Genomic DNA, 55,866 nt, shown 5'->3' on the forward strand with positions numbered 1-55,866 from the left:
CCCGCTCGACCGCACACGAAAGCGGTCCCGGCAACCGCCGTTACCGGGACCGCTTTCACCTGCCACTTGACAGAACCCGCCTACATATCAGCTGTACTGCGACAGCCGGTCCGCGGCGCGCCCCGCCGCCGCCCGCAGCCACACGGCCAGCCAGATCATGCCGGCGCCCACGAACACATGGCCCACCCGCACGATCGGCGCGGGCAGCAGGAACGTCAGCGACAGCGCCGTGAGTCCGGCGGCGTAGCACCCGACGGCGAAGGGCGGGACCACGCGCGCATGCCACAGTGCCGCCGAGAACAGCCACGTCCCGAGCAGGGTGAGCGCCGCTGTGGCGAGAAACGCCCAGCGCGCGGGCCCGTCGAGCAAGTGGCCGACCACCGCCGGATCCAGGTGCACCAGGACGAAGTTCATGGTGAACGCGATGCCCGCGAAGTATCCGAAGCTCAGGAAGTGCACCGCGAACGCCCACCCGCCGAACCGCCCCATCCGCTCGTACTGCGCCAGGTAGAGCCCCGCCGCGAACGCGATCCCGAACGGCACCGCCCCGCCATTGAGCACCTCGGTGACCGGAAACTTCTGCCCGGCAATGGTTTCCAGGACACCAGCGAGTGCGGTGGCCGCACCGCACACCACACCGGCGACGGCGGCGAGCCGGAACAACGATCGACCGTTCATTGTACAATTCCCTTCCGGGGCAGACGAAGTCGTACCTCCCGAACGCTACGAACCGGCACCCCCGGCCGATAAGTGCCGCGCGACCGATGGCCCGCGGCACGGTGACCGGTGACGGAACCATGACCTTCGACCTATTTCCGCGCCGGTCCCTCGCCTCGCCCGCACCGCGTCCCTACGCTCGATCCCATGTCCCGGCCCCGCGCACTCACCTGGGTAACGTGCTTCACCTACGCCTCGGTCCTGTGCGCCGCCTGGTTCGCGGCCCTCTCCGCCACCACCCCTGTCACTCCCCTCCGCCTCACCACCCTCACCCTCGCCCTGCTCGCACTCACCGCGCTGGACCTCCGCTCCGGCCGGTCCACCGAGGTCACCAGCCGGATCGCGGCCACCTCCCGGCACCCGGCGGACAACTCGGAGTCGCCCGCCCCACGCCGCCGCCGACGAATTCCAGGTTTGATCCCGGGCATCACGCCGCGCCCGCCTGACGAACGGCACCGACGCGAAGCCAGACGCGCGGCCGAATCAGCCTGCGCGGCGGTTGCTTCCGGAGCGCCGGGTGTGGCCGCCGCGCCGGAGACCTGGCGGGCCGGGTGGATCATGGCTGTGGGGTCGGTCGGCGGGCATGCCGTGATGTTCGCGGTGGCGGCGGCGGCCGACGTTTCGGGCAATGCCAAGGTCTTGTTCGTGCTGTTGCCGTTCGAAGCCTTTGTGACGCTGGGCCGCCGGGCCGCGATCGGGGTGGCGGCGACGATCCTCGGCGTGGTGGCCACCGCCGTCGCGCTGCAAGCACACGACCGCACCGGCACCGCGCGGCCGGCCGAGCTCGTGATGTTCTCGATCGGGGTGGTGTTCGCCGTGGCTCTCGGCGCGCTGACGGCGCGGGCCGAGAACGGCCAGCGGCGGGCCGAACGGTTGCTGGCGGAGTTGTCGGAATCGCATGCGCGCCTGCGGGAGTACGCCGATCAGGCGGCGTCGCTGGCGGCGGCCGCCGAGCGCGCGCGGGTGGCGCGCGATATCCACGACACCGCAGGACACCATTTGGCGGTGGTCGCGATCCAGCTGGAAAAAGCGGCCGCGTACCGGAGCCGGGATGCCGCCGCCGCGGATCAGGCCCTCGCCGACGCGCGCGATTCCGCACATGCCGCACTGGATCAGGTACGCACCGCGGTGGGAACCCTGCGCGCCGACACCGGCGGCTTCACGCTCGCCGCCGCACTGACGACGCTGGCGAACCGCTTGGACGGCAGCGGATTTCCGGTGCGGGTCGACATCGACGGCGCCGACGAGCCCGGCGAATCTGCGGCGTTCGCCCTGTATCTGGCCGCGCAGGAGGGTCTCACCAACGCGTTCCGCCATTCCGGGGCGCCGACCGCCACGGTTCGCGTGGAGCATCGGACCGCGCACAGCCTCCTCGAAATCTCCGACGGCGGAAGGGGTTTCGACCCCGGCACGATGGAGGGCCACGGCCTGACCGGTATGCGCGAACGGCTCGCACTCCTGGGCGGCGAACTCCGGGTGGACACCGGGCCGGACGGTACCCGGCTGCGGGCGCGACTCCCCCGGGGTTCGCGATGACCACCGCGACCACCGTCCTCATCGCCGACGATCAACCACTGGTTCGCGAGGGCATCGCCTCCCTGCTCGCGCTCCAGGCCGGGGTGCGGGTGGTCGGCACCGCCGAGAATGGTTCGGCCGCAGTCGATCTCGCCCTCGAACGGAAACCCGACGTGGTGCTGATGGACGTCCGGATGCCGGTCCTGGACGGCCTGGCCGCAGCGGCGGCACTGCGCGACCGCACGAAGGTCCTCATGCTCACCACGTTCGACGACGACGAGTACGTCATCCTGGCCCTGCGGGCGGGCGCGCGCGGATATCTGCTCAAGGATCTCCCGGCGGCCGATCTCGCCGCGGCGGTCCGGCTGGTGCACGCCGGTGTCGATCAGTACTCGGCGACCGTGTCCGCCCGCGTGCTCGGCATGCTGCGCGACCCGGGCCGCGGCACCGGCCCGCAACCCGCCGCCGACCTGACCAAACGGGAATCGGAGATCCTGCGCCTGCTGGCGACCGGCGCGTCCAACCGGGAGATCGCTCGCGCCCTGTATGTCAGCGAGGGCACGGTGAAGAACCACGTCTCGAACATCCTGACGCGGCTGGGTGTCCGGGATCGGACCCAGGCCGCGATCTACGCGCTCGACCACGACCTGGCATAGCGGCGGTCAGCGCACCCGGCTGTACTTGATGAAGGCCACGCCGTCCTCGAAGACGCGGCTGGTGAGCACCCGGAACCGGGCAGGTTCGGGCAGGTGACCGGCCGTGCCGAACAACGGGCGGCCGTGGCCGAGCACCATCGGGTAGAGCTTGAGGAACACCTGGTCGATCTCGGGCAGCAGGGTCTGGGCGAGCTCACCGCCGCCGCACAGCCAGATGCCGAGCCCCTTCTCGCGCTTGAGCTCGCGCACCCGCTCGATCGGGTTCCCGGCGATCAACTCCACATCGGGGGCGGGGTTCTCCGGCAGCGTGGTGGACACCACGAACTGCCGCAGATGGGCGTACGGGCTGGAAGTGCCGGTCCGGACGCCGAAATCGTGCGTCTTGCGGCCCATGATCACGGTGTCGAAGTTCTGGCAGGTTTTGTCGACGCCCATCACCTGACGAACCTTGGTTGGGAGGGTCTCGGGATACTGCGCGATGATCGCGGGCCCGTGGTCGCCCCCGACCGGGAAGAAGTCGACCGAGCCCGCATCGGTGGCGATGAATCCGTCGATGGTGGCCGCGACGTAGTAGGTCAGCTTGCGCATTTGTTTCCTCCAGCCGGCACGACACATGCCGCTAGTGAAAAAGGTAGCGCCTCGACAGACGGGATAGGGAGGCTCGGCCACACTGGAATGACCTTGAAGCGAAGAATACCCGCTGGTCTCAGCCGCGCGGGCGGGGTTGGCAACGAGGGCAGGAGAAAGACGAACGGTTCATGAACTTCTCCCGGCGCATGATCGCACCACAGCGCCGGCACGGTTCATCCTCGCGCCCATAGGCATTGAGCGACCGCTCGAAGTACCCGGACTGGCCGTTGACGTTCACGTAGAGGGCGTCGAAGGAGGTGCCCCCGGCCCGCAGCGCCTCGTCCATGACGTTCCGCGTCTCGCCGAGCAGCGTGTGCAGCGCGGGCCCGGTCAGCTTGGCCGCCGAGCGCTCACCGTGGATCTTGGCCCGCCACAGCGCTTCGTCGGCATAGATATTGCCGACACCGGAGACCACGGTCTGATCCAGCAGCAGCCGCTTGATCTCGGACTGCTTGCCACGCAGGGACTTCACCACGGCATCGGCGTCGAAGAGCGGATCCAGCGGGTCGCGCGCGATGTGCGCGGCGGACTCGGGCACCCAGGTCCCGTCCACCTCGACCAGATCCGAGAGCATCCAGCCGCCGAAGGTGCGCTGGTCCACGAACCGCAGTTCGTTCCCGTCGTCGAGGGCGGCGATGATGTGCGCGTGCTTCTCCAGCGGCGCGGTCGCGGGCTGCACCAGCATCTGCCCGGACATGCCGAGATGCACGACCAGAGACGTGTCGGGCTCATCGAAGGTGAGCCACAGGAATTTGCCCCGCCGCTGCGCGTTCTCGACGCGCAGACCGGTCAGTCGGGCGGCGAGATCGTCCCCGCCCAGCTCGTGCCGGCGCACCGAACGCGGATGCTTGACCGTCACCCGGTCCAGGACGCGGCCCACCACATGCTCGGTGAGCCCGCGCCGGACGACTTCGACCTCGGGAAGTTCGGGCATCTAGCTCTTCGAGCCGCCGGCCGAACCTTCGGGCGCGTTCTCGGCGTTCAACGCCTTGTAGGCCGCGCCCGCGGCCTTCTGTTCCGCTTCCTTCTTGGAGCGGCCCACCCCCTGGCCGTAACCCTGACCACCGATCACCGCCGTGGCGGTGAACTCCTTGTCGTGATCGGGCCCGGTGGAGGTGATCTCGTAACTGGGCACGCCGATGCCGCGCTCGGCGGTCAGCTCCTGCAGGCTGGTCTTCCAGTCGAGCCCGGCCCCCATGCGGGGACCGCGCTCGAGCAGTTCGGCGAACAGCCGCAGTACGACGGTGCGTGCCACATCGATGCCGTGCTGCAGGTGCACCGCACCCAGCAGCGACTCCATGCCGTCGGCCAGGATGCTCGGCTTGTCGCGGCCACCGGTGAGCTCCTCGCCCTTACCGAGCAGGAGATGGCGGCCGAGACCGCCCTCACCGAGACAGCGGGCCACCTCGGCCAGCGCGTGCATGTTCACCACGCTCGCGCGCAGCTTCGCCAGCTCGCCCTCGGACTTGTCCGGGTGCTCCAGATAGAGGCGCTCGGTAATGCTCAGGCCGAGCACCGAATCGCCCAGAAATTCCAGGCGCTCGTTGGTCGGCAAGCCACCGTTCTCGTAGGCGTACGACCGGTGCGTCAGCGCTAGGCGCAAAAGCTCCGGTTGTACGTCCACGCCGAGTGCCTCGAGCAGACTGGCATGGTCGGCTGCATCACCTACGGCGGGAATATCCGCCGCATCCTTGCTGGCGGTCACGGTCGCTGAACGCGAATCAGATCGCGGAGGTGACCTGACGGCCCTTGTAGGTGCCGCAGCTCGGGCACGCGATGTGCGGCAGGGTCTTCTGGCCGCAGGCGCGGTTCGGGCAGGTGATCAGGGTCGGCGCGGCGGCCTTCCACTGGCTGCGACGCGCGTGGGTGTTGGCACGGGACATCCGGCGCTTCGGAACGGCCACGACTAGCTCTCCTCTGTCTTCTTACTTGCGGCACGGTTGTGTCCCGCAAGGGTGGAATCGGTTGATGGGTCCGACACAGACTCTGCGTCGGGGGACTCAGCACTGAAATTCGCGAGCCCGGCCCAGCGAGGGTCAAGTATCTCATGACCGTGGCCGGAACCCGCAATCGCCATCTTGACGCCGCATTCCGGGCACAATCCGGCGCAGTCCGGCTCACACAGCGGCTGCAACGGCAGCTCCAGCCCGACGGCGTCGACGACGACCGGCTCGAGGTCGATCATGTCGTCGACGAGACGGTGGATCTCGTCTTCCTCGGTGGTCTGCTCGGTGGCGCTGTCCGGGTAGGCGAACAGCTCGGTGAGCTGCAACTCGATCTCGTCGGTGAAGGATTCGAGGCAGCGCGAGCACTCACCCTCGATGGGAGCGGTCACCGTGCCCATGACGAGCACGCCCTCGGAGACCGACTGCAGCGTCAGATCCATCTCGATCTGCGCACCGGCGGGGATGGCGACCAGGTCGAGCCCGATCCGCGCGTCGGTGGTGAAACTCCGATGCCGTTCCTTCATCGACCCCGGCGCGCGTCCGAGACTGCGTACGTCCAGCGCGAAGCCCGCGTCGGTCATCTGATGACGATGACGCGAAGCTTTACCGGAATCGGCAGGCATCTACGAACTCACTCACCTTAGGTGTGGAATGGGCAACCACCCAACAATACCGAAAGCCCCGCTTGCAGCCCAAATGAGGCAAGCGGGGCGAAACGATCGGCGATCAGCGGCGGAATTCCGAGGCGTAGTCCGGGACGCTGGAGCCGGGGCGGACCTGGTGGCGGCCGCGGCCGAGGATGCGCAGCGTGTTGTGCAGGGTTTCCTCGAAGTCGGCGAGCTTGCCGTCGACGTAGTCGTCGCATTCCTGGCGGAGGCGGTCGGAGTCGGCCTGGGCGCCGTCGATGAGCCGGGCGGATTCGGCATGGGCGGCGCGGACCACCTCGGTCTGCGAGACCAGGCGGTCCTGCTCGGCCTTGCCCTCGGCGACCGAGCGGTCGTAGGAGGCCTGTCCGGCGACGGCCAGGCGGTCGGCCTCGGCGCGGGCCCGGCCGGTGAGGGTGTCGTATTCCTTCTGGCCGTCGGCGACGGTGCGCTCGGCCTCCTCCTCCGCCGAGCCGACCAGGTGCTCGGCGTGGGCGCGGGCCTCGGCGACCATGCGATCGGCGTGCGCCTTGGCGTCGGCGAGGATGCGGTCGGCCTCGTCACGCGCGGAGGTAACCGTGTGGTGCGCTTGCTCATTGGCGGTCTTGACCGTGGTCTCGGCGCCGGTGCGGGCGTCGGTGACGATCTTGTCGCGGTGATCGAGCACGTCCTGGGCGTCGTCGAGTTCGCCGGGCAGCGCCTCGCGGACATCATCCAGAAGTTCCAGCACCTCACCGCGCGGCACGATGCAATTACGGGTCGGCGGGATGCCACGGGCCTCTTCGATGATGGCCACCAGTTCGTCGAGCGCTTCGAATACCCGGTACATGTGCTACCCCACTCTCCTGCCAGGACTCACGGCGAGACTCTCCGCTTCCGCCAGTCTGCCAATCTCAGCGCTGTCAACAAGGTCCGACGCGGCGTGTCGCCGGTTTTCCGGAACATGGTCTGTTTCACAGACCACAAAAACAAGTGGAGGAATCCACTCCACTTGGTGTTACCGTGGAAGGGCGAGAACGTGTCGGCCAATGGCAGTGGCCCGGAAGAACTCCGGACCGCCCGGCCGACACCCATGTGTTCGGATGGGGAAGACGATGGCTGTCCACGAGATTCCGGAACGGGCGACGATGCCCGTGACCGGGCTGGTGAACACCTATACCTACGGCACCGAGGCCCTGGCCTACGGCACCGAGGCCCTCGCACACGGCACCGAGGCCCTGCACGCGACGGGCTCGCGCTGGCTGGGCCGGCTCGGGGTATGGCTCCGCGGCGACGCGGTCTTCGCGCAGTTGATTCGCTTCGCCCTGGTGGGCGGCCTCAGCAATGTCGGCTACATCCTGCTGTTCCTCGCGCTCTACGGCGGCGGCCCGCAGCTGGCCAATCTGGCCGGCTCCATCGTGAGCACCGCGCTGGCCAACGAGATGCACCGGCGGCTCACCTTCCAGGCGGCCGACCGCGTGCGCTGGTACACAGCGCAATTGGAGGGCGGCGCGCTCGCGCTGGCCGGACTGGCCATCACCTCGGGTGGGCTGGCCATTCTCGAGGTCACCGAGCCGGGCATCGGCGGCCTCGCCGAAGCCATTGCGGTGCTGGGTATCACCGCCGCGGTCGGCACCATGCGCTTCCTCACCCTGCGGCTCTGGGTGTTCTGAGCCCCACCCACTCCGTGTTCTCCGCGTGTGCGGGAACCCTTTTCGGCCTGTCCGCGTCCAAGACAGCATCGACGACGAAAGGGGTTCCGACATGGACCGTTGGCGCGGATGCCTTGGGGGACGGCGGGATACGGCCGGGCCGCGACCACAGCGGCCGACGGGGCGGGTCTGCGGGTCGTGCGTGCGGCACCGGCGCCCGCGGCCGCCCCGCCGGGAGGGCGAGTGACAACCCGGACCCCGGCTGCCGCCGCGGCGATGGGCGCTACGGCCGAGACGATCGCCACCAGCGCCGAGGGGACGGCCGGGAGTGGCGGACGGCGGTGCGGGACAGGCGGATCCCGGCAGGCGCTGCTCGAGGGGTGCGGCGCACAGCGGAGCCTCGGGCAGCAGCGGGGGCACAGGCAGCGGCGGAGCCTCGGGCAACAGCGCAGACCTGGGGATCACGGGCTCGCGCCGGCCCTGGGCCGGCGGGAACAGCATCGGCAATTGATCCGGGCTGTGCTGCCGGACATGGCGGCGGGCACCGTGGTGAGTCACCAGTCGGCGGCCGTGCTCTACGGCACCACGCTCTGGCGCACTCCCCTGGACCGCGTGTGCGTCACCCGCAACCGCCGCGGCGGCGGCCGGACCAGGCCCTGCACGAAAGTCCATGGTTCGCCGGTGGATTCGGCGGCGCAGCTCGACGGGCTGCTGGTCACCACCCCGGCGCGGACGGTGGTGGATCTGGCCCTGACCCTGCCGTTCGACGCGGCCGTCGTGGCGGGCGACGCGCTGGCGGGCATGTTCGGGCTGGGAGCGGCCGAACTGGGCGACGAGCTCGCCCGGGCCAAGGGCCGCTACGGGATCGGGCAGGCGAAGCAGGTGATAGCGATGCTCGACGGCCGCAGTCAGAGCATCGGCGAGTCCCTCAGCCGCACCATGATCCAGCAGCACGCGCTGCCGCTGCCCCGATCGCAGGGCAATGTGCTGACTCCGGACGGCCGGTTCGTCGGCCGGGTCGACTTCTATTACGAATCCGCCGGTGTCCTTTGCGAATTCGACGGCCCCACCGAATACGGCCGGCTGTTGCGGCCGGGTCAGGACCTCGCGGCCGCCGTGCAGCGCGAGCGGACCCGCGAAACCTATCTGCGCGCCCTCGGTTTCGACGTGGTCCGCTGGACCTGGGACGACCTGGTCAGGGGGCGGCCGGCCCAGCACCTGCGGTCCGCCCTGGCCACCCGCCGACGCCGCCCGGAGGGCCGGATCGAGCCGGCTCCGGCGCCCGAACCGCGCAGCCTGACGGTCCGCGCACTGTGATACCGCGATCCGCGCACTCTGAACCGGGCCGGATTCCGCAGGGGCGGAAGGGGTTGCGCCCCTGCGGTGGCGATCAGGCCCGGCGTTCGGCGATGCGGGCGAGCAGGCGCTTGTGGACGATCGGCGGGAGCAGGTCGGCGACGTCACCGCCGTAGGCGGCGACCTCCTTGACCAGGGAGCTGGAGACGAAGCCGTAGGCCGGGTTGGTGGCGATGAAGTAGGTGTCGACACCGGTGAGCTTGCGGTTCATCTGGGCCATCTGGAGCTCGTAGCCGAAGTCGGTGGCATCGCGCAGGCCCTTGACGATGGCGGTGATGCCCTGCTGTTTGGCGAAGTCGACCAGCAGGCCGCGCCAGGATTCCACCCGCACATTGGGCAGGTGGGCGGTAACCTCGCGGATCAGGTCCATCCGCTCCTCGACGGTGAACATGCCCTGTTTGTTGGGGTTCACCACGACGGTCACGACGACCTCGTCGAATTGCCCGGCGGCGCGGGCGATCACGTCGAGATGTCCATTGGTCACGGGGTCGAACGACCCGGGGCACAGTGCTCCAGCCATGGTCGAACGCTACCGCATGTCGGCGAGGCTGCCGCGGCCCGGTCCGGCCGGTGCTGCGTAGTTATGCCTGGTCAGCTATGGTTCCACAACCTAGCAACTGCTTGCTCCCCGTTTGCGTACTGTTCGGTTTTCTCGCGTTGATCGTTTCCTGACCCAATTGCGAAGCTGCATCGGCAATCTCGCTCGATGAAGGAAGTACACACATATGGCAAGGGCATCGTTGGGTCGGAAGATCGCAGTCACCGTGGCTGCGACGGTGAGCGCGTTCAGCGGCCTGGTGGGCGCGTCCGCGTCGGCCGATCCGGGGAACGGCCAAGGGGCGGCGCCGGAACACATCTTCTACATCATGATGGAGAACCAGGGGGACGATGACATCCTCGGCAACACCGCCGACGCGCCCTTCATCAACCAGCTGGCCAACGACAACGGCGTGTCCACCGGTTTCCACGGTGTGACCCACCCGAGTCTGCCGAACTACCTCTCCATGTTCTCGGGCGACTTCCAGGGTATCTGGGACGACTGCAAGGCCGGCGCCGACTCCACCTGCGCCCCCGAGGAATTCGTCCCGAACTCCGGTGACGGCACCTCCGGCGCCGCGCTGACCCCGGCTCAGATCGCCAGCGCGACCGCCAAGCCGCACATGTTCGCCGGCAAGAACCTGGTCGACGAGCTCGAGGGCAAGGGCAAGTCCTGGAAGGCCTACATGGGCGGTATGCCGCAGGCCGGCTTCCAGGGCGAGTTCGCGCCGGGCGACGTCAACGGCACCGCGGTCAAGCTGTACGCCCAGAAGCACAACCCGTTCATGTACTTCTCGGACGTCAACTCCCCCGGCAACGCCCGCATGCAGAAGGTCGTGCCGTTCGAGAACAACTTCGACGCCGACTTGAAGAGCGGCAACGTGCCGGCCTTCACCTGGATCAGCCCCGACCAGTGCTCGGACATGCACGGCCTCTCCCACGCGGCCGCGACGCTGATCAACAAGCCGACCTGTGAGGAGCCGGCTTCCGGTGTGGCGCACGGCCCGATCCACCTGGGTGACGACTATCTGAAGGACACCGTCACCAAGATCACGAACTCGGACGTCTGGAAGAAGACCCGCTCCAGCATCGTGATCGCCTGGGACGAGAACGACTACTCCGGCTTCTCCGGCGGCCCGGGCAGCCCGGTCGGCGCCAATGGCACCGTACTCGGTGGCGGCGACGCCCCGCTGCTGGTGATCAACTCCGACAAGGTGCACAAGGAGCAGGGCGAGAAGGGCAAGCCCCAGCCCCACCACAAGACGTCCACCGACCTCGCCGACCACTACTCGGTGCTGTCGGCCATCGAGCAGATGTGGGACCTGGGCTGCCTGGCCAACACCTGCCAGTACAAGGCTCCCGAATCGCTGCGGGACCTGTTCCAGAACTGACGTTCTCGGACATTCCTGACGATGCCCGCCGTGTCGCACACGGCGGGCATCGCCGTATCCGCCGCTCCCGCTTCCGATCTCGCGACGGGCCGGGCCTCAGAGTTCGAGCGCGGCCTCCGCGCCGAAGGTGCTGACCAGGGCCGGGTCGTTGAACGCGGTGATGCGCCCGATCCTGGCCCCGATCAGCGTCAGGACGTGAATCCCGTAGGCCGCGTAGTGGTGGTCGTCGACGCGTTTGTGAACGATGAAGGCGGGCTGGCCATTCGCGCGGGTCGGCGTGAAACGCCACAGGCCCGGCCGCAGGATACGGCTGCGCAGGAATCCGAGGACCGCCTCGCGTCCGGTGAACCACGTTGGCGTGGGCGGCATTTCCATCTCCACGTCGGCACGCAGGAGTTGGAGCAGCGCGGCATGGTCGGCGCGGGTGAACGCGTCGACATAGCCGTCGAGCAGCCGCCGCTGCGCGAGTTCGTCCGGCTCGGCCAGGTCCGCCTCCACCGGCCCGGCCTGCGCCAATCGGCTCCGCGCCCGCCGCAGCGCACTGTCCACGGCGGTCGGCGTGGTGTCCAGCATGGCGGCGACCTCCGCGGTCCGGAAGGCCAGCACGTCGCGCAGCGTCAGCACCGCGCGCTGCCGGGCGGGCAGCAGTTGCAGTGCCGCAATGAAGGCCAGCCGCACCCCGGTCCGCCCGGCCACGATGGCGGCCGGATCGTCGAACCCGAACAACGAGTCCGGCGCGGGCTGCAACCACGCCACCTCGGGCTCCCGGGCCGCCATCGCCACCCGGTGATCGTCCTCCGGCGCACCCAGCCCCGACGGCAGTGGCCGGCGCGAGCGCCCCTCCAGCGCGGTCAGGCAGGCCATGGTGGCGATCTTGTACAGCCAGTGCCGCAGCGACGACCGGCCTTCGAACCCGCCGAACCCCCGCCAGGCCCGCAGGTAGGTCTCCTGCACCAGGTCCTCGGCATCGTGCACCGACCCCAGCATGCGATAGCAGTGCGCGAGCAGCTCCGGCCGGAATCGCTGTGTGAGAGCGGTGAATTCGCGCTCGGTGGGCGGTGCGGTGACCGCGGGCCGTTCGGTGTCGGAGGGCATGGCCGCTACTCCCGGAGGTGCGCTGGTCGTCATGGTCGCGACCCCTCAGCCGATCTGCTTCAGCCCGGCGCCGCTCACCAAGTATTCCGCCGCGCTGCCGGGATCACCGGCGAGTTCGACCACCGCCTTGCCGACCTGTTCGGGTGTGAGCACCGGCGCCATCCCGGCGAGATAGGTTTCCACGTCGATGCCCTGCCGGGCGGCATACCCCGCGACCCCTTTCCGGCCGAGCTCGGTGGCCGGTGTCAGCCGGGGCAGCAGCGCCACGAACCGGATACCGAGCCCCGCGCGGTCCGATTCCTCGGCGGCATACGTCCGGATGAATCGGATGGCGGACTTGGCTCCCGCGTATCCGCCGCTGAGCGGCGACCCGGCCAGCGCGGCCCCGCTCGACATGGCGATCACCGCACTCCCCGGGGGCAGCGGCTCCCGCAGGGCGGCCCCGATCCAGACGAACGCCTGCTTGGTATCGGTCTCCCAGTTGCGGCTGAAGGTCTCCCAGGTCTGCTCGTGCACGGGGGCCAGGGGCGGAGTGGCCCCGGCATTGAGCACCAGCAAATCCGGCCGGTACCCGCGAATCACCTTCTGCGCCACGGCTTCCTCGGTCGCGTCGGCCGCCACCGGCACGAATCGGTCCCCGAGCTCCGCACGGACGTCCTGTAGTGCCTGCTCGTCCCGCGCCACGCCGATCACCCGCGCGCCCGACGCGACGAGCGAGGCGGCGATCGCCCGCCCGAATCCCCGGCTCGCACCGGTGACCACGGCGGTCCGTATCGAATCCGACATCACGTACTCCCTACTCCGGTCTGTTCCTGTCGGTATTCAGACCGGCGGGAGCCGGGAAATCCGTCGGGTGTCAGCCCTCGAATTCGGCCAGATCGATGCGGGTTTCGCCGTAGGTGCGGGACTTCAGCGGTGCGTAGCCGTCGGGCCAGGACACCTCGGGCGAGCGGGTGGAGCGTTCGACGACGATGAGGGCGTCGTCGTGGAGCCAGCCGTTGGCGGCGAGGGCGCGCAGGTCGGCCTGCACGTCGGCGACGTCGAGGTCGTAGGGCGGGTCGGAGAAGACCAGGTCGTAGCGTTCCGGCGGCGCGCCCGACAGAACGCTGATGACCGAGTTCTGGCGCAGCTCCGCGCCCGGTAGCCCGAGGTCGCCGATATTGCCGCGAATGATGGCGGCGGCCTTGCGGTCCGCTTCGATGAGCAGCGCGTGCGAGGCGCCGCGGGACAGCGCCTCCAGGGCCAGCGCCCCCGAGCCCGCGTAGAGGTCGAGGACATGTAGGCCGTCGAAATCCATGCGGGCGTGCAGGAGGCTGAACAGCGCCTCGCGCACCCGGTCGGAGGTGGGGCGGGTGCCCGCCGGGGGGACGCGCAGGCGTCGGCCCCCGGCGGTACCCGCCACGATGCGGGTCATTCGGCGGCGGCCTCGGTGAGGCTCACGTCGACGAGCAGGTCGCCGCCCTCCACCTGCTGCACCTTGGCGATGGCCACACGGCGGACCACGCCGGCGCGCGGGGCGGTGATGGCGGCCTCCATCTTCATTGCCTCGATGGTGCCGATGGTGTCGCCCGCCGCGACCGAATCGCCTTCGGAGACGGCCAGGGTCACCACGCCGGCGAAGGGTGCCGCGATGTGGCCGGCATTGGTCTTGTCGGCCTTCTCGGCGGCGGGGATCTCGCTGGCGATGGAGCGGTCGCGCACCGTGATGGGGCGCAGCTGCCCGTTGAGGATGCACATGACCGTGCGCATGCCGCGCTCGTCGGGTTCGGAGATGGCCTCCAGGCCGATGAGCAGGGTGACGCCCTTGTCGAGCTGGACGTGGTGTTCTTCGTCGTGGCGCAGGCCGTAGAAGAACTGGTTGGCCGACAGCCCGGTGGTGTCGCCGAACTTCTCGCGGTGGGCGACGAATTCGGCGGTGGGGCCGGGGAACAGCAGGCGGTTGAGGGTGGCCCGGCGCTCGGCCGAGGTCCCGTTCAGCCCGGCCTCGTCGGCCGCGGTCAGCTGGGTTTCCGGCTTGGCGGGGCCGCGGCCGGCGAGGGCGCGGCTGCGGAAGGGCTCGGGCCAGCCGCCGGCCGGGGTGCCGAGTTCGCCGCGCAGGAAGCCGATGACCGAGTCCGGGATGTCGTAGCGGCCCGGGTCGGCGGCGAAGTCCTCGACGTCGACGCCGGTGCCGACCAGTGCCAGCGCCAGATCGCCGACCACCTTGGAGGACGGGGTGACCTTGACCAGCCGGCCCAGCATCCGGTCGGCCGCGGCGTATTTGGCCTCGACCTGCTCGAACTGGTCGCCCAGGCCGAGCGCGATGGCCTGCTGGCGCAGGTTCGACAGCTGGCCGCCGGGAATCTCGTGGTGGTAGACGCGGCCGGTCGGCCCCGGCAGCCCGGATTCGAAGGGCGCGTACACCTTTCGCAGCGCCTCCCAGTACGGCTCCAGGTCGCACACGTTCTGCAGGTTCAGCCCGGTGTCGTGGGGCGAATTCGCCGCTGCCGCAACGATGGCCGAGAGCGCGGGCTGAGACGTGGTGCCCGCCATGGGCGCCGACGCGCCGTCGACGGCGTCCGCACCGGCCTGCCAGGCCGCCAGGTAGGTGGCCAGCTGGCCGCCCGGGGTGTCGTGGGTGTGCACGTGCACGGGCAGGTCGAACTCCCGGCGCAGCGCGGTGACCAGGGTGTGCGCGGCGGGCGCGCGCAGCAGTCCGGCCATGTCCTTGATGCCGATGACGTGCGCCCCGGCCTCGACGATCTGCTCGGCGAGCTTGAGGTAGTAGTCGAGGGTGTAGAGGTCCTCGCTCGGGTTCGACAGGTCACCGGTGTAGCTGAGCGCGACTTCGGCCAGGGCCGTGCCGGTTTCGCGGACGGCGTCGATGGCCGGGCGCATCTGGTCGACATTGTTGAGCGCGTCGAAGATGCGGAAGATGTCGATGCCGGTGGCGGTGGCCTCGGAAACGAAAGCGCGCGTGACCTTTTCGGGGTACGGCGTGTAGCCGACGGTGTTGCGGCCGCGCAGCAGCATCTGCAGGTTGATGTTCGGCACCGCCTCGCGCAACGCCGCGAGCCGCTCCCACGGGTCCTCGTAGAGGAAGCGCAGCGCCACGTCGTAGGTTGCGCCGCCCCAGCATTCGATGGACAGCAGCTCGGGCGTCATGCGCGCCACGTGCCCGGCCACATCGAGCAGGCCGTTGGTGCGGACCCGGGTCGCCAGCAGCGACTGGTGCGCGTCGCGGAAGGTGGTGTCGGTGACGGCCACCCCCTCGCGGTTGCGCAGCCACTGTGCGAAGCCCTCCGGCCCCAGCTCGAGCAGCCGCTGCCGGGTGCCGGGCGGGGGCGGCACGGTCATGTCGAGGGCGGGCAGCTTGTCGTGCGGGTACACCTTGGTCGGCCGCGAGCCGTGCGGCTTGTTCACGGTGACGTCGGCCAGGTACTGCAGGATCTTGGTGCCGCGGTCGGCCGAGCTCTTGAGGGTGAGCAGCTGCGGCCGCTCGTCGATGAACGAGGTGGTCACCCGGCCCGCGCGGAAGTCCGGATCGTCCAGCACCGCGAGCAGGAACGGGATGTTGGTCGTCACGCCGCGGATGCGGAATTCGGCGACCGCGCGCCGGGCCCGCGCCACCGCGGTGGCGAAATCGCGTCCGCGGCAGGTGAGCTTGACCAGCATGGAGTCGAAGTAGGCCCCGACCTCCGCGCCGACATTCGCGCCGCCGTCCAGGCGGACGCCCGCGCCGCCGGGCGAGCGGTAGCCGGTGATGCGGCCGGTGTCGGGCCGGAAGCCGTTGGCCGGGTCCTCGGTGGTGATGCGGCACTGCAGCGCCGCGCCCCGGATCTGGATGCCGTCCTGGCTCAGGCCCAGATCCGCCAGGGTCTCCCCGGCGGCGATACGCAGCTGCGACTGCACCAGGTCGACATCGGTGATCTCCTCGGTCACCGTGTGCTCCACCTGGATTCGCGGGTTCATCTCGATGAACACGTGATTCCCGCGCTCGTCGAGCAGGAATTCCACGGTGCCCGCGCAGGAGTAACCGATCTGGCGGGCGAAGGCCACCGCGTCGGCGCAAATGCGGTCGCGGAGTTCGGGATCCAGATTCGGGGCCGGGGCGAGCTCGATCACCTTCTGGTGGCGGCGCTGCAGCGAGCAGTCGCGCTCGAAGAGGTGGATGACATTGCCCTGCTGGTCGGCCAGGATCTGCACCTCGATGTGGCGGGGGTTGACCACCGCCTGCTCGAGGAACACGGTCGCGTCGCCGAAGGCGGATTCGGCCTCGCGCGCGGCGGCCTCGATGGATTCGCGCAGCTGGGCCGGATCGGTGACCCGCCGCATGCCGCGCCCGCCACCGCCGGCCACGGCCTTGACGAACAGCGGGAACTCCATGGACTCCGCGGCGGTCATGAGCACATCCACATCGGCTGACGGTTCGCTCGAGCGCAGCACCGGCAGTCCGGCGGCCTTGGCGGCGGCGATGGCGCGCGCCTTGTTACCGGTCAGTTCGAGGACCTGCGCGGACGGGCCGATGAAGGTGATGCCCTCGCGGGCGCAGGCGGCGGCCAGGTCCGGGTTCTCCGACAGGAAGCCGTAGCCCGGGTAGATGGCGTCGGCACCGGCGCTCTTGGCGGCCTTGATGATCTCCTCGATCGACAAGTACGCCCGCACGGGGTGGCCCGGCTCACCGATCTGGTAGGCCTCGTCGGCCTTGAGCCGGTGCACGGAGTTGCGGTCCTCGTACGGAAAAACCGCGACGGTACCGATGCCGAGTTCGTAGGCCGCGCGGAAGGCGCGAATGGCGATCTCGCCGCGGTTGGCGACCAGGACTTTGGAGAACATGGGTAGAAGGTACCTGCCCGGGGATACGGATCGGGCATCGAAGTCCCGTTCGGTGCAATCTTCACAGGACCGACCTTCCGGTTGCGAATTTGTGTTAATCACCGCGATACATCCCTGTCGGTGAGGGTTGCGACGCTCCGACCACGGAATTCGCCGTCATGCTAAGGATTGCGCCCCCGCGGCCCGCCGAGGCGCGGGCGCGCGCCGAGACATCCCGGTGCCCGGATTGCGGCGCGATCGTGTCCGAGACCACACCGCCGGCCGCCAAAGCCGCGCGAGAAGGCTTGCGCGCCGGTAACATCCGGCGCGAGGAGGGGACGGTGAGATCGTTCGCGTCGCGCGCGCCGCTGCTGTGCGGTGTCGCGGTCGTGCTCGCCGCGGCGACCGGCTGTGCCACCAGCGTTTCCGGGCAACCGGTGCGGCAGCAGACCGATCCGGCCAGCCTCGAGGTCGGCAACTATCAGGTCACGCCGCGCGTGGTGGGAAATGCCAAGACCGACAAGCAATCCCGCGTCCGCGAATCACAGCGGCTGTCGGACTACGTGGCGCTGCCGTTCGAGGCCGACCGGGACTACGCCTACGAGTGCTCCAACGACGTCCGCCCGCACATCGTCACCAATCACAAGGGCCTGGGCGACATCCTCATCAACGACACCTTCGACGAGGTCGCCCACGATCTGCGCGGCGGCTGGGTCGATACCTGGTGCACCGGATCCGATTCCGACGACAAGCACCGCAGGCTGAGCATCGCGGTGCTGGAGCTGCCGGACGCCGGGCGCGCCGCGGCCGTCGGCCCCGCGCTCGAGCACGACGATTTCACCTACAACGTCGACAACCAGGCCGTCACCCTGCCGAAATACCCTGACAGCAAGGCGCATTGGCGGCCGAACGTGGCCTCGATCGGCTCCTGGACCGTGCACGACCGCTACGTGGTGTTCATCAAGGTGGTCGACGAGCTGGCCGCCGCACCGGATCTGTCCGACCTGACCGCCCGCACCGAACGGATGCTGGATGTGGAACTGCCGCTGCTGGACCGGTTCCAGCCCACACCCACTGACCGGTTCGAGCACCTGCCGCTCGATCCCGACGGCGTTCTCGGCCGCACCCTGCCGACGAATCCCGAAGAGCCCATGCGGCCGGATCCGGACGGGGTGTACACGGGCCGCGGCGCGCTGCAGAGCCTGACCGACAACGACCTCGATTTCCTGACGGTCGGCGACATCGACCTGGTCGGCTACGGCGACGCGCTGGTGTTCCACAGCCGGACCGGGACGGCGGCCCGCGCGCTGTGGGACCGGTGGAATCCGTCCACGGACACCTCCGGCGATCGCCGGAGCATCGCCCCGCCGCCGAGTTTCCCCGGCGACATCGGCTGTTTCGCGGTGCTGGACCACGGAAATGTGGTCGCCAACCAGTGCAACTTCCACGTGGACCGGTACACCGTGCAGGTCGGCGCCATGAACGTGCCGGAGCTGTATCAGAAGACCTCGGCCGAGTACGTGCTGGTGACGAGCAGGTGACGGCGTGAGGCGAATCCGCGAATTCCGCAGGCCGCGAATGGTTCTGGCGATCGTGACGGTGGTGACCGCCGTCCTGGCGTTCGGCGTCGCGGTGGCGTCGTCGACGGTTCCGGGTCGCCCGATCCCCGGCATGACACCGGCCGACCTCTCGAAACTCGTTGTCGGACCGTATCCTTCGGCCCCGATCGAGTACGCCCCGACGTACTCGGTCGCCACCGACGCGTACCAGATCGAGTCGCGCCGCATGATGACCTATCTGGTCGGTCCGGACGAAATCGATCCCGACGTCACGTATCTGGGCGGGGCCCGGGTGCTGGACACCTCCGACGCGAACTTCGACGACACCGCAGGGCCCTTCCCCAAGGCCTGGCAGGTGGTCGCCCAGAACAATCGCATGATCGCGGGCGCGTACATCTGGCGAAACAACAACAGTGTCCGGGCGCGCAAGCACATCACGCTGGCGGTCATGCGGTTTCCGACCGAGCCGGCCGCCCGGGCCGCGATCGACGGGTTCGCCGATGCGCTGGCCGCCCCTGGGCTGCACCCGATTCCGATCGACGGCGTGGACGCGCGGGCGTCGTCGATCACCGATGCCAAGGGCCAGGTCTTCGCGGTGCACGGCGTGTACGCGATCGTTGGCCACGCCGTGATCCCGCAGGCCGATCCGGCCGCGCTGGGGGTGCGATTGCGGGCCATGGTGCAGGCCCAGCTCGCCCGGATGGCCGATCTGACGCCGACGCCGCTGGAGGACCTCCCCGATCTGCCGATCAACCCCGACAACATCCTGGGATCGACGCTGCCGAACAAGTACGACACCTCCGACGCCGACCAGTTCGGGTGGAATTACGGCGGTGTCTACACCCCGGCGGGCGCCCTGCACTACGAACGCGACGGCGCCGCCGCCCGCAAGGCATTCGCTGCGGCCGGGGTGGATCTGGTCGCCCGCAATGCCGCGACCGTCTACCGCACCCGGGACCTGGCGGCCGCCTTCGGTTTACAGGCCGCGCTGACCACCCTGGGCCGCGACGACGACGAATTCCCCAATCCACCCGGCATCACCGACGCGCACTGCATCCAGCTCGATGAACCCGAGCCGATTCGCCAGTACACCTACATCTGCGCGGTCGTGTACGGCCGGTATGTCGCGGTGATCGGGGCGGAGGCGCGGTTCAGCGGCGGTGCACCGGCCTCGTTCCCGCAACGGGTGGCGGCGCAGTATTCGATGCTGGCCAAGAGCGGACAGTCATGACCACCGCGCGCACCAGTACCCTGCCCGGCCGCCTGGTCCTGCTGGCATTGGTGGCCGTCCTCGCGGCCTCGTGCGGCTCGGACCATCGCGATCCCGCGACACCCGCTTCGAGGGCCGCGATCGTCGATACCTCCCAACTGGATCCGGGCAACTACCCGGTCGTACCGCGCGCGATCACCAGCCAGGAGCCCGACATCACGGTGGGCGATCTGCTGCAGGAGTCGATCCGGATGGCCGAGCACGTGCCGCTGGCCCTGGATATCGACAACCGCCTGGTGTTCAACAATTCCGCGCACGCGATCACGGCGGACTACCCGCCGATCAGCATCGACAACTTCAATGACGAAGCGCCGGGCCTGATCTCGGGCTGGGAGTCGGGCGGGCGGCATCGGTCCGACACCACGCTCGGGCTGAACGTGGACATCACGGTGCTGCGGTTCGCGAAGTCCGAGCAGGCCGCGGCGGCCGGGAATTTCCTTGTCGGACTGGCCAGTCCGGATAATCCGGACAAGGGGCCGCTGCAGATTCCCGGGTACCCCACCGCCAAGGCGGCGCTGACCTCGCTCGAATGGGTGAAGGCCACCTACGCGCGGGACGACTACCTCTACTGGCTCTACATCGAGGACGACCTCACGGTGCCCGACGGTCCGGGGGCTCTGCTGGACACGGCGAAACTCGTGCTGGACAAGACGATCGAGGCCATGCGGGACTACCGGCCCACCCCGCTGGATCAGCTCGCCGGGCTGGCCGCCGATCCCGAGGATCTGCTCGGCCGCACCCTGCCGCCGGGCAAGGGCCAGATCTGGGCGACCGAGGGACTGTACGGTCCCCATGCCGCCCTGACCCTCGACGACCGGCCGGTGGCCACCCGGCGCGCCTTCGACGAGGCCGGGGTGGACCTGGTGGCGCACGCGCTCTCCGGCGTCTACCGGGCCCGGGACGCGGCGGGCGCACAACGGCTCACCGGCGCCTTCGTGGACGAGCTGAGCGACCGGTACAAACCCATCGACCCACCGCCCGGCCTGGCGACCGCCCGGTGCCTGCAGCTGAAGGACGAGAAGGACACCGCCGGAGCGAAATTCATGTGCTATCTGCCCTACGACCACTTTGTCGCCGAGGTGTTCGCCGACCAGTCCCAGGATCTGCGCCAACGACTTTCGGCACAGTACGAGCTACTGGCCTACGGGCACATCTGATGCCGGGCCGGGTGTGACGATCGTTGCTACATTCGTAAGGTCGGGATCCCGGCAGTGCTGAGGAGGATGTCCATGCCGTTGCGGCCCGGCACGATCGTGGGCGGCCACCGGGTGATCCGAGTGCTCGGCAGTGGCGGCATGGGCACCGTGTATCTGGTGCAGGATCCGATGTTCCCGCGGCGGCTCGACGCGCTGAAGGTGCTCAGCGCCGATCTGTCCCACGACGAGCACTACCGGGCGCGGTTCGAGCGCGAGGCGAATCTCGCGGCGGAACTGGATCATCCGAACATCGTCACGGTCTACGCGCGCGGCGAGGAGGACGGCCGGCTGTGGATCGCCATGCAGTACGTGCCCGGCACCGACGCCGCCGTGGAATTGAAGAAGAACCCCGCCGGCATGACGCCGCAGCGGGCGCTGCGCATCATCACCGAGGTCGGCAAGGCCCTCGACCACGCGCACCGGCGCGGGCTGCTGCACCGGGATGTGAAACCCGCGAACTTCCTGCTCTCGCCGGGTGAGCCGGACGACGAGCCCGGCGGCGAGGAGCGGGTGCTGCTCACCGATTTCGGTGTGGCCAAATCGATTACCGACGGCCGCGAGCTCACCGCCACCGACAGCCTGATGGCGACGCTGGCCTACGCGCCGCCCGAACGCCTGGTCGCCGGGCCGCTCGACCATCGCGGCGACATCTACAGCCTGGGCTGCGCGTTCGTGAAGCTGCTCACCGGCCGCACCCCGTTCCCGGTGACCTCCCTGGCCCAGGCCACCCTGGGTCACCTCCAGGAGCCGCCGCCCGCGCTGAGCCCGCTGCGCCCGGACCTGCCGCCGGCGCTGGACGCGGTCATCGCCAAGGTGCTGGCCAAGGATCCGGACCACCGCTACGCCACCTGCCACGACTTCACCCATGACGCGGCGCTGGCACTGCAGGGCCGGATGCCGTCCGCCGCACCGGTCGTCCCCGAGCCGCGCCGACGGCGCCGGCTCGCTCCGGCCATCGCGGCAATCGTTGTGCTGCTCGGTATTTCGGGCGTCACCGCCTTCCTGGCCACCAACCACGAGTCCGGCGGCTCGACCGGCGCGACCACCACCGTGCACACCGATGCGCTGGATCAGGTTCGCTCCGCCCACCCCACCTTCCAGAACAAGACCGTCGCCGCGTTCAACTTCGGCGACGGCAGCCTCTCCGCCGACCTGGACACCAGCGATCAGGCGAAGTTCCTGGTGGACATCGGCTTTCGCTACAGCACCGACTACCGCGCCCAGCCCGGCGAGGCGTCGCCACGTCCACTGTCCCCCTCCGACGTCTCGGTCCCCGACGTCGACATCGTGATCGTCGTGCGCACCGACCGGCAGGCGGGCAACGGCGGCCTGCGCGGCCTGCCCAGCGGCTTCCTCTCCTCCAGCCTCTCCCACGCCAGGCTGGTGATCGTCGACGATCCCGCCACCGTCCAGTCCTTCCAGACCTGGACCGACCGCTCCCCCGACGTCCTGGTCCAGAAGGTCGTGCCCGCGATCGTGAAGGTGCTCTGACCGAGCCCGGTCGACGTCCTCCGCATCGAGAGTTGTTGTGGCGCTTGATGGGCGGCCCGGCGCACTTGCGCCACCGCGGTTGGCCGGACCCCCCGGTCCTGTTACGCTGCGGCCCGGACAGGAGGTCGAGGTGATCGGAAAGCGGTGGGGGGTCCGGTGCCTGCCGGTCGTGGCCGTGCTGGCGCTGGCGGGATGCGGATCGTCCCCGGCAACCCAAATCAGTCCCGGTGCAACGACTTCCGCGCATTCGAACCGGGATCTGTGCACGCGGATGATCGACTTCTTCCACAACACGCTCGGCGTTCCCGAGGTGCAGGTGGCCGAACTCAGCCAGGGCACGATCGACGCTTCGATCGACACCACCGGATCCTGCTACCTGAACCTGCAGCGCCGCGCCCCCTACGTGGCGTGGCTGACGGTCCGCAATATGCACAAGCCGGACCACACCGACCCGATCGGCGCCCGTTACCAGCGCCTGGACGGTTTCGGTGAGGACGTCTGGCGCACCCCGGACGACAGCTACCTCACCCGGGTCGGCACCTGGGAAGGGATGCTGGCGATCGATGACAAGATCGCCACGACGAGCTCGGTCCCGTTGCGGATGACGGACCAGAAGGTCCAGGACACCATCCAATTCCTCATCGCGACCACCCGCGACATGCAATAGCGCCCGCCCCTCCGGAATCCGCCGTCCCTAGGCTGGCGTCATGACCGAGCAACCGCGACTGCGCTATCGACTGATCACCGGGCCCGACGACGCGACCTTCTGCGAGCGGATCAGCGCACTGCTGGACGAGGGGTATCGATTGCACGGATCACCGGCGGTGACATTCGACGGCACCGCGGTCATCGCCGCGCAGGCGGTGGTGTGGGGCGATGACTGACGGGCTCGAGCCCGTCGCCGATGCGGCGGGCGGCCGCGGACAATTCCGTGAGGTAGTGGCGGCGTTCGGTGCGGGTGACGTCCTCGCGCAGGGGGCCGATCTGTAATTCCATGGCCGCGTGGCCGCCGCCGTCGAAAACCGGGGCACTCATATAACTGAGCGGCAGTGTCGCGTCGCTGTCGAAGGTCTGCTGGTCGTAGGCGCTGCCGCCGAAGGTCGCCAGCTGCGCCAGCACCTTGCCCTGCAGGTCCGTGTTTCCCGGATGTTCGGCGAGGTGGTCGGCGACCTCGGAGAGCACCCGGACTCCGGGGAGGCTGTCGCGTTCCAGCCGCCAGGCACAGTAGCCTGCGGTACGGAGGGTATCGAGGACGGCGCGATATTCGTCACGTCGCTCGGCCCCGCGGGTGTCGATCCAATCCCGTTGGCGGGCCGCGCCGGTGTGGGCGATGATCGCGGCCCCGGCCGGCGCGAGCAGCGGAATCCGTACGCCGGACTCCATTCCCACGGTGAGGCGGTCGCGGGTGACGGCGACGAACTTCAGATGGCCGCCGCTGAGCGCGGTCAGCGCCGCACCACAGTCGACGCGATCGGCCAGCCGCGCCAATTCCCGGTCCAGCCAGGCGCGATCGCGCTGCCCCAGCGCGGCGCGCGCCCCGACCGCGGCGAGCCGCTCGCCGAGTTCATAGCGCAGATCGGGCCGCCGGCGCACCCAGCCACCTGCGGCGAGCGCGGCCAGGATCGCTCCGGTGGTGGAGCGGTTCAGGTCCAGGCTGTCGGCGATCTCGGCGGAGGTGAGCGAGTCGTCCTGGGCGGCCAGCAGTTCCACGATGGCGATGACGCGCTGGGTGGGCGGTGAGCTCTCGGTCTTGCCAGTGGGCACGCGGGTCTCCTAGCCTGAGCCGCAGCACAAATAGCCGTACGGCTGAATACGAATAATTGCACCGAGGAGCAGGGCATGGCAACCACCGGGGTGAAGGGTTGATCGCGGATTTCGCCGACCACTGGCTGCTGTACTGCTCCATCCCGCTCGTCGCCGCCCTCATCGGCTGGGTGACCAAGATCGTCGCCGTGCAGATGCTGATGTACCCGCTCGAATTCAAGGGCATCCCACCGTGGCTGGGCTGGCAGGGCGTCATTCCACGCTCCGCGCCGCGCATGGCGACCATCGCGGTGGATCTCATGTTCGGCAAGCTCATCGATCCGCAGGACATCATCGCCCGCATCGATGTCGCCGAGCTGACCACGCGGCTGCGCGAACCTCTCGACGCCGGTGTCGATTACATGGTCCGCGCCATGATGATGAAGCATCAGCCCCGGCTCTGGGTGAACATGCCCGACGCCGCCCAGCGCGCCATCATCGAACGCGCGCAACGGGATCTGCCGCAGCTGATCGAGGACATCGTCTACGACCTGCGCACCAATATCGACCAGGTGATGGATCTGCGCGGCATGGCCATCAGCGCGCTGGTGGACGACAAGTCGCTGCTGGTGGAGATGGTGCGCCGGGTGGGCCGCAACGAGCTGCGCTTCATCGTGCGCTCGGGCCTGATCTTCGGCACGGTGCTGGGCTTCGTGCAGATGATCACCTGGGCGCTCACCCACTCCCCGCTGCTCATGCCTGCTTTCGGCGGTTTCACCGGATTGATCACCGACTGGCTGGCGTTGCAGATGATCTTCCGTCCGATCCGTCCGGTCGGTATTGGACCGGTCAAGTGGCAGGGCCTGTTCCACAAGCGCCGAGAGCAGGTCTGCACCGACTACGGCGATCTCATCGCCACCGAGATCCTCACTCCCGCACGCATTCTCGAGGCCGTCCTCAATGGCGAGCGTGCCGACCGATTGGCATCTCTCCTGAGCCGGCACGTCAGCGAGTTCCTCGAACTGCAGACCGGCCCGGCCCGCCCGCTCATGATGATGCTCGCGCGCGACAGCTACACCGCCCTGGAACGCGATGCGGTCACCTTCGTGCTCGATCACGTCAAGGCCGCGGCGCACTCCGGTTTCGATCAGCACGCCATCGAGGCGCTGGATGTGCGCAACCTCGTCATCGAGAAGACGAAGCAACTCACCGACGACGAGTACGAGGGCCTGCTGCGCCCGGCCTTCAAACAGGACGAATGGAAGCTGGTGGCCATCGGCGCGGTGCTCGGGTTCCTGGTCGGCGAACTCCAGGTTCACCTGATTCTGGGGTGAGCCCGCTGATTTCGGCGTGCATTCCGGACCTCGTTCCCCCTCGGCGGCGTCGGGTTGGTCGTACGATGGGGACTCGCGCACAAAACCGCTCGTAGCACCGAATTCGCATGCTACGCAGGCCGTCCGCCATGGCGAAGTGCCACGCAGGGTCGGCGAAGTTGCGGCGAGTCTCCTCAAATTGCGATGTTTGCGAAGCCGAATCGGTACCATCCTGCACGTGCGCAAGATGTATGCGGGCGCCCGACTACGGCGGTTGCGCGAGGAACGGCGGATGACCCAGGCGGCCTTGGCCAAATCCCTGGACCTGTCGCCCAGCTACCTCAACCAGCTCGAGCGTGATCAGCGGCCGCTCACCATTCCGGTGCTGCTGAAACTGAATTCCACCTTCGACCTCGATGTGCAGTTCTTCGCCGCGGACTCCGACGCGCGGCTGGTCTCGGACCTGCACGAGATCCTGGTGGAGGCCGCGGGCGGCAATGCCGCGCCGGTGGCCGAGGTCGAGGACCTGGCCACCCGCATGCCCGAGGTCGCGAAAATCGTTGTGGCCATGCACCGCCGACTACGTGCCGCGACCGACCAGTTGGATCTCTTGTCCTCCAAGGTCGCCACCCCCACCGGCGCACCCGGCGTCCCCATGCCCTACGAGGACGTGCGCGACTTCTTCTACGATCACCACAATCACATCGCCCAGCTGGATCTCGCGGCCGAGCGGCTGTTCGAGGAGAGCGGGCTCACCATCGGCTCCCTCGACCGGCAGCTGGCCCGGGTCGCGGAGGAACGCGCCGGGGTCACCGTGCTGGTCCGCGGCGACGGCGCCGATCCGAACATCCCCAAGCGCCACTACGAACCCGAGACCCGCACCCTCACCCTGGCCCGGCGGCTGCGGCCCGGGCAGCGGGCCTTCCAGATCGCCACCACCCTGGCCTTCCTGCTGCACGGCGGCCTGCTCGACGAGGTTCTCGACGAAAGTCCCGCGCTCACCGGCGAATCCCGCACCCTGGCCCGGATCGGGCTGGCCAACTACTTCGCCGGCGCGCTCATCCTGCCGTACAGCAAGTTCCTGCGCTCGGCCGAGGAGCTGCACTACGACATCGACCTGCTGAGCCTGCGTTTCGAGGTCGGCTTCGAGACCATCTGCCATCGGCTCAGCACCCTGCAGCGGCAGGGCCAGCGCGGGGTGCCGTTCTTCCTGATCCGCACCGACCGCGCGGGCAATATCTCGAAACGCCAGTCCGCCACCGCCTTCCACTTCTCCCGGGTGGGTGGCAGCTGCCCGCTGTGGGTGGTGCACGAGGCGTTCAACCATCCCGGCCGCATGCTGTCCCAGATCGCCGCCATGCCCGACGGGCGGCGCTACCTGTGGGTGGCCCGCACCACCGCGCCCACCCCGACCGGATTCGGCACGGCCGGAAAGGAATTCGCCATCGGGCTGGGCTGCGACATCGAATACGCCGACCGGCTGGTGTATTCGCGCAGCCTGGAGCTGGACGATCCGGCCGCCGCCGCGCCCATCGGCGCGGGCTGCAAGGTGTGCGAGCGCCCCGGCTGCGCCCAGCGCGCCTTCCCGCAGATCGGGCGGCCGCTGGCGATCAGCGAGCACACCAGTTCGGATCTGCCGTATCCCCGTATCCCCCGCTGAGATTCCCGCATACCTCGCCGAGCGCCCGCCCGGCTACCGCCGAGTTCCCCTGTAGCACCGCGCCTTCCGACGCTCTCGGCGGGCAGGTGTCCGTCGCGCACCCATCGTCGCTGGTGAAAGCCCTGACGCCGCTCAGCTACTCCCTTATCCATTGTGGATATCCACTCCGCCCCATGGAATTAAATACCAAAAGGTATTGAATACTGTCTAGTATTGTTTATTTCGGACCCGGGAGAATGGTGAGTCACCTGGATTAATCCGGCGTTTGCCGCCCATCACGAGCAGATCATGTGTAGCGTCTGGATTTGCTGGAAGTCTCTCCTGAAAAAACGGTGGCGCAGTGGTCGGTATCGATGGATGCCTCAAACGCATCATGGACATTCCCGGTGCATGCAGCGTAACCCTGGTAGACGGCGCGAGCGGCCTGGCCATTGCCGCGGCGGGGCGCCACGATGTGGTCGATCAACACGAAGATGCCGCTGCCGCAACCGATGTCGTGCGCTCCGTGCTCACCTCCCCGGCACTCGTCACCGGCCGCGCCGGCGACGACATCACCGAGATCATCGTCTGCGGAACCCAGGGATATCACCTGCTGAATTTGATCGACGGCGATTTCGACGGACGGCTTTTCGTGCACATCCTCTTCGATGGTGACACCGGCAATCTCGCCATGGCGCGATACCAGCTGCGGGCAATTCTCGCCGAATTTGCCGAGGACGATCATGGACAGTGAACTCGTCCTCGAACTACGGCGGCTGGAGCAGCAATGCGGCACCGGCGCACTCACCGTGGGCGACGGCGCATTTCATCTCGTCGAGGGCGCGATCGTGGCCGCCGAATGCCGGCGCACCACCGGGCTGGACCGGATGGCGGTGGCGGCCGGGCTGACCGATACCGAGGGCTGGCGGCGCGCCCGCGCGGCCGCGGCCGGTGGGCCACGGCCGGGCCCGGCCGACGGGCTACTGACGAGCCCTCGCCTGGAAACCCTTGCGCTGCTGTCGGTCTTCGACGCCGCCTACATGTTGCTGGCCGCGTCGGCGCCGCTGGAATTCCGGGCCGGGCCGCCACACTGGCTGGCCGCCGCCTGCCGCATCACCCCGGGCGCGCTCCTGCACGAATGCGCCCGGCGCGGCGACCCGGCCACGGGCGAGTGGCCGGTGGAACTGGTCGACCGGGTCGCCGTGGTGCCGGTGCGGCGGGTCCGGCGGCGGCGCGTCGTGCTCACCGGCGGCCAGGCCGAGGTGCTCGCCGCCGTCGACGCCCGGCACAGCATCACCGCCATCGCCGAGGACCTGGGCCGCACCACCTACGGCTGCCTGCTCGCGGTCCGCGAGCTCACCGCGGCCGGACTGATCGAGCCGCCCGTCGTGGTCACCCTCGCCGACCACATCGGCCTGCCGGCCCCGCCCGACGCCGGCGGCCGCCCCGATCCCGGTGACCGCACCGGCGCGCGCCACCGCGCCGCGGAACCGGCCGTCCCGGCCCAGCCCGCAAGCGCGGCAGCCGATTCCATGCCCCCGCTGCGCCGCCGCATCCGGCAGGCCGCGGCGGTCACCGTCCCCGACCGCTGGGAGCCGCCCGACCGGGACGTGCTCATACGACTGCGGGCAGCACTGGAGGAACTGGCATGACCGCGGCCGGTGCACCCGGTGGGACACAACGGGCACAACCGCTCGGCGAACGGATAGGGAGGCGGCCTTGGAGGAGCACGCGTGACCGCGCGGAAGAGGCGGCTCGGTGAATTGATAGGAAGGTTGACCAAAGTGGCGATGTCCGGCCCAGAACCGAACACGCAGGTACTCAACGAGCTGAAGTCGCTGCGAGACCGGGTGCCGCAGCTGACGGGCACACTGGTGGCGTCCACCGACGGGCTGCTCATCGCCCACGATCTGCCCGCGCACATCGAGCCCGCGGGCATGGCCGCGCTCACCGCCGCCCAGCTCTCGCTCTCCCACCGGCTGTCCGCCACCGCGCACGGCGGCGGCTTCCACGAGGTGGTGGTGCGCGGCGAAACCGGGGACGTGGTGATCTACGCGGTCGGCTGGACCGCCTCACTCACCGTGCTCGCCGGTCCGGGCGCGAATATCGGCCGCCTGCACCTGGAATCGCGGCCCACCGCCCGCGCCATCGCCGACCACCTCGCGGCGGTGACCGGGGAGGCCGACCCCATCCAGACCCTCAACCCCAAGTGATAACACCGATTGAAAGGAAAACCCATGTCCAACATGGATATCGCACTGAAGGACATGATGGTGATCGACGGCGCCATCGGCGCGGCCGTGGTCGACTACAACAGCGGCATGGCGCTCGGCATGCTCGGCAGCTCCAAGGCGCTGGATCTCCAGGTCGCCGCGGCCGGCAATACCGAGGTGGTCAGAGCCAAGATGCGCACCATCGATCAACTGGGCATCAAAGAGGACATCGAGGACATCCTCATCACGCTCAGCGGCCAGTACCACGTCATCCGGCCGATGACCGGCCGTAAATCCAAGGGCCTGTTCCTCTATCTCGCCCTGGACCGCGGCCGCGCCAACCTGGCCATGGCCCGGCACCGCCTCAAGGGCATCGAGGAGGACCTCGAAGTGTGAGAATCCGCCCGGCAGCATCCCTGTTCGCCCGTACGGACGGCATCGCCGAATTCCGTGCGGGCGAACATGTCTGTACCCGTGGCGGGCCGTCGATCTTGAATCCCCATGACGGGTCACCGATTTGCAATCGATCGGGCGCGCACCCAGCGACTACCCGGTAGTGTGAACACCGTCGAACAATCGGTCATCCGGCCGTCTCCGGACCCCGTGTTCGCATTCGTTCAGCCGATGCCAGACGGCGCTGTCCCGCATCGTGGACCCCGGCTGCTCTTCCTCGCCTCGCGTCCGACCCGACCTGTGAAAGGACGAAAGGAACCGCCCCCATGATCACCCAGGCAGATCTGCCCGCAGGACTCCAACTGCGGACGAGCGCGGCCGGCGGCCCCCATGGCAGCTGCGTCCAGGTCGGCTACTGGCCCGGCCGCGGCATCGTGGTCGCGCACAGCAAGGAAGGCAGCAACGGCGCGGTGCTGCTCTTCACGGTCCGGGAGTGGGAAGCCTTCATCCAGGGCGTGAAGGCCGACGAATTCCCCGCCGCCGGCTGACTTTCCGGACGCGCCGCGCCCACCCGTCCGCCATCGTTACCCGAGACCGGCCGGTCCCGCGGAATGCGACGGCGGGGGTGGGAACGGGTTAGGTTCGGTGGCTGTGGCGTTCGAATACCGGATTGGCGACATCCTCGAGCTGTCCTGTCCGTTCACCGCGGCGCGGGTAACCGAGGTGACGGCGAACGACATCTTCGTCGAATGGCCGTGGTGGGCCGTGGATCCGGCGAGCGACGGAGTGCGGTGGAACGGCGTGGTGGCGGTCGCGGCCGGGCCGGACACGCCCGGATGGGAACGGGAAGTGTTCCGGATCCAGCCCGCCGCCGGGGAACTCGCTGCCGAGGCCGACTGCCGCATCGGGATTCCGCCGACCGTCGTCCACGTCGTCGCTGTGCGGCACTTCGATCCGCCGCGCGTGACGGGGTGGCTGCCGCGGCCGCGGCGGGAGGTCGTCTACCTGCGCGCGGGACAGTCCTTCGATCCGGAGCTCGACGATCAGGGCGCCGCGTTCGACCCCGACGACGATATCCCCCGGCGCGTCGAATTACGGTTCCGCCCATACGCCTTCCTGGAGATCGGCGACGAGGTCGCCGACGCCGGCGGGCGCGCGTGGCGCTTCGGCGGACCCTGGACCTGGCAACCGTTCGACGGTACCGAACCCGGCCGGCCCACCTGGCCGCTGCTGCTGCTCACCCGCGACGGCGACAGCGATGACGCGGCCGCGGTCGACGTCACCGAGGCCACGCTCGCGGGTTCGCACGACGAAGAACTCGCCCGGTGGAACGAACTGGCGCAGCTGACCCCGGAGCCCACGGACGGCTGAGCCGTCAGGACTTGGCCAGATACTCCAGGCGTTCGCCGTCCACGGCCGCGCGCATCATGCTCGCCAGGCCGGGATGGTTCCGCAGGCCCGGATCGGACTCGACGATCTCACGCGCCAGCTGCTGTGCGGCCGTGATGACTTCGAGGTCGTCGAGCAGCGACAGCAGGCGCAGGCTGCGGGCCGTGCCCGACTGCGCCGAGCCCAGCACATCGCCCTCGCGGCGCTGCCGCAGATCCAGCACCGCCAGTTCGAAGCCGTCGGTGGTGCCGGCGACCGCCTCCAACCGGGCCATGGCCGTTCCCATCGGATTGGTCTCGGTGATGAGCAGGCACAGGCCCGCATGCTTGCCCCGGCCGACGCGGCCGCGCAGCTGATGCAGCTGGCTCACGCCGAAACGATCCGCGTCCACGATCACCATGACCGTGGCATTCGGGACGTCGACACCGACCTCGACCACCGTGGTGCACACCAGCACGTCGATCTCGGCGTCATTGAAGGCGCGCATGACGCGATCCTTCTCATCGGCCGGCAGCCGACCGTGCAGCAGGCCCACCCGCAGCTCCTTGAAGGCCCCGGAGCCGAGCATCTCGTACATGTCGACCGCCGAGTGGGTGGTCGGCCCCTCCTTCTCCTCCTCGGCTTTCGCCTTGCGGCCCTTGCCCTTTCCGTTCTCCTCCTCGTCGCCGATGCGCGAGCACACCACATAGGCCTGACGCCCCTGCGCCACCTCCTCGCCGATGCGCTCCCACGCCCGATCCACCCACGCCGGTTTCACCTTGGCGGGAACGACTTTCGAGGTGATCGGGGAACGGCCGCGCGGAAGCTGGGTCAGCACCGAGGTTTCCAGATCGCCCAGCGTGGTCATGGCGATGGTGCGCGGAATCGGGGTGGCCGTCATGACCAGCAGGTGCGGGCTGGCGGCGTCCTTGGCCTTGGCGCGCAGGGCATCCCGCTGCTCCACGCCGAAACGATGCTGCTCGTCGACCACCACCATGCCCAGATCGAAGAACTCCACATTGTCCTGGATCAGGGCGTGCGTGCCGATCACCAGGCCCGCCTCGCCGGTGACCGCGTCCAGCAGGGCAGCCTTCTTCTGGCCCGCCGACATGGAGCCGGTCACCAGCACCACCTTGGTGGCCTGGTCGGCCGCGCCCAGCTCCCCCGCGTTCCCGAGATCGCCGAGCATCTTCGTCAAGGACCGATAGTGCTGCGCCGCAAGGACTTCCGTCGGCGCGAGCAGCGCGCACTGCTGGCCGTTGTCCACCACCTGCAGCATGGCGTGCAGAGCCACGATGGTCTTGCCGGAACCCACCTCACCCTGGAGCAGCCGGTGCATGGGATGGCTGCGCGACAGGTCGGCGGAGATCTCGTCGATGACCGTGCGCTGCCCCTCGGTCAGCTCGAACGGCAGCCGCTTGTCGAAGGCGGCCGCAATGCCGTCGGTGCGCGGCGGGCACGACTTGGCCGCCCGGCCCTCCACCTGATGGCGGCGCTCGGCCAGCACCAGCTGCAGGGCCATCGCCTCGTCGAAACGCAAACGGCCGCGGGCGGCTTCGATATCGGCCTTGTGCTCGGGTAGGTGGATCAGGCGCAGCGCGTCGGAGACCGGCAACAGCGCGTGCTCGGTCCGCAGCGCTTCCGGCAGCGGATCGTCGATGGGGTCGAGCTGGTCGAGCACCTGGCGGATGCAGCGCAGCAGATCCCAGCTCTGCACCTTGGCGGTCGACGGGTACACCGGGATGAATTCGCGCTCGAAGAACGAGACGTCCACTCCCCCTGCGCCTTTCGCGCTCTGCGCCAGGCCGCGCAGCGCGCCGCCGCCGCGCACGGTGGTGAGGCTCTCGATCGACCCGTCACCCTTTTCCGGCAGGATCAGATAGTCCGGGTGCGAGAGGTTCCAGCGGTCGGGCCGCCACCAGTGCACGGTGCCCGACATCATGGCCCGCACACCCTCTTTCACCAGATAGCGCACCTTGTCGCCATTGAAGAAGGTGATCTCCACCGGGCGGGCGCCGCCGGTGTCCAGGTTCACCTTGAGCAGGCTGCCGCGCCGGTTCTTCATGGGCCGCAGCTCGGTCTTGGTGACCCGGCCCATCACCGTGATGTGCTGGCCCTCCTCGGGCGCCTCCTCGGTGAGCGGCTGCCCCTGGGTGGCGTAGCGCAGCGGATAGTGCCGCAGCAGGTCCTCCACCGTCTGCATGTCGAAGTGCTCCTGCAGCCCCTCGGCCGCCTTCACCCCGAGCACGTGGTCGAGCCGATCCGCCAGTGTCGCCATCTATTCCACCCCGATCTGCACCAGGTCACCGGCCTGCCCGCCCGGGTACACCACCACTTCCACACCCGGGAAACCCGCGGCCACATGCCCGGCCAGATCAGCGGAAAGCCATTCCGGCGCATCGCATCCGATGAGCACGGTCACCAATTCCCCGCCCAGCCCGAGCATCCGGTCCAGCAGCGTGCGCCCCGCCGCCCGCACATCCGGATCGATCACCACCACATCGTGGCCCACCAGGCCGAGTCCGTCCCCCGCCTCGCACATCCCCACCATGGTCAGCGCCCGCTCCGGCGCCATTCGCAAAGCCCCCCACCGTGTCCCGGCCGCCGCCTCCGACATGGCGAAGGCGTCGTCCGCCGCGGCCCGCCCCGTATCGTGCATGGCCAGCGCCGCCAGCCCCTGCACCATCGACCCGCACGGCAGCATCAGCACCTCGCGCTGCCCGTCCCGCGCCGCCACACTCACCGCCACCAGCTCGTGCGCGGGCAGTGCCCCGTTCGGCAGCACCAGTACCTCCCGCTGCCGGACCGCGCGAATCGCTTCGAGGAGCACGTCCGCCGTCACCTCGCCCTCCAGCACCACGGCGCCCGCGTCCTCGAACAGCCGCACCGCGCCCGCCCCGGTCGCCACCGCCAGAATCGCCCGATCCGTCCCGCCGGGGGGATGGGTGGACACGGTCAGCGTCTCGATGCGAATCCCGCTCAGCGCCCCCGTCTCGAGCCCGGCCTCGACCGCCGCCCCCGCATCGGCGCAGTGCACGTGCGCCGACCAGGTCTGCGACCCGTCACCCACGACGACCACCGAATCCCCCAGCGTGCCGAGCCGATCCCGCAGGGCGGCGATCCGCTCCTCGTCGGTCCCGCGCACCAGGAACATGACCTCGTAGTGCGGCGCGGCCACCCCCGCTCGGCCGAACGAGCCACTCGCAGCCGAATTCGCTACCACGACAACCGAATTCGACGCCGCTCCGGCAGCTGTCCCCGGCCCCGCGCCCGGAGCGTCGGCGTCGAGCTCGCCCGTGGCGCTCACCCTGTGCTGTTCCGGTGCACCGCGCCGGTAAGCCGGTCGCGCCGGCGCGCTACCCCCGGCCGCTGCCACCAATTCGTCCAGCAGTACCAGCAATCCGCGCGCCCCGGCGTCCACCACCCCGGCCTCGCGCAGCACCCCCAGTTGGGTGGGCGTCTCCCCCAACGCCTTGGCCGCTCCATCGGCCGCCGCCAGCGCCACCGCGACCAGATCCCGCTCCGAACAGTCGGCGGCCCGCTCGGCAGCCCGCTCCAGCACCGTGAGCATGGTCCCCTCGACCGGCGAACTCAGCGCCTCCCGTACCAGCCGCGCGGCCTGCCGCAACGCCACCCGCAGCGCCTGTTCCGTCAGCGGCCCGGCGGCCACCGCGTCCGCTATCCCGCGTAGCACCTGGGACAGGATGATCCCCGAGTTGCCCCGCGCTCCGATGGTCGCCGCTCTGGCCATGGCCGTGGCAACCGCCCGAGCGGACAGCTCCGGCTCGTTCGTGCGCACCGCCGGCTCGTTCGTGCGCACCTCTGGCTCGTTCGTGCGTACTGCCTCGGCACCGCTGACGGCTGCCCGCATGGTGCTGAGCAGATTGGTGCCGGTGTCGGAGTCGGCGACGGGGAAGACATTGAGGGCGTTGATCTCGTCCCGGTGGCGTTCCAGGGCGGTCAGGGCGAGCCGGCCCCACCTCAGCAGGGCAGTTCCATCCAGGCCCTCGTGACCGTCGAACGCGTCCGCTACCCCGGGCACCGTCACCGTCCTCTCGCGTCGTGGAATCCCGGCCGCCAGCCTAGTCGGGGCAACCGACACCACGCCGCCACCTGGCATTCGTACGCCGCATACGAAACCGTGCCCGGGGGCTGATTGGACACGCCCGGGCGGGGTTGGCTACTCTTGTGCGGTTGCCTCACGCAGGCACGTTCCTGCCCTCTCAGGTATCGGCCCGCGTTCACCAGCGATTTGCTGGTAGGTACGTCCAAGACATTAGGCTTTCGGACACGCTGTACACCGTGCAGCGCGTCCCACTATGACATGAAGGAGCTCGCGACTATGGCTGCCGTCTGTGACGTCTGCGCCAAGGGCCCCGGCTTCGGTAAGTCGGTTTCGCACTCGCACCGGCGCACCAACCGTCGCTGGAACCCGAACATCCAGACCGTGCGCGCCCAGGTTGCCCCCGGCAACACCCGCCGCATGAACGTCTGCACCTCCTGCTTGAAGGCGGGCAAGGTCGTTCGCGGCTGAATCAGCTTTTCCACAGAAGCCCCGGCACCCAGAATTGGGTGATCCGGGGCTTTTGTCTGCAGTGGGAGGACGCATGAGCGAATGGCGGGTGGTCCCGCTCGGGGCCGAGCACGCCCACAGTCTCGGCGCCTGCCACGTTGCCTGCTGGCGTGAGGCGTATCAGGGCCTGATCCCTCAGCACGTGCTGGACGCCTTCGATGTGGATCGGCGCGCCGCGGCCTGGGACCGGGTCCGGGTGAAGTATCCGGGGCACGTGTGGGTCGCCGTCGTCGACGACACCGTCGTCGGATTCGCGGCCGCCGGCCCCGCGGCCGAGGAGAACTCGCCCACGCCACGGGAACTCAATGCCATGTACGTGCGTGCCGCCTACTACGGCACCGGCCTCGCCGACGAGCTGATGCGCACGGTGCTGTCGGACGACGCCGACACCTCACTCTGGGTGTTCGAGGAGAACCCCCGCGCGCAGGCCTTCTACAAGAAGTACGGCTTCGAACCCGACGGGGAACGCCGAGTCGAAGCCTTCAGTCCCGCAATCCAAGTGCGGATGGTGCGCCGGGCGCCGCGCGACGAGGACCGGCGCCCGACGCCCGGGATCACGCCGCGCCGTTGATGCAGTCCACCTGCTGGCTGATCGACTGCACCACGCACGCCAGGCGCGAGGTCACGTTCGACGACAGGCCGCTCACGCTGTTGGTGTCGAGCAGGCTGCCGACCGGGGTGACCGTGGTGGTCTTCACATCGGGGACGTACGGGTCCAGCGTCAACGGCTCGGCGTTCGCGGCGGCCGGGGCCGCGGCCAGCGCCGCGCCCGCGGCCAGCGCGACGAAAACACCACGGGCAGTCTTCTTCTGCATACACATGCTCCTGAATCAGGTAACGGATCAGCGCTACGGCAGACGCCAGTCCACCGGCGCGGCCCCTAGGGTACCCAGCAATTCGTTCGTTCGGGAGAAAGGCCGAGAACCGAAGAATCCTCGCGAAGCCGACAGCGGTGAGGGATGGGCGGATTCGATGTACGGAGTGCTGCCCAGCATGGGCTTCAATGTCGAGGCGTCGCGGCCCCACAGAATCGCCACCAGCGGCTGGTCCCGGGCCACGAGCGCGCGAATTGCCTGCTCGGTCACCGCTTCCCAGCCCTTGCCGCGATGCGAGGCCGGCTGGCCCGGCTGCACGGTCAGCACTCGGTTCAGCATCAGCACCCCCTGATCGCACCACGGCGACAGATCACCGTTGGACGGCGTCGGGAAGCCGAGATCCTTGGAGTACTCCGAGTAGATGTTCGACAGGCTGCGCGGAATGGGCGAAACATCCGGGGCCACCGAGAAACTCAGCCCCACCGGATGGCCCGGAGTCGGATACGGATCCTGGCCGACGATGAGGACCCGCACCTTGTCGAACGGCCGCTGGAAGGCCCGCAGCACGTTCTCCCCCTTCGGGAGATAGCCACGCCCCTCGGCGTTTTCGGTTCGCAGGAATTCACCCATCGCGGCAATGCGGTCGGTCACCGGCTCGAGGGCCTCGGCCCAGCCCGTATCGATGACTTCCGACAGTGGTTTCGCACCCATGTCGGGAAAACTTATCGTGTCGAGTTTCATCGCGGTACCGGACCCGGCTATGCGAAGGATTCCCAACCGGCCGGTCCGGACCGGAGGGTGCCGTCGACGGTGACGCCCGCGCCTGCGCGGACCTGGCCGATGCGCACCCAGCCCTCCGGCAAATCGTCCGAATCGGCGAAAGTCGCTGCGAATGCGTGATCCTCGCCGCCCGCCAGAATCCAGTCGAGGGGGTCGTCGCCCAGCGCCTTCCCCACCGCCTCCAGACCGGGATCGGTCAGCGTCGCCGCCGCCAGATCGATGGCCACACCGGAGGATTCGGCGATATGCCCGAGATCAGCGAGCAGCCCGTCCGACACATCGGTCAGCGCGGTGATCTCCGCGGTGTCCGGCAGCTCCAGCACCGCCTCGTACGGCGGCCGCGGAACCCGGTGCGCGGCAACCGCGTCCGCGAACTCGGCGGCGTCGGCCCCGGCCGTCAGCACCGCCAGCCCCGCGGCCGACCAGCCCAGCCGCCCGGCCACCGCCACCACATCGCCCGGCCGCGCCCCCGACAGTTTGATGGGCGCGCGGCGCGGATCGCCGAACGCCGTCACCGAAATGATCAGCAGCGGGCTGCGGACCATGTCGCCACCCGCGATGGATGCCCCGGCCCGACCGGCCTCGGCCCACAGGCCGTCCGCCAGCGCACGCATGAATTCGACCGGGGTGTCCGACGGGCAGCCCAGGCCCACCACGAAGGCGCTGGGCACCGCGCCCATGGCGACCACGTCCGCGGCGTTCTGGGCAATGGCCTTGCGGCCGATATCGTGCGCGCTCGACCAGTCGGTGCGGAAGTGCCGGTCCTGCACCAGCATGTCGGTGGTCACCACGAACCGCCCCTCGGGCGCGGCGATCACCGCCGCGTCGTCACCCGGACCGAGCAGCACCCCCGGCGTCTGCGTCCGCCCCTGGTTCACCAGCGCGATGAGCCCGAATTCCCCGAGCTCGCCCACGGTGCGGGCGGCCGGAACAGACTGCGGCCTGCTGCTGGCGGTGATGGCGGTCTCCTTCGGGACGAGTGTGATGCGGACGCCTGACCGCTCGACGGTACCCTCGAACCCGCAATCGACGACCAGCAGCCGGGACGCGTGCCCGGCACGCCACGATCGGGGACCGACGACCGGATGAGCAACGACACCCGCGGCACCGAACCGGACACCACGCCGGAGCGCACCGACGCGACCGAAGCCGACGCGGCGAAGGCTGCCGACGCCACGGCGGCGGAGGCCACGGACGCCACGGCGGCGGAGACCGCAGACGGCGCGAAGTCGGAGGACTCGGAGGCCGCGGAGTCGAAGGATTCCGACGCCGTTGAAGAGGCTGCCGCGAGCCAGGACTCGGACGAGGACTATGAGGTCCGCCGCTCGCCCGCGCTCATCGCCACCGCCGTCGCCCTCCCGGTCGCGCTGGTCGTCGCGCTGCTCGTCATGGGTGTGCTGGCCAATCGTCATCACAGCCGCGACCCGCTGGTTCTGGGCGCCGTGCCCGCGCCCACCGCGTCCGGCCCGGAGTGCACCGCCCTGATGCCTGCACTGCCCGACAAGATCGGCGACTACACCACCTCCGAGCTGGTACAGCCCGCGCCGCCCGCCACGCACGCCTGGCAGCTGCCGGACGGCGGCGACGCCATCGTGGTGCGCTGCGGCCTGGATCGGCCGCTGGAATTCGTCAAGTCCTCGAGCATGAACCAGATCCAGACCAGCAAAGCGGTCAATGGGGACTCGGGCGTCAACTGGTTCGAGGTGCGTGACCAGACCAGCGGTGTCACCTCCGGCACCTACTGGGCGGTGGACCGTGGCATCTACATCGCGCTGACCATGCCCGACAATGCCGGACCCGCTCCGCTGCAGGACATTTCGGCGGCCATCCAGCAGACGATCCCGCAGAAGCCGATCGACCCGAACCCGATCCCGAACTGACGGCGGCCGGTCCGGCAGATATATATCTGTCGGTGCTCGCTCTATCCGTCAGCGCTTGCGGAGCGTGGCCTTCCCGGACGTGAGGTCGATCTCCACGCCCTCGTCCCCGTCGCCCGGGTTCTCCCGGTGCATCAGCACCGACTGCCGCTGCTCCATCTCGTACCGCTTGGCCGAGTTGAATGCCGCGTCGAACTGCTCCAGGCCGATGGCCGCCGCGCTGCGGTCGCCATCCTCGGCCCGCATCCACGGCAGCGCGGTGCGCCCGGTCACCCTGCGGTAGGCCACATCGGCGAAGGCCACCGCGATGATCAGCAGTGCCAGGCCGGGAATCGTCAGAGCCACGATCACCAGATCGAGGCTACGCCCGGCCCGAGGCGGCCGCCGTCGCCCGCAGGTCGTATGCGAACGGCCCGGTCCCTCATCCGAATTGATGAACCGGGCCGCCGGGGATGCGGTCAGCGCAGGCCGGTGCCGCGCGCGCGAGCCGTCTCGATGAGGGTGCTCACCAGCGTCCGGTTGTCGATGCCGGTGGCCTCCCACATGCGCGGGTACATGGAGATGGCGGTGAACCCGGGCATGGTGTTGATCTCGTTGATGACCGGCCCGTCGGCGGTCACGAAGAAGTCGACGCGGGCCAGGCCCTGGCAGTCCAGCGCCCGGAAGGCCTGCACCGCCAGCTCCCGGATCTGCTGGGACACATCGTCGTCCAGCTTGGCGGGAACGTCGAACTCGCAGACGTCGTCGAGGTACTTGGTGTCGAAATCGTAGAAGGCGGGCACCTCGGCGTCGTCCTCGGGCATCCGGATCTCGGCCACCACACTGGCTTCCACCCGGCCGTCCGGGAATTCCAGGACGCCGCACTCGACTTCGCGGCCGACGATGCCGGCCTCCACGATCACCTTCGGGTCGTGGCGGCGCGCGCTCTCGATGGCGGCGTCGAGCTCGTCCCAGCTGTCCACCTTGGTGATGCCGATGGACGACCCGCCGCGGGCGGGCTTCACGAAGACCGGCAGCGCCAGGCGGGCCCGGTCGGTGTCGGCGACCGTCGCCACGCCGGGCCGCAGCACCACCTGCACACCGATCGGAAGACCTTCGGCCGCAAGGAGTTTCTTGGTGAACTCCTTGTCCATCCCGGCCGCGCTGGCCAGCACGCCCGGACCCACGTAGGGCAGCTCGGCCAGCTCCAGCAGACCCTGCAGGGTGCCGTCCTCACCGAAGGCGCCGTGCAGCACCGGGAACACCACGTCCACGGCGCCCAGTACGGTGTCGGCGCCGTCCAGCGGCACCAGCGCGCCGCCGCGCGAGGGATCGGCGGTCAGCGCCAGCGCGGTGCCCTGTTCGTCGACCACGGGTAGCGCCCGATCCTGCGCGGACAGCGCCCGCGGATCCGCGTCGCCGAGCACCCAGGTGCCGTCGCGCGTGATGCCGATCGGAACCGCCTCGTACCGTTCGGGATCGAGGCTCGCCAGCACGGTGCGTGCCGAGACACACGACACCCCGTGCTCGTTGCTGCGGCCGCCGAACACCACCGCCACCCTGGTCCTGTTGGTCATGCCCCGAACCGTACCCGGTCGAATATGGCGGCAGTGTTACACGGTCGCCCCGACCAGGGACAGGTCATTCCGATTTCAGGCGGCGACCCTGCAACTGCCCGACCGCCTCGGCCGCCGACAGCCCCTCGTGGCACACCTGGTGCACGGCATTGGTGAGCGGCATTTCCACCCCGTGCGCCGCGGCCAGCGCCCGCACCGATGTGCAGGACTTCACACCCTCCACGACCTGGCCATGAGTGGCGTCCAGCGCGGTCTCCATGGTGCCGCCCGCACCCAGCGCGTGCCCGAAGGAGCGATTGCGCGACAGCGGCGAGGTGCAGGTGGCCACCAGATCGCCGACACCCGCCAGCCCCGCGAAGGTGACCGGCTCCGCGCCCACGGCCACCCCGAGCCGGATGATCTCGGCCAGCCCGCGGGTGATGAGGGTGGCGATCGAGTTGTCACCCAACCCCATCCCCGAGGCGATACCGCAGGCCAGCGCGATCACGTTCTTGCAGGCGCCGCCGATCTCACAGCCGATCACATCGGAATTGGTGTACGGCCGGAAATAGCCGGTGGCGCAGGCGTGCTGGACCGCCTCGGCCCGCGCCACGTCCGGGCAGGCCACCACCGTCGCGGCGGGCTGGCCGGCCGCGATCTCGTGCGACAGGTTCGGGCCCGACAGCACCGCGATCCGGCTCGGATCCGCGCCGCTGACCTCCGCGACGACCTGGCTCATGCGCAACAGGGTCCCGGTCTCGATGCCCTTGGCCAGACTCAGCAACGTGGCGTCGGCCGGAATCAGGTCCTTCCAGGCCGCGAGATTGGCGCGCAGCGACTGCGAGGGCACCGCGAGCACCACGATGTCGGCACCGTCCAGCGCGACCGCGGGATCATCGGTCGCGGCCAGGGGCGGCAACGCCACATCCGGCAGATACCAGGGATTGCGATGCTCGGTGGCAAGCACTTTGGCCACCTCCGGCCGTCGAGCCCACACGGTGGTCTCGGTTCCCGCCTCCGCCAACACCTTCGCGAACGCGGTCCCCCACGACCCCGCGCCCAACACCGCTGCCCTTGCCATCTGCTCAATATATGCGTGTGTGATCGGAGCCATGCCGTTGTGGCATCTCCTGGAATTCGACGCCGCTCACACGGCCGTCATCTTGGAGTGGGAGGATTCGGGCATGCGCGCGGCCGGAGCGGAGCGGAGAGCACAGTGAACACAGCCGTGCACGCGGTCATCGCGGTCAAGAGTCTCGGACTCGCCAAGAGTCGGTTGTCCGATGGGCTGTCCGCGCATCAGCGGCCGCGCCTGGTGCTGGCCATGCTGTCGGACACGGTGACCGCCGCGGCCGCCGCCCGCGGGGTGGCCTCGGTGACGGTGGTGACCCCGGATCCGGCGGTCGCCGATCTGGTGCGCGACCTGGGCGCGACGGTCCATCCCGAACCCACCGCGATCCCGCCGCACACGAGCGGACTGAACGCCGCCCTGGCCGCGGGCGCGGCCGCGGTGCGGAAGGCCCACGGCCCGGTCGATCTGCTTGCCCTGCAAGCGGATCTGCCCGCGCTGCGCCCGGCCGAACTCTGCGACATGCTGGCGAGCACCGGGCATCAGCGCTCGGTGGTCGCCGATCACGAGGGCAGCGGCACCGTCGCCCTGCTGGTGCGCGGCGGATCCGCCGCGCTGAACCCGCTTTTCGGTCCGGACTCCGCCCGCCGCCACATCGCCGGCGGCGCGGTGGAGTTGCTGGGCAAGTGGCCCGGGCTGCGGCAGGACGTCGACACCGCCGCGGATCTCGAGCGCGCCGCCGCGCTCGGGGTCGGAACGGCCACCCGCGCGCTGCTGCGTGAAATCGGCGTGTCGCAGGCGTGTCGAGGAATCGAAGATATGCACCGAGCCGGGTCCTCACTGTGCTGACGCCGCGTGATCTGCGCTGCAATGGACGGTGTCAGTTCGGCACCCCACCCGCGACATAAGGAATGATCGTGAGAGTGAGCGATACGGATACCGTCAAGCAACCGCCGCTACTACCGGCGGCGCCGCCCGCGGCAACCCCACCGCCCACCGCCTTAACGCCGCTGCCGGCGGACCGGTATGTCAATCGGGAACTCAGCTGGCTCGATTTCAACGCCCGCGTCCTCGCCCTCGCCGAGGACCATTCCCAGCCGCTGCTCGAGCGCGCCAAATTCCTCGCCATTTTCGCCTCGAATCTGGACGAGTTCTACATGGTCCGGGTGGCCGGTCTGAAGCGCCGCGCGGAAACCGGACTGTCGGTGCGGTCCGCCGACGGCCTGTCGCCCACCGAGCAGCTCGAGATGATCGCCGTCCGTACCCAGGAGATCGGCGAGCGCCACGCCCGCGTCTTCCTGGACCAGGTGCTGCCCGCGCTGACAGCCGAGGGCATCGCCATCATCCGCTGGGCCGATCTGGAGGACACCGAACGGCAGCGCCTGTCCGGATATTTCCAGGACCAGGTCTTCCCGGTGCTGACCCCGCTGGCGGTCGACCCGGCCCACCCGTTCCCCTACATCAGTGGCCTGAGCCTGAATCTCGCTGTGACGGTGAAGGATTCGATCACCGGCGGTGAGCACTTCGCCCGGGTCAAGGTGCCCGACAATGTGGATCGCTTCGTCCGGGTCCGCCGGGTCGCGACCGGCAATACCGCCTCGAACCGCGATTCCGCTGCGGCACAAGGCCCGTCCCTGGCCGCCTTCCTCCCGATGGAGGAGCTGATCGCCGCGCACCTGGATCAGCTGTTCCCGGGAATGGAAGTGGTGGAACAGCATTCGTTCCGGATCACCCGCAATGCCGACCTGGAGGTCGAGGAGGACCGCGACGAGGACCTGCTGCAGGCCCTGGAGCGCGAACTCGCCCGCCGCCGCTTCGGATCCCCGGTGCGGCTGGAAGTCTCCGACGACATGACCGAGCACATGCTCGATCTGCTGCTGCGCGAACTCGACGTGGACCCGGCCGACGTCATCCAGGTGCCCGGCCTGCTCGACCTGTCCTGCCTGTGGCAGGTCTACGGCGTGGACCGCCCCAGCCTCAAGGACGCCCCCTACGTCCCGGCCACCCCGCCGGCGTTCGGCGAACGCGAAACGCCCCGAAACGTTTTCGCCGCCCTGCGCGAGAACGACGTGCTGGTGCACCACCCCTACGACTCCTTCTCCACCAGCGTGCAGCGCTTCATCGAGCAGGCCGCCGCCGACCCGCAGGTGCTGGCCATCAAGCAGACCCTGTACCGCACCTCGGGTGACTCCCCCATCGTCAACGCGCTCATCGACGCCGCCGAGGCGGGCAAGCAGGTGGTCGCGCTGGTCGAGATCAAGGCCCGCTTCGACGAGCAGGCCAATATCAAATGGGCGCGGGCGCTGGAGCAGGCCGGCGTGCACGTGGTCTACGGCCTGGTCGGGCTCAAGACCCACTGCAAGACCTGCCTGGTGGTGCGGCGCGAGGGTGCCACCATCCGTCGCTACTGCCACATCGGCACCGGCAATTACAACCCTAAGACCGCACGCCTGTACGAGGACGTCGGATTGCTCACGGCCGCACCGGAGATCGGCGCGGACCTCACCGACCTGTTCAACTCGCTGACCGGGTACTCGCGAAAGGCCAACTACCGCAACCTGCTGGTCGCCCCGACCGGCGTGCGCGCCGGCATCGTCGAACGCATCGAGCGCGAGGTCGAGCTGGCCTCGCAGGGCGAACCGGCGCGAATCCGGCTGAAGGCCAACGCTATCGTCGACGAGCAGATCATCGACGCCCTATACCGCGCCTCCCAGGCCGGGGTGTCGGTCGACATCGTGGTGCGCGGCATCTGCGGGCTGCGGCCCGGGGTGGCGGGTATGAGCGAGAACATCCGGGTGCGCTCGATTCTCGGCCGCTTCCTGGAACATTCGCGTGTTCTGCACTTCCAGGCCCAGAACGAGTACTGGATCGGCAGCGCCGACATGATGCACCGCAACCTCGACCGGCGCGTGGAAGTGCTGGCGCAGGTGAAGGATCCGAAGCTGACCGAGCAACTGGGCCAGGTGTTCGACTCCGCGCTGCACCCGGCCACCCGCTGCTGGGTGCTGCAGGCCGACGGCAGCTGGGCCGCCCAGCCCGGACCCGACGTCCCCGGCGATCAGATCCGCGATCACCAGGAGCACCTGATGCGGCTGCGACGTCCGGTGCACCAGTGAGCCCGGCTCACTTCGATCCTGCCGCCGATTTCGCCGATCCCCGCGTCGCCGCCAATATTCTGGCGGCGGGCGCGGTGCTGTGGCGTCCGGCGGCGGATGGCGGGCTCGAGATCGCCCTGGTGCACCGGCCCAAATACGACGACTGGTCGCTGCCCAAGGGGAAATTGGATCCCGGTGAGACGCCGGTGGTCACGGCCGTGCGCGAGGTGGCCGAGGAAACGGGCCTGAATTCGCGCCTGGGCCGCTATCTGGGCCACGTGACGTATCCGGTGACCGGGCATCGCAAGCTCAAGCGAGTGGACTACTGGGCCGCCCGGGTCCTGGACGGGGCGTTCGAATCCAATCCGGAGGTCGACGCCCTGGACTGGCGCCGACTCGACACCGTGATGGACGCCCTGTCCTATCCCATGGACCGCAGCATCGTCCGGAACTTCCTGCGCCAGCCCGCCGAAACCGCCACCCTGCTGCTGGTGCGGCACGCCAAGGCCGGTCGCAGCGACCGTTTCGCCGGTGACGACGATCTGCGCCCGCTCGAAAAGGCCGGTCGCGCACAGGCTCGCGCCCTGGTGCCGAACCTGCTCGCCTTCGGCGCGGCCGAAATCCTCTCCGCCCCACCGGACCGCTGTGTCCAAACTGTGACCCCGCTGGCGGAAAAGCTGGGCGTGGACGTGGAACTCGAACCGCTGTTCTCCGAATCCGGTTATGCGGCAGCACCCGATGCCGCCCGCAAACGCGCCCGTGACCTGGTCTCCGCCGACACCGTGCGGGTGATCTCCAGTCAGGGCAAGGTGATTCCGGATCTGCTGGAGTGGTGGGCCGCCGCCGACGGCATCAGCCTGCCACCGGCCCGCAACCGCAAGGGCAGCGTCTGGGTGCTGTCCTTCCACGACGGCCGTCTGATCGCGGCCGACCATCTCGACCGCGCTCTCACCCCGGCCGATCTCCCCCGGGGCTGACGGCTTTCCGGCCCGTCGGCGAGCGTTTTTTCCCCGCCGGCCGGCGGCCCGGCCCGGCGAGAACCCTTGGAACGCCCCCGTACCGGCCCCTGTCCGGCCGAATCCATCCGGCGCACTGCCGATTTCCGCCGGGCGTACTGCCGATTCCAACCCCCCTCGAACCCCCAACCCACCCCCGCACAACCCGCCCCCGCACATACGAAACGGCCCGGCGATGCCGGGCCGTTTCACGTGTCGTCCTGCTCGAAAACCCCCGTCAGCGACGGGTTGTGGCCTCGCTACCGGCGAGCGGTGCGCTTGGCCGCGGTCTTCTTGGCGGGAGCCTTCTTGGCCGTCTTCTTGGCGGTGGCCTTCGAAGCGGTGGCCTTGGTGGCCTTCTTGGCGACCGTGGTCTTCTTGGCAGCAGTGGCCTTGGCCGGGGTCTTCTTCGCGACCGTCTTCTTCGCCACCGTCTTCTTGGCCGTGGCCTTCTTGGCGGGCGCCTTCGAGGCGGCCTTCTTGGCCGTGGTCTTGGCCGGCGCCTTGGTGGCGGCCTTCTTGGCCGTCTTCTTGGCGGTGGTCTTCTTGGCGGTGGTCTTACCCGAAACCGGGGCGGCCACACCGCGCTTCACGGCCGGGCCGCTCGAAGCGATCTTCTGCTTGCCGGCAATGATCGCCTTGAACTGAGCGCCGGGACGGAACGCCGGCACCGAAGTCGGCTTCACCTTGACGGTTTCGCCGGTGCGCGGGTTACGAGCGACCCGGGCGGCCCGCTTACGCTGTTCGAAGACACCGAATCCGGTGATGGTGACGCTCTGACCTTTGTTCACAGCACGCACGATCGTGTCGACCATCTGCTCGACTGCAGCAGTAGCGGTGCGCCTGTCAGTACCCAACTTCTCGGTCAGAACATCGATCAGTTCCGCCTTGTTCATTGAATCCTCCGCAGACTAATGGCCCGTCGTCGGACCGACTAGGTACCACGGTAAACCCTTTCCGGGCAAGAGTCTATGTGCCACGCGGAAATACATGACGCATGGCACACGCTCAGCTACCTGGTTTGAGGGGGTTCAGCTAACGCCCATCAATGATTACGTCTGCGAAATACGGGCCGGAATGGTGGCGGGTTTCCAAGTCGGCCTTGCGTTTTCGAACCGGTCGATCTCATCACCGTGCTGCAGAGTGAGCCCGATGTCGTCCAGCCCTTCCAGCAGGCGCCACCGGGTGTAGTCGTCAATATCGAACGGCAACACGACCGTTCCGGCCGAGACGGTTCGCGCCTCGAGGTCCACCGCCAATTCCAAACCCGGCTGTTCCTCGAGCAACTTCCAGAGCAATTCCACATCGCTCTGCGCCATCCGGGCCGTCAGAAGCCCGTCCTTGCCCGCGTTCCCGCGGAAGATGTCGGCGAAGCGAGACGAGATCACCACCCGGAACCCGTAGTCCTTCAAGGCCCAAACGGCGTGCTCACGTGAGGATCCGGTACCAAAATCCGGACCAGCGACCAGCACACTACCGCGGTTGAAGGGCTCGGTGTTCAGAATGAAGTTCGGATCCGTCCGCCATGCCGCGAACAGGCCGTCCTCGAAACCCGTTCGGGTAACGCGCTTCAGATACACCGCCGGGATGATCTGGTCGGTGTCGACATTGGATCGGCGCAACGGAACGCCGATCCCCTTGTGGACCTTGAAGGCTTCCATCGGTGATTCTCCTGAGTCTGTGGGGGCAGCGGCATCTGGGCCGCTACCGGAATGTGATCAGTTCAGATCCGCAGGTGAGGACAGGGTTCCGCGCACCGCGGTGGCCGCGGCGACCAGCGGCGAGACCAGGTGCGTGCGACCGCCCTTGCCCTGTCGCCCTTCGAAGTTCCGGTTCGAGGTGGCGGCGCAGCGCTGACCGGGGGAAAGCTGATCCGGGTTCATACCCAGGCACATCGAGCATCCCGGCTGGCGCCATTCCGCGCCGGCGGCGGTGAAAATCTCGCCCAGACCCTCTTTTTCCGCCTGCAGCCGCACCCGCATCGAGCCCGGCACGATCAGCATGCGTACACCGTCCGCGACCTTTCGGCCCGTCAGAATGTCTGCGACCGCACGCAAATCCTCGATCCGGCCATTCGTGCACGAACCCACGAAAACCGTGTCCACGGTGACATCCCGCAGCGGAGTGCCCGGCTGCAGGTCCATGTACTGCAGCGCCTTCTCGGCGGCCGCGCGCTCGTTCTCGTCGACGATCCGCTCCGGATCCGGCACCGAGTCGCCCAGCGGCGCACCCTGTCCCGGGTTGGTGCCCCAGGTGACGAAGGGGGTCAGCGCGGAGGCGTCGATGTGGACCTCCGCGTCGAAAACCGCGCCCTCATCGGTCTTCAGGGCGTCCCAGGCGGCCACGGCGGCCTCCCAGTCCGCGCCCTCGGGCGCGTGCGGGCGGCCCTTCAGGAACTCGTAGGTGACCTCGTCGGGCGCGACCATGCCCGCGCGGGCACCGGCCTCGATCGACATGTTGCACATGGTCATCCGGGCCTCCATGGACATGCCGCGCACCGCCTCGCCGCGGTACTCCAGCACGTAGCCCTGGCCGCCGCCGGTGCCGATCTGCGCGATGACCGCCAGGATCACGTCCTTGGAGGTCACGCCCGCGGGCAGCTGCCCATCGATATTGATGGCCATGGTCTTGAACGGGCGCAGCGACAAAGTCTGCGTCGCCAGCACGTGTTCCACTTCCGAGGTGCCGATGCCCATGGCCAGCGCGCCGAACGCACCGTGGGTGGAGGTGTGCGAATCACCGCACACCACCGTGGTTCCCGGCTGGGTCAGGCCCAGCTGCGGGCCCACCACGTGGACGATGCCCTGATCGAGATCGCCCATCGGGTGCAGGCGCACACCGAATTCCTCGCAGTTCTTGCGCAGCGTCTCGACCTGCAGGCGCGACACCGGATCCGCGATCGGCTTGTCGATGTCGATGGTCGGGACGTTGTGGTCCTCGGTGGCGATGGTGAGATCCGGGCGGCGCACCGGGCGACCCGCGGCGCGCAGTCCGTCGAACGCCTGCGGGCTGGTGACCTCGTGCACCAGGTGCAGGTCGATGTAGATGAGGTCGGGTTCGCGATTCGCGCCCTCGCCCGCGCCGCGGACGACGACGTGCTGGTCCCAGACCTTCTCCGCCAGAGTGCGTGGCCGGTCGGCCATAACTGCTCACCTCTCGATTGACATGCCCACGCCCGGTGGTGTGCGCGGTGACTGGCGTCCGAGCTGGGAGCGGCTGGTTTGCATTTCCCAACATGCGAGACGCTAATATCGTTCTATGAGACAGCATAGCGGTATCGGGGTTCTGGACAAAGCGATGGCCGTCCTGCACGCCGTAGCCGAGCAACCCTGCGGCCTCAACGAGCTCTGCACCCGCACCGGACTGCCCCGCGCGACCGCGCACCGCCTGGCCGTGGGCCTGGAAACCCACCGCATGCTGGCCCGTGACAGCCAGGGTCTGTGGCGGCCCGGCCCGGCCCTGTCGGAGCTGGCGACAACCGCCAGCGACCCGCTCCTCGACGCCGCCGCCACCATCCTGCCGCGCCTGCGCGAGATCACCGGCGAGAGCGTGCAGCTCTATCGGCGTGACGGCAATGCCCGCGTCTGCGTGGCCGCCATGGAACCCGCCGCGGGCCTGCGCGACACCGTGCCGATCGGAGCTCGCCTGCCGCTCACCGCGGGCTCGGCCGCCAAAGTGCTACTGGCCTGGGCCGATCCCGAGATGCAGCGCACGGTCCTGCCCGAGGCCGTCTTCGGCGAGCGGGCCCTGGCCGAGGTGCGCCGCCGCGGGTGGGCGCAGAGCGCCGCCGAGCGCGCGGCCGGCGTGGCCAGCGTGTCCGCACCTGTGCGCGACGCCGCGGGCGGCGTGGTCGCGGCCGTCTCGGTATCCGGACCCATCGACCGCATGGGCCGCCGGCCGGGCGCCCGCTGGGCCGCCGATCTGGTGGCCGCCGCCGACGCCCTCCACAAGCGCCTCTGACGAACTTTTCGGGCCCGGGGCAACCCCCGGGGTGGCCACTGCCGTCACGACAGCCCCACGGGTCGCTCAGGCACCCGCCTGCAGTTTCTCGACTTCCCGACCGCAGCCCTCGCCGGATTCCGGCGGGGGCTGCGCCGGCTTCCGGGCCCGGAGGTGCCGTTTCGAGGGCCGAACCGGCCGCTCCAGCTGTGAGCCAGGTGGCAGGAAATGGCCACTGTGACTGCGCTCATACGCCGTAAATTACAGTCGGCCCATGGGAGTTAATCAACGCGCGCAGATCGTGATGTCCGACCAGGAGATCACCGAATTCATCGAGCGCAGCCGCATCGCCACCATGGCCACGCTGGGCGCCACAGGCGCACCGCATCTGGTCGCCATGTGGTACGCGGTGATCGACGGCGAGATCTGGTTCGAGACCAAGGCCAAGGCCCAGAAGACGGTGAATCTGCGCCGCGATCCGCGCATCACCGTGATGCTCGAGGCCGGCGACACCTACGACCAGCTGCGTGGCATTTCCATCGAGGGCCGCGCGGAGGTCGTCGACGACCCCGAGGCGCTGTTCAAGGTGGGAATCAGCGTCTGGGAGCGCTACACCGGGCCGTACAGCGACGAGGCCAAGCCGTTCGTGGAGGCCATGCTGAACAAGCGGGTGGCCGTGCGCGTGGTGCCCGAGCGCACCCGCAGCTGGGATCACCGCAAACTCGGCTTGCCCGCCATGCCGCTGGGCGGCAGCACCGCCGGTCAGCAACCATAGGCACAGCTGGTCGGCAACCATGACGCCGCCGGTCGGCAACCTGGTCATACGGAAAAGCGAAGGCCCCCAGCCGTTCGGCTGGGGGCCTTCGCTTTGTAGTCCCGACGGGATTTGAACCCGCGCTACCGCCTTGAGAGGGCGGCGTCCTAGGCCGCTAGACGACGGGACCAGGATGAGATTTCGGCAGACTTTGCGGTCCGCCGAAGCCTCTCGAATTCGAGAGCCGGAGCTCTCGCAGCTGGGGTACCAGGACTCGAACCTAGAATGGCTGAACCAGAATCAGCTGTGTTGCCAATTACACCATACCCCATTGACCTGGACTTTCGGGTTCCTCCCGGGGGAAGCTCCCGACCGCTTTCCGGCCGAGAAGAAGATTAGCAGCATCCCCCGGCAGATACACAAACCGGCTGGTCAGAGGCCGGTTTGTGCATCATTTCGGATAACCTGCGGGCCTTCGCGGAACCGATCTCAGGCGATCCCGGCGAGCGCGGACCGCATGCGGTCCATGGTGAGCTCGCGGCCCAGCAGTTCCAGCGACTCGAACAGCGGCGGGCTGATGTGGGATCCGGTCACCGCCACGCGCACGGGCGCGAAGGCCTTGTTCGGCTTGAGGCCCAGTTCGTCGATGAGCGCGGCTTTGAGCGCCTCTTCGAGGGGCGTGACGGTCCATTCCGAAACGCCTTCGAGGGCTTTCACCGCCGCCTGCAGCACCGGAGCGGCATCGGGGCCGAGATTCTTTTTCTCCGCGGCGGGGTCGATGGCGAACTCTTCGGGCTTGATGAAGAGGAACTTCAGCAGATCCCAGCCATCGCCGAGCACCTTGATCCGGGTCTGCACCAGATCGGCCGCGGTTTCGAACAGCTTCTCATCGATCTCGGCGCCGATATGGCCGTGTCCGGTAAGGAACTCGCGCAGCCGGTGAGCAAAATCACCGGGGTTCAGCATCCGAATATGTTCGGCGTTCAGCGCATCGGCCTTCTTCTGGTCGAATCGAGCCGGATTCGAATTCACCTTCGAGATATCGAAGGCTTCCACCATCTCGGTCATCGAGAACAGGTCATGATCATCGGCGATGCTCCAGCCGAGCAGCGCCAGATAATTCAGCAAACCCTCGGGAATGAACCCGCGGTCGCGGTGATGGAAGAGATTTGACTCCGGATCACGCTTGGACAACTTCTTGTTGCCCTGGCCCATCACGAAGGGCAGGTGACCGAACTCCGGGGTGAACTCCGCGACGCCGATTCGTTTCAGTGACTCGTAGAGCGCGAGCTGCCGCGGAGTGGAGGACAGCAGATCCTCGCCGCGCAAAACGTGGGTGATCTTCATCATGGCGTCGTCGACCGGGTTGACCAGCGTATAGAGCGGATCGCCATTACCGCGGGTGAGCGCGAAGTCGGGGACCACGCCCGCGCGGAAGGTGGTCTCGCCGCGCACCAGGTCGTTCCAGGTGAGGTCCTGGTCGGGCATGCGCAGCCGGACCACCGCCGGGCGGCCCTCGGCCTTGTAGACGGCGATCTGCTCGGCGGTCAGGTCGCGGTCGAAGTTGTCGTAGCCGAGCTTGGGATCGCGGCCGGCGGCCTTGTGCCGGGCCTCGACTTCCTCAGGGGTGGAGAAGGATTCGTAGGCCTCCCCCGCCGCCAGCAGGCGCTGCACCACATCGAGATGAATGTCACGCCGCTGCGACTGCCGGTACGGGCCGTAGGGGCCGCCGACCTCGGGGCCCTCGTCCCAGGTGAGGCCGAGCCAGCGCAGGGCGTCGAGGATGGCGTTGTAGGACTCCTCGGAATCGCGTGCGGCGTCGGTGTCTTCGATGCGGAAGACGAAGGTGCCGCCGTGGTGGCGCGCGTATGCCCAGTTGAACAGGGCGGTACGGACCAGACCCACATGCGGTGTGCCGGTGGGTGACGGGCAGAAACGAACCCGGACGTCAGTCATGGCTCTCTTTCGTTCAGCGTTTGGCGGCAACGGGATTGGACAGGGTGCCGATGCCGGAGACGGTCACCGACACGGTCTGGCCGGCCTGCAGCGGGCCGACGCCCTCCGGGGTGCCGGTGAGGATGACATCACCGGGGAGCAAGGTCATTACGGCGGTGACCCACTCGATCAGCTTCGGAATATCGTGCAGCAGAAGTGAAGTGCGGCTGCGCTGCTTCACCTGGCCGTCGACCTCGGTGACGATCTCCAGATCCGCAGGGTCCAGCGCGGTCTCGATCCACGGGCCGAGCGGGCAGAAGGTGTCGTAGCCCTTGGCACGGGTCCACTGGCCATCGTGGCGCTGCTGGTCGCGGGCGGTGACGTCATTGGCGACGGTGTAGCCCAGGATCACCTCGTTGGCGCGGGCGGCGGGCACGTCCTTGCAGGGGCGGCCGATGACGATCGCCAGTTCGCCCTCGTAGTCGACCTGAGAAGAGCTGGGCGGCAGGATGATCGGAGCGTTGGGGCTCTGGATCGAGGTGCTCGGCTTCATGAAGATGACCGGGTCGGCCGGGGCCGGGCCGCCCATCTCCTCGGCGTGCGCGGCGTAGTTCTTGCCGATGCAGATCACCTTGCTGGCGAGGATCGGGGCCAGCAGCCGCACGTCGGCCAGCGGCCAGCTGCGACCGGTGAAGGTCGGGGTACCGAACGGGTGTTCGGCGATCTCCCGGACGACGGCGTCGGAACCGTCCCCTTCGATGCTGACGAAAGCGACTCCATCTGGGCTGGCAACTCGACCTAGGCGCATGGTTGGCATCCTATCGACCGGCCTCGACCTGCCCGAACGCGCCCAACCGCGGGGCGGGAACGGACCCGGGGACAAGGGTCGGCAGGGCGGGGGCGGGGGCGGCCGGGAGGGGTGGCATCACGGGCCGCATCGCCCCGATCCGAATGTGGAAAGCCCTTATACGCAAGCGAACTCGGGTCTCGCGGGTGGACTCACAAGATCGGTGGGCGAGTGTGAGCAAACTGACAGCTCGTCCCAGAAATCGTCTTGCGCATCACGTGTACGGTGAGATCCGATGTTCACAGAGTAGGACATTAATTCCAAATAGTGAGACAGGTGAGGGCGATGGCCACCGTGACACAGATCGGGACGACACGACGGTGGACCATGCTGGCGCTCGGCGTCTTCGCCCAGAGCTCCAGCGCCGCGCTGGTGCACGGCACCGCCTTCCTGCTGCCTGCACTGACCCAGCGCGGAATGCCGCTGGCCACCGCCGGTCTGCTGGTCGCCATGCCCACCGTCGGCCTGGTCTGCACGCTGATCGCGTGGGGCTGGATCGTCGATCACGTGGGCGAGCACAAGGCCCTGGTGGCCGGTCCCGCGCTGATGTTCGCGGCGGGCATGGCGGCGGCGACGGTCTCGAACTATGTTGCACTGGGCGCATTGCTGTTCCTGGCCGGGGCCGGAGCGGGCAGCACCAATGCCGCCAGCGGGCGGGTCATCGTGGGCTGGTTCCCGCCGGATCAGCGCGGGATGGCCATGGGCATCCGGCAGGCCGCCCAGCCGCTGGGCGTGGCCGTCGGCGCCATCACCATCCCGGCCGTCGCTGCGGCACACGGGTTCTCGATGGCCGTCCTGGTCCCCGCGGCCATGGCGGGCGCGGCCGCGGTCGGCTGCCTGTTCGGGATCGTGGATCCGCCACGGCCCGAATCGGCCAGGGGCGCAGGGCGTCCCGCCAACCCGTACCGTGGCGACTCCACGCTGTGGCGCATTCACGGGGTGTCGATTCTGCTGGTGATTCCGCAGGCCACCATCTGGACCTTCGGCCTGCTGTGGCTGCACCGGGATGTCGGCATGTCGCTGCCGGCGGCGGGCGCGCTGGTCACGGCCACCCAAATCCTGGGCGCGGGAGGGCGAATCGGCGCGGGGATCTGGTCGGATCGGGTGGGCAGCCGGTTGCGGCCGCTGCGCACGGTGGCGATCGCGGCCGTAATCTCCATGTCCGCCTTGGCCGTAGCGGCCTGGATGCACCAGTGGTGGGCGGCCGTCCCGATTCTGGTCGCGGCCTCGGTCATCACGGTGGCCGACAACGGCCTGGCCTTCACGGCGGTCGCCGAGATCGCCGGTCCCTATTGGTCGGGTCGCGGGCTGGGTATCCAGAACACGGGCCAGAACCTGGCGGCGGCCGTGATCGCCCCGGCCTTCGGCGCATTGATCACCGCGGCCGGTTTTCCGATCACCTACCTGCTCGCGGCGGTGGTGGCGCTGGCGGCAGTCCCGTTGGTGCCCAGGGGTTCCCGGTGACCGGCTGATCGCCGGCAAATCAGGAAGAGCTGTGCCCGTTAAGTTTTCGCATCCTAATGAAATTGTGCGATATGCCTCACTGGCCCAGGAGGTTTCAACGAAACCCCTCCCAGGATTGCATTTCGGCGACGAGGAGGGAACGGACGGAGCGTGTGAAGTAGTCGGGTTTCGACGATTCGCCGGGTGGTACGGACCGGCGAATCACCTTGCCGGGCTCGATATCCGGCCGTGAACAAGGAAAAGCCCCCGTTCGCCGCTGTTGCGGGAACGGGGGCTTGACCGTGGAAACGCTAGAGCGAGGCGGCGATCCGGTCGCCGACCTCGACGGTCGAGGCGGCACCCGAGCGCGACGCCAGATCCTTGGCGACGGCGGCCTCGATGCGGGCGGCCTCCTCGGCCTTGCCGAGGTGGTTCAGCAGCAGGGACACCGAGAGGATCGCGGCGGTCGGGTCGGCCTTGGACTGGCCCGCGATGTCCGGGGCCGAACCGTGCACCGGCTCGAACATGGACGGGTTGGTGCCCGAGGCGTCGATATTGCCGGAGGCGGCCAGGCCGATGCCACCGGAGACGGCGGCGGCCAGGTCGGTGATGATGTCGCCGAACAGGTTGTCGGTGACGATCACGTCGAAGCGGCCCGGGTCGGTCACCATGTGGATGGTGGCGGCATCGATGTGCTGGTAGGCGGTTTCGATGTCCGGGTACTCCGCGCCGACCTCGGCGACCGTGCGCGACCACAGCGAACCGGCGAAGGCCAGCACATTGTTCTTGTGCACCAGGGTCAGGTGCTTGCGGCGCTTGCGGGCGGTCTCGAAGGCGTAGCGGACCACGCGCTCGACACCGAAGCGGGTGTTGGTGGAGACCTCGGTGGCCACCTCGTGCGGGGTGTTGACGCGGATCGCGCCGCCGGTGCCGGTGTAGGGGCCCTCGGTGCCCTCGCGCACGACCACGAAGTCGATGTCCGGGTTGGCCGCGAGCGGGCTGGTGACGCCCGGGTACAGCTTGGACGGGCGCAGGTTCACGTGGTGGTCCAGCTCGAAGCGGGTGCGCAGCAGCAGGCCGCGCTCGAGCAGGCCGCTCTGCACCGACGGGTC

Annotated in this window: 55 protein-coding genes and 2 tRNA genes (1 of these 57 only partly in view); 28 read left to right on the forward strand and 29 right to left on the reverse strand. The window is 68.8% G+C overall.

Annotated features, from left to right (window positions below; all coding sequences use genetic code 11):
- Positions 1–87: 87 nt before the first annotated feature.
- Positions 88–678, reverse strand: a complete 591-nt coding sequence (locus ACFXIV_RS43225) for a hypothetical protein (RefSeq protein WP_379402763.1) — start codon at positions 676–678, stop codon at positions 88–90.
- Positions 679–864: 186 nt separating this feature from the next.
- Between ACFXIV_RS43225 and ACFXIV_RS43230 the strand changes: the two genes are divergently transcribed.
- On the forward strand, positions 865–2,253 hold the full coding sequence (locus ACFXIV_RS43230; RefSeq protein ID WP_379402764.1) for a sensor histidine kinase: 1,389 nt from the start codon (positions 865–867) through the stop codon (positions 2,251–2,253).
- A complete protein-coding gene (locus tag ACFXIV_RS43235; RefSeq protein ID WP_379402765.1) occupies positions 2,250–2,888 on the forward strand; it encodes a response regulator in 639 nt (212 codons plus the stop codon). The genes ACFXIV_RS43230 and ACFXIV_RS43235 overlap by 4 nt, the downstream gene beginning before the upstream one ends.
- Positions 2,889–2,894: 6 nt before the next feature.
- Here the strand turns inward: ACFXIV_RS43235 and ACFXIV_RS43240 are convergent, their stop codons facing one another.
- The 6 genes from ACFXIV_RS43240 to ACFXIV_RS43265 form a co-directional block, all read right to left on the reverse strand.
- Positions 2,895–3,476, reverse strand: coding sequence for a dihydrofolate reductase family protein (locus ACFXIV_RS43240; RefSeq protein WP_379402766.1), 582 nt, complete (start codon positions 3,474–3,476; stop codon positions 2,895–2,897).
- Positions 3,477–3,594: 118 nt separating this feature from the next.
- Entirely contained in the window at positions 3,595–4,452 is an 858-nt protein-coding gene (gene mutM / locus ACFXIV_RS43245; RefSeq protein WP_379402767.1) for a bifunctional DNA-formamidopyrimidine glycosylase/DNA-(apurinic or apyrimidinic site) lyase, read from the reverse strand.
- A complete protein-coding gene (rnc, locus tag ACFXIV_RS43250) occupies positions 4,453–5,223 on the reverse strand; it encodes a ribonuclease III (protein WP_379402768.1) in 771 nt (256 codons plus the stop codon).
- Between the two features lie 16 nt (positions 5,224–5,239).
- On the reverse strand, positions 5,240–5,422 hold the full coding sequence (gene rpmF, locus ACFXIV_RS43255) for a 50S ribosomal protein L32 (protein ID WP_040859971.1): 183 nt from the start codon (positions 5,420–5,422) through the stop codon (positions 5,240–5,242).
- Positions 5,423–5,424: 2 nt separating this feature from the next.
- Positions 5,425–6,045, reverse strand: a complete 621-nt coding sequence (locus tag ACFXIV_RS43260) for a YceD family protein (protein ID WP_379402769.1) — start codon at positions 6,043–6,045, stop codon at positions 5,425–5,427.
- Positions 6,046–6,190: 145 nt separating this feature from the next.
- Positions 6,191–6,937, reverse strand: coding sequence for a DivIVA domain-containing protein (locus ACFXIV_RS43265; RefSeq protein WP_379402770.1), 747 nt, complete (start codon positions 6,935–6,937; stop codon positions 6,191–6,193).
- Positions 6,938–7,202: 265 nt separating this feature from the next.
- Between ACFXIV_RS43265 and ACFXIV_RS43270 the strand changes: the two genes are divergently transcribed.
- Complete coding sequence (locus ACFXIV_RS43270) at positions 7,203–7,760, forward strand: GtrA family protein (RefSeq protein WP_379402771.1); 558 nt, start codon at positions 7,203–7,205, stop codon at positions 7,758–7,760.
- 222 nt (positions 7,761–7,982) lie between these two features.
- Positions 7,983–9,056 (forward strand): hypothetical protein, encoded by a 1,074-nt coding sequence (locus ACFXIV_RS43275; RefSeq protein ID WP_379402772.1) that lies wholly within the window; start codon positions 7,983–7,985, stop codon positions 9,054–9,056.
- 73 nt (positions 9,057–9,129) lie between these two features.
- Here ACFXIV_RS43275 and coaD read toward each other — a convergent pair whose 3' ends face one another.
- A complete protein-coding gene (gene coaD / locus ACFXIV_RS43280; RefSeq protein WP_379386787.1) occupies positions 9,130–9,615 on the reverse strand; it encodes a pantetheine-phosphate adenylyltransferase in 486 nt (161 codons plus the stop codon).
- A 256-nt stretch (positions 9,616–9,871) separates the two neighbouring features.
- Between coaD and ACFXIV_RS43285 the strand changes: the two genes are divergently transcribed.
- Positions 9,872–11,023, forward strand: a complete 1,152-nt coding sequence (locus tag ACFXIV_RS43285; protein ID WP_379402773.1) for an alkaline phosphatase family protein — start codon at positions 9,872–9,874, stop codon at positions 11,021–11,023.
- A gap of 96 nt (positions 11,024–11,119) precedes the next feature.
- Here the strand turns inward: ACFXIV_RS43285 and ACFXIV_RS43290 are convergent, their stop codons facing one another.
- From ACFXIV_RS43290 to ACFXIV_RS43305, 4 genes are all read right to left on the reverse strand, one after another.
- Positions 11,120–12,118 carry a sigma-70 family RNA polymerase sigma factor gene (locus tag ACFXIV_RS43290; protein ID WP_379402833.1) on the reverse strand — a complete coding sequence of 333 codons (999 nt, stop codon included), beginning with the start codon at positions 12,116–12,118 and terminating at the stop codon, positions 11,120–11,122.
- Between the two features lie 45 nt (positions 12,119–12,163).
- The gene (locus ACFXIV_RS43295; RefSeq protein ID WP_379402774.1) at positions 12,164–12,904 is read right to left on the reverse strand and encodes an SDR family oxidoreductase; all 741 of its coding nucleotides are present in this window, start codon (positions 12,902–12,904) and stop codon (positions 12,164–12,166) included.
- A gap of 70 nt (positions 12,905–12,974) precedes the next feature.
- Positions 12,975–13,532: a 16S rRNA (guanine(966)-N(2))-methyltransferase RsmD gene (gene rsmD, locus ACFXIV_RS43300; protein WP_379402775.1), complete on the reverse strand. Its 558-nt coding sequence runs from the start codon at positions 13,530–13,532 to the stop codon at positions 12,975–12,977.
- Positions 13,529–16,933: a pyruvate carboxylase gene (locus ACFXIV_RS43305; RefSeq protein ID WP_379402776.1), complete on the reverse strand. Its 3,405-nt coding sequence runs from the start codon at positions 16,931–16,933 to the stop codon at positions 13,529–13,531. Before ACFXIV_RS43305 ends, rsmD begins: the two co-directional genes overlap by 4 nt.
- 320 nt (positions 16,934–17,253) lie before the next feature.
- On the opposite strand from ACFXIV_RS43305, the gene ACFXIV_RS43310 reads away from it, so the two are divergent.
- From ACFXIV_RS43310 to ACFXIV_RS43335, 6 genes are all read left to right on the forward strand, one after another.
- Complete coding sequence (locus tag ACFXIV_RS43310; protein WP_379402777.1) at positions 17,254–18,453, forward strand: hypothetical protein; 1,200 nt, start codon at positions 17,254–17,256, stop codon at positions 18,451–18,453.
- Positions 18,454–18,457: 4 nt separating this feature from the next.
- Positions 18,458–19,702: a hypothetical protein gene (locus tag ACFXIV_RS43315; protein WP_379402778.1), complete on the forward strand. Its 1,245-nt coding sequence runs from the start codon at positions 18,458–18,460 to the stop codon at positions 19,700–19,702.
- Positions 19,699–20,898 (forward strand): hypothetical protein, encoded by a 1,200-nt coding sequence (locus tag ACFXIV_RS43320; RefSeq protein WP_379402779.1) that lies wholly within the window; start codon positions 19,699–19,701, stop codon positions 20,896–20,898. The genes ACFXIV_RS43315 and ACFXIV_RS43320 overlap by 4 nt, the downstream gene beginning before the upstream one ends.
- Before the next feature lie 72 nt (positions 20,899–20,970).
- A complete protein-coding gene (locus ACFXIV_RS43325; protein ID WP_379402780.1) occupies positions 20,971–22,428 on the forward strand; it encodes a serine/threonine-protein kinase in 1,458 nt (485 codons plus the stop codon).
- A gap of 271 nt (positions 22,429–22,699) precedes the next feature.
- Positions 22,700–23,095 carry a hypothetical protein gene (locus tag ACFXIV_RS43330; RefSeq protein ID WP_379402781.1) on the forward strand — a complete coding sequence of 132 codons (396 nt, stop codon included), beginning with the start codon at positions 22,700–22,702 and terminating at the stop codon, positions 23,093–23,095.
- A gap of 40 nt (positions 23,096–23,135) precedes the next feature.
- Positions 23,136–23,312, forward strand: coding sequence for a DUF1737 domain-containing protein (locus tag ACFXIV_RS43335; protein WP_379402782.1), 177 nt, complete (start codon positions 23,136–23,138; stop codon positions 23,310–23,312).
- Here ACFXIV_RS43335 and ACFXIV_RS43340 read toward each other — a convergent pair.
- Positions 23,275–24,192, reverse strand: a complete 918-nt coding sequence (locus ACFXIV_RS43340; RefSeq protein WP_379402783.1) for a helix-turn-helix domain-containing protein — start codon at positions 24,190–24,192, stop codon at positions 23,275–23,277. The genes ACFXIV_RS43335 and ACFXIV_RS43340 overlap by 38 nt on opposite strands.
- Before the next feature lie 98 nt (positions 24,193–24,290).
- On the opposite strand from ACFXIV_RS43340, the gene ACFXIV_RS43345 reads away from it, so the two are divergent.
- The 8 genes from ACFXIV_RS43345 to ACFXIV_RS43380 all read left to right on the forward strand — a co-directional run bounded on the left by ACFXIV_RS43345 (position 24,291) and on the right by ACFXIV_RS43380 (position 31,100).
- Positions 24,291–25,505 (forward strand): DUF445 domain-containing protein, encoded by a 1,215-nt coding sequence (locus tag ACFXIV_RS43345; RefSeq protein ID WP_379402784.1) that lies wholly within the window; start codon positions 24,291–24,293, stop codon positions 25,503–25,505.
- Between the two features lie 217 nt (positions 25,506–25,722).
- Positions 25,723–27,144 carry a short-chain fatty acyl-CoA regulator family protein gene (locus ACFXIV_RS43350; protein WP_379402785.1) on the forward strand — a complete coding sequence of 474 codons (1,422 nt, stop codon included), beginning with the start codon at positions 25,723–25,725 and terminating at the stop codon, positions 27,142–27,144.
- Positions 27,145–27,484: 340 nt separating this feature from the next.
- Complete coding sequence (locus tag ACFXIV_RS43355; RefSeq protein ID WP_379386812.1) at positions 27,485–27,877, forward strand: hypothetical protein; 393 nt, start codon at positions 27,485–27,487, stop codon at positions 27,875–27,877.
- Entirely contained in the window at positions 27,867–28,775 is a 909-nt protein-coding gene (locus ACFXIV_RS43360; protein WP_379402787.1) for a hypothetical protein, read from the forward strand. The genes ACFXIV_RS43355 and ACFXIV_RS43360 overlap by 11 nt, the downstream gene beginning before the upstream one ends.
- A 138-nt stretch (positions 28,776–28,913) precedes the next feature.
- Entirely contained in the window at positions 28,914–29,336 is a 423-nt protein-coding gene (locus ACFXIV_RS43365; RefSeq protein ID WP_379402788.1) for a roadblock/LC7 domain-containing protein, read from the forward strand.
- 24 nt (positions 29,337–29,360) lie between these two features.
- Positions 29,361–29,732: a hypothetical protein gene (locus ACFXIV_RS43370; protein ID WP_379364596.1), complete on the forward strand. Its 372-nt coding sequence runs from the start codon at positions 29,361–29,363 to the stop codon at positions 29,730–29,732.
- A gap of 323 nt (positions 29,733–30,055) precedes the next feature.
- Complete coding sequence (locus tag ACFXIV_RS43375) at positions 30,056–30,277, forward strand: DUF397 domain-containing protein (protein ID WP_379386818.1); 222 nt, start codon at positions 30,056–30,058, stop codon at positions 30,275–30,277.
- 97 nt (positions 30,278–30,374) lie between these two features.
- Entirely contained in the window at positions 30,375–31,100 is a 726-nt protein-coding gene (locus ACFXIV_RS43380; RefSeq protein ID WP_379402789.1) for a hypothetical protein, read from the forward strand.
- A gap of 4 nt (positions 31,101–31,104) precedes the next feature.
- Here ACFXIV_RS43380 and recG read toward each other — a convergent pair whose 3' ends face one another.
- Together recG and ACFXIV_RS43390 are read right to left on the reverse strand one after the other, a co-directional pair.
- Complete coding sequence (gene recG / locus ACFXIV_RS43385; RefSeq protein WP_379402790.1) at positions 31,105–33,375, reverse strand: ATP-dependent DNA helicase RecG; 2,271 nt, start codon at positions 33,373–33,375, stop codon at positions 31,105–31,107.
- Entirely contained in the window at positions 33,376–35,139 is a 1,764-nt protein-coding gene (locus ACFXIV_RS43390) for a DAK2 domain-containing protein (protein WP_379402791.1), read from the reverse strand.
- A gap of 300 nt (positions 35,140–35,439) precedes the next feature.
- Here ACFXIV_RS43390 and rpmB point away from each other — a divergent pair, with 300 nt between their 5' ends.
- Both rpmB and ACFXIV_RS43400 read left to right on the forward strand, forming a co-directional pair.
- A complete protein-coding gene (rpmB, locus tag ACFXIV_RS43395; RefSeq protein WP_011210730.1) occupies positions 35,440–35,631 on the forward strand; it encodes a 50S ribosomal protein L28 in 192 nt (63 codons plus the stop codon).
- A 73-nt stretch (positions 35,632–35,704) separates the two neighbouring features.
- Positions 35,705–36,241, forward strand: a complete 537-nt coding sequence (locus ACFXIV_RS43400; protein ID WP_379402792.1) for a GNAT family N-acetyltransferase — start codon at positions 35,705–35,707, stop codon at positions 36,239–36,241.
- Here ACFXIV_RS43400 and ACFXIV_RS43405 read toward each other — a convergent pair.
- Genes ACFXIV_RS43405 through ACFXIV_RS43415 form a run of 3 tightly spaced genes read right to left on the reverse strand, consistent with a single transcriptional unit; the run spans position 36,225 to position 38,179 of the window.
- Positions 36,225–36,485 (reverse strand): hypothetical protein, encoded by a 261-nt coding sequence (locus tag ACFXIV_RS43405; RefSeq protein WP_354837864.1) that lies wholly within the window; start codon positions 36,483–36,485, stop codon positions 36,225–36,227. The genes ACFXIV_RS43400 and ACFXIV_RS43405 overlap by 17 nt on opposite strands.
- Before the next feature lie 33 nt (positions 36,486–36,518).
- Positions 36,519–37,196, reverse strand: a complete 678-nt coding sequence (locus tag ACFXIV_RS43410) for a uracil-DNA glycosylase (protein ID WP_354837984.1) — start codon at positions 37,194–37,196, stop codon at positions 36,519–36,521.
- Between the two features lie 47 nt (positions 37,197–37,243).
- Positions 37,244–38,179 carry a thiamine-phosphate kinase gene (locus tag ACFXIV_RS43415; RefSeq protein ID WP_379402793.1) on the reverse strand — a complete coding sequence of 312 codons (936 nt, stop codon included), beginning with the start codon at positions 38,177–38,179 and terminating at the stop codon, positions 37,244–37,246.
- 171 nt (positions 38,180–38,350) lie between these two features.
- Between ACFXIV_RS43415 and ACFXIV_RS43420 the strand changes: the two genes are divergently transcribed.
- Complete coding sequence (locus ACFXIV_RS43420) at positions 38,351–39,145, forward strand: DUF3515 domain-containing protein (RefSeq protein WP_379402794.1); 795 nt, start codon at positions 38,351–38,353, stop codon at positions 39,143–39,145.
- A gap of 48 nt (positions 39,146–39,193) precedes the next feature.
- Here ACFXIV_RS43420 and ACFXIV_RS43425 read toward each other — a convergent pair whose 3' ends face one another.
- The 3 genes from ACFXIV_RS43425 to ACFXIV_RS43435 all read right to left on the reverse strand — a co-directional run bounded on the left by ACFXIV_RS43425 (position 39,194) and on the right by ACFXIV_RS43435 (position 41,758).
- Positions 39,194–39,493, reverse strand: a complete 300-nt coding sequence (locus tag ACFXIV_RS43425) for a DUF6191 domain-containing protein (protein ID WP_379402795.1) — start codon at positions 39,491–39,493, stop codon at positions 39,194–39,196.
- A gap of 107 nt (positions 39,494–39,600) precedes the next feature.
- Positions 39,601–40,698, reverse strand: a complete 1,098-nt coding sequence (locus tag ACFXIV_RS43430) for a D-alanine--D-alanine ligase family protein (protein WP_379402796.1) — start codon at positions 40,696–40,698, stop codon at positions 39,601–39,603.
- A 64-nt stretch (positions 40,699–40,762) separates the two neighbouring features.
- Positions 40,763–41,758 (reverse strand): NAD(P)H-dependent glycerol-3-phosphate dehydrogenase, encoded by a 996-nt coding sequence (locus ACFXIV_RS43435; RefSeq protein ID WP_379402797.1) that lies wholly within the window; start codon positions 41,756–41,758, stop codon positions 40,763–40,765.
- A gap of 135 nt (positions 41,759–41,893) precedes the next feature.
- Here ACFXIV_RS43435 and cofC point away from each other — a divergent pair, with 135 nt between their 5' ends.
- The 3 genes from cofC to ACFXIV_RS43450 all read left to right on the forward strand — a co-directional run bounded on the left by cofC (position 41,894) and on the right by ACFXIV_RS43450 (position 45,818).
- Positions 41,894–42,595: a 2-phospho-L-lactate guanylyltransferase gene (gene cofC / locus ACFXIV_RS43440; RefSeq protein ID WP_379402798.1), complete on the forward strand. Its 702-nt coding sequence runs from the start codon at positions 41,894–41,896 to the stop codon at positions 42,593–42,595.
- Between the two features lie 62 nt (positions 42,596–42,657).
- On the forward strand, positions 42,658–44,862 hold the full coding sequence (locus ACFXIV_RS43445; protein WP_379402799.1) for an RNA degradosome polyphosphate kinase: 2,205 nt from the start codon (positions 42,658–42,660) through the stop codon (positions 44,860–44,862).
- A complete protein-coding gene (locus tag ACFXIV_RS43450) occupies positions 44,859–45,818 on the forward strand; it encodes an NUDIX domain-containing protein (protein WP_379402800.1) in 960 nt (319 codons plus the stop codon). Before ACFXIV_RS43445 ends, ACFXIV_RS43450 begins: the two co-directional genes overlap by 4 nt.
- A 278-nt stretch (positions 45,819–46,096) precedes the next feature.
- On the opposite strand, the gene ACFXIV_RS43455 is transcribed toward ACFXIV_RS43450, so the two are convergent.
- The 3 genes from ACFXIV_RS43455 to leuC all read right to left on the reverse strand — a co-directional run bounded on the left by ACFXIV_RS43455 (position 46,097) and on the right by leuC (position 48,979).
- Positions 46,097–46,732, reverse strand: a complete 636-nt coding sequence (locus ACFXIV_RS43455) for an HU family DNA-binding protein (protein WP_379402801.1) — start codon at positions 46,730–46,732, stop codon at positions 46,097–46,099.
- Between the two features lie 156 nt (positions 46,733–46,888).
- The gene (gene leuD / locus ACFXIV_RS43460) at positions 46,889–47,497 is read right to left on the reverse strand and encodes a 3-isopropylmalate dehydratase small subunit (protein ID WP_379402802.1); all 609 of its coding nucleotides are present in this window, start codon (positions 47,495–47,497) and stop codon (positions 46,889–46,891) included.
- A 57-nt stretch (positions 47,498–47,554) separates the two neighbouring features.
- Positions 47,555–48,979: a 3-isopropylmalate dehydratase large subunit gene (leuC, locus tag ACFXIV_RS43465; protein WP_379402803.1), complete on the reverse strand. Its 1,425-nt coding sequence runs from the start codon at positions 48,977–48,979 to the stop codon at positions 47,555–47,557.
- Positions 48,980–49,094: 115 nt separating this feature from the next.
- Here leuC and ACFXIV_RS43470 point away from each other — a divergent pair, with 115 nt between their 5' ends.
- A complete protein-coding gene (locus ACFXIV_RS43470; protein ID WP_354837888.1) occupies positions 49,095–49,796 on the forward strand; it encodes an IclR family transcriptional regulator in 702 nt (233 codons plus the stop codon).
- A gap of 253 nt (positions 49,797–50,049) precedes the next feature.
- Positions 50,050–50,550: a pyridoxamine 5'-phosphate oxidase family protein gene (locus ACFXIV_RS43475; protein WP_379402804.1), complete on the forward strand. Its 501-nt coding sequence runs from the start codon at positions 50,050–50,052 to the stop codon at positions 50,548–50,550.
- Positions 50,551–50,646: 96 nt separating this feature from the next.
- Here ACFXIV_RS43475 and ACFXIV_RS43480 read toward each other — a convergent pair.
- The 4 genes from ACFXIV_RS43480 to ACFXIV_RS43495 form a co-directional block, all read right to left on the reverse strand.
- Positions 50,647–50,719 (reverse strand) — tRNA-Glu (locus tag ACFXIV_RS43480).
- Between the two features lie 69 nt (positions 50,720–50,788).
- A tRNA-Gln gene (locus ACFXIV_RS43485) sits at positions 50,789–50,860 on the reverse strand.
- Positions 50,861–51,018: 158 nt separating this feature from the next.
- Positions 51,019–52,485, reverse strand: coding sequence for a glutamate--tRNA ligase (gltX, locus tag ACFXIV_RS43490; RefSeq protein WP_379402805.1), 1,467 nt, complete (start codon positions 52,483–52,485; stop codon positions 51,019–51,021).
- A gap of 13 nt (positions 52,486–52,498) precedes the next feature.
- The gene (locus ACFXIV_RS43495) at positions 52,499–53,272 is read right to left on the reverse strand and encodes a fumarylacetoacetate hydrolase family protein (RefSeq protein ID WP_379402806.1); all 774 of its coding nucleotides are present in this window, start codon (positions 53,270–53,272) and stop codon (positions 52,499–52,501) included.
- 324 nt (positions 53,273–53,596) lie between these two features.
- On the opposite strand from ACFXIV_RS43495, the gene ACFXIV_RS43500 reads away from it, so the two are divergent.
- Positions 53,597–54,775 carry an MFS transporter gene (locus ACFXIV_RS43500; protein ID WP_379402807.1) on the forward strand — a complete coding sequence of 393 codons (1,179 nt, stop codon included), beginning with the start codon at positions 53,597–53,599 and terminating at the stop codon, positions 54,773–54,775.
- Between the two features lie 290 nt (positions 54,776–55,065).
- Here ACFXIV_RS43500 and ACFXIV_RS43505 read toward each other — a convergent pair whose 3' ends face one another.
- Positions 55,066–55,866, reverse strand: partial view of a 3-isopropylmalate dehydrogenase gene (locus ACFXIV_RS43505; protein ID WP_379402808.1) — the 3' portion only. It continues 207 nt past the right edge of the window; only the last 801 of its 1,008 coding nucleotides appear in the window; its start codon lies off the right edge, out of view; the stop codon is at positions 55,066–55,068.

Origin of the sequence: Nocardia sp. NPDC059236 (assembly GCF_042754085.1) — a bacterium.
Lineage (GTDB): Bacteria > Actinomycetota > Actinomycetes > Mycobacteriales > Mycobacteriaceae > Nocardia.

What these genes read in the sequence shown, in the direction of transcription:
- ACFXIV_RS43225 (WP_379402763.1), bottom strand. Translation starts at nt 678, where the DNA reads ATGAACGGTCGATCGTTGTTCCGGCTCGCCGCCGTCGCCGGTGTGGTG.
- ACFXIV_RS43230 (WP_379402764.1), top strand. Translation starts at nt 865, where the DNA reads ATGTCCCGGCCCCGCGCACTCACCTGGGTAACGTGCTTCACCTACGCC.
- ACFXIV_RS43235 (WP_379402765.1), top strand. Translation starts at nt 2,250, where the DNA reads ATGACCACCGCGACCACCGTCCTCATCGCCGACGATCAACCACTGGTT.
- ACFXIV_RS43240 (WP_379402766.1), bottom strand. Translation starts at nt 3,476, where the DNA reads ATGCGCAAGCTGACCTACTACGTCGCGGCCACCATCGACGGATTCATC.
- mutM (WP_379402767.1), bottom strand. Translation starts at nt 4,452, where the DNA reads ATGCCCGAACTTCCCGAGGTCGAAGTCGTCCGGCGCGGGCTCACCGAG.
- ACFXIV_RS43260 (WP_379402769.1), bottom strand. Translation starts at nt 6,045, where the DNA reads ATGACCGACGCGGGCTTCGCGCTGGACGTACGCAGTCTCGGACGCGCG.
- ACFXIV_RS43265 (WP_379402770.1), bottom strand. Translation starts at nt 6,937, where the DNA reads ATGTACCGGGTATTCGAAGCGCTCGACGAACTGGTGGCCATCATCGAA.
- ACFXIV_RS43270 (WP_379402771.1), top strand. Translation starts at nt 7,203, where the DNA reads ATGGCTGTCCACGAGATTCCGGAACGGGCGACGATGCCCGTGACCGGG.
- coaD (WP_379386787.1), bottom strand. Translation starts at nt 9,615, where the DNA reads ATGGCTGGAGCACTGTGCCCCGGGTCGTTCGACCCCGTGACCAATGGA.
- ACFXIV_RS43290 (WP_379402833.1), bottom strand. Translation starts at nt 12,118, where the DNA reads ATGCCCTCCGACACCGAACGGCCCGCGGTCACCGCACCGCCCACCGAG.
- ACFXIV_RS43295 (WP_379402774.1), bottom strand. Translation starts at nt 12,904, where the DNA reads ATGTCGGATTCGATACGGACCGCCGTGGTCACCGGTGCGAGCCGGGGA.
- rsmD (WP_379402775.1), bottom strand. Translation starts at nt 13,532, where the DNA reads ATGACCCGCATCGTGGCGGGTACCGCCGGGGGCCGACGCCTGCGCGTC.
- ACFXIV_RS43305 (WP_379402776.1), bottom strand. Translation starts at nt 16,933, where the DNA reads ATGTTCTCCAAAGTCCTGGTCGCCAACCGCGGCGAGATCGCCATTCGC.
- ACFXIV_RS43320 (WP_379402779.1), top strand. Translation starts at nt 19,699, where the DNA reads ATGACCACCGCGCGCACCAGTACCCTGCCCGGCCGCCTGGTCCTGCTG.
- ACFXIV_RS43325 (WP_379402780.1), top strand. Translation starts at nt 20,971, where the DNA reads ATGCCGTTGCGGCCCGGCACGATCGTGGGCGGCCACCGGGTGATCCGA.
- ACFXIV_RS43330 (WP_379402781.1), top strand. Translation starts at nt 22,700, where the DNA reads ATGATCGACTTCTTCCACAACACGCTCGGCGTTCCCGAGGTGCAGGTG.
- ACFXIV_RS43335 (WP_379402782.1), top strand. Translation starts at nt 23,136, where the DNA reads ATGACCGAGCAACCGCGACTGCGCTATCGACTGATCACCGGGCCCGAC.
- ACFXIV_RS43360 (WP_379402787.1), top strand. Translation starts at nt 27,867, where the DNA reads ATGGACAGTGAACTCGTCCTCGAACTACGGCGGCTGGAGCAGCAATGC.
- ACFXIV_RS43365 (WP_379402788.1), top strand. Translation starts at nt 28,914, where the DNA reads ATGTCCGGCCCAGAACCGAACACGCAGGTACTCAACGAGCTGAAGTCG.
- ACFXIV_RS43370 (WP_379364596.1), top strand. Translation starts at nt 29,361, where the DNA reads ATGTCCAACATGGATATCGCACTGAAGGACATGATGGTGATCGACGGC.
- ACFXIV_RS43375 (WP_379386818.1), top strand. Translation starts at nt 30,056, where the DNA reads ATGATCACCCAGGCAGATCTGCCCGCAGGACTCCAACTGCGGACGAGC.
- recG (WP_379402790.1), bottom strand. Translation starts at nt 33,375, where the DNA reads ATGGCGACACTGGCGGATCGGCTCGACCACGTGCTCGGGGTGAAGGCG.
- rpmB (WP_011210730.1), top strand. Translation starts at nt 35,440, where the DNA reads ATGGCTGCCGTCTGTGACGTCTGCGCCAAGGGCCCCGGCTTCGGTAAG.
- ACFXIV_RS43400 (WP_379402792.1), top strand. Translation starts at nt 35,705, where the DNA reads ATGAGCGAATGGCGGGTGGTCCCGCTCGGGGCCGAGCACGCCCACAGT.
- ACFXIV_RS43405 (WP_354837864.1), bottom strand. Translation starts at nt 36,485, where the DNA reads ATGCAGAAGAAGACTGCCCGTGGTGTTTTCGTCGCGCTGGCCGCGGGC.
- ACFXIV_RS43410 (WP_354837984.1), bottom strand. Translation starts at nt 37,196, where the DNA reads ATGGGTGCGAAACCACTGTCGGAAGTCATCGATACGGGCTGGGCCGAG.
- ACFXIV_RS43420 (WP_379402794.1), top strand. Translation starts at nt 38,351, where the DNA reads ATGAGCAACGACACCCGCGGCACCGAACCGGACACCACGCCGGAGCGC.
- ACFXIV_RS43430 (WP_379402796.1), bottom strand. Translation starts at nt 40,698, where the DNA reads ATGACCAACAGGACCAGGGTGGCGGTGGTGTTCGGCGGCCGCAGCAAC.
- ACFXIV_RS43435 (WP_379402797.1), bottom strand. Translation starts at nt 41,758, where the DNA reads ATGGCAAGGGCAGCGGTGTTGGGCGCGGGGTCGTGGGGGACCGCGTTC.
- ACFXIV_RS43445 (WP_379402799.1), top strand. Translation starts at nt 42,658, where the DNA reads ATGATCGTGAGAGTGAGCGATACGGATACCGTCAAGCAACCGCCGCTA.
- ACFXIV_RS43455 (WP_379402801.1), bottom strand. Translation starts at nt 46,732, where the DNA reads ATGAACAAGGCGGAACTGATCGATGTTCTGACCGAGAAGTTGGGTACT.
- leuD (WP_379402802.1), bottom strand. Translation starts at nt 47,497, where the DNA reads ATGGAAGCCTTCAAGGTCCACAAGGGGATCGGCGTTCCGTTGCGCCGA.
- leuC (WP_379402803.1), bottom strand. Translation starts at nt 48,979, where the DNA reads ATGGCCGACCGGCCACGCACTCTGGCGGAGAAGGTCTGGGACCAGCAC.
- ACFXIV_RS43470 (WP_354837888.1), top strand. Translation starts at nt 49,095, where the DNA reads ATGAGACAGCATAGCGGTATCGGGGTTCTGGACAAAGCGATGGCCGTC.
- ACFXIV_RS43475 (WP_379402804.1), top strand. Translation starts at nt 50,050, where the DNA reads ATGGGAGTTAATCAACGCGCGCAGATCGTGATGTCCGACCAGGAGATC.
- gltX (WP_379402805.1), bottom strand. Translation starts at nt 52,485, where the DNA reads ATGACTGACGTCCGGGTTCGTTTCTGCCCGTCACCCACCGGCACACCG.
- ACFXIV_RS43495 (WP_379402806.1), bottom strand. Translation starts at nt 53,272, where the DNA reads ATGCGCCTAGGTCGAGTTGCCAGCCCAGATGGAGTCGCTTTCGTCAGC.
- ACFXIV_RS43500 (WP_379402807.1), top strand. Translation starts at nt 53,597, where the DNA reads ATGGCCACCGTGACACAGATCGGGACGACACGACGGTGGACCATGCTG.